43 protein-coding genes are annotated in these 52,063 nt (G+C 51.6%); 11 read left to right on the top strand and 32 right to left on the bottom strand.

Features of this window, described 5'->3' with window-relative positions; translation table 11 throughout:
* The 13 genes from GEI7105_RS32370 to atpD all read right to left on the bottom strand — a co-directional run.
* A partial coding sequence (locus GEI7105_RS32370) for an IS701 family transposase (protein WP_035494008.1) occupies positions 1–763 on the bottom strand: 763 nt, incomplete at its 3' end.
* 60 nt (positions 764–823) lie between these two features.
* Positions 824–1,057, bottom strand: coding sequence for a transposase (locus GEI7105_RS41305; RefSeq protein WP_445958325.1), 234 nt, complete (start codon positions 1,055–1,057; stop codon positions 824–826).
* Positions 1,039–1,833: an RNA-guided endonuclease InsQ/TnpB family protein gene (locus GEI7105_RS32365; protein WP_445958324.1), complete on the bottom strand. Its 795-nt coding sequence runs from the start codon at positions 1,831–1,833 to the stop codon at positions 1,039–1,041. Before GEI7105_RS32365 ends, GEI7105_RS41305 begins: the two co-directional genes overlap by 19 nt.
* Positions 1,834–2,054: 221 nt before the next feature.
* Entirely contained in the window at positions 2,055–4,634 is a 2,580-nt protein-coding gene (locus GEI7105_RS0124680; RefSeq protein ID WP_017663074.1) for a CHAT domain-containing protein, read from the bottom strand.
* Between the two features lie 159 nt (positions 4,635–4,793).
* Positions 4,794–7,367, bottom strand: coding sequence for a two-partner secretion domain-containing protein (locus tag GEI7105_RS0124675; protein ID WP_017663073.1), 2,574 nt, complete (start codon positions 7,365–7,367; stop codon positions 4,794–4,796).
* Between the two features lie 104 nt (positions 7,368–7,471).
* Positions 7,472–9,907, bottom strand: a complete 2,436-nt coding sequence (locus GEI7105_RS32360; protein WP_017663072.1) for a two-partner secretion domain-containing protein — start codon at positions 9,905–9,907, stop codon at positions 7,472–7,474.
* A 209-nt stretch (positions 9,908–10,116) separates the two neighbouring features.
* The gene (locus tag GEI7105_RS0124665) at positions 10,117–10,554 is read right to left on the bottom strand and encodes a hypothetical protein (protein WP_144054036.1); all 438 of its coding nucleotides are present in this window, start codon (positions 10,552–10,554) and stop codon (positions 10,117–10,119) included.
* Between the two features lie 742 nt (positions 10,555–11,296).
* The gene (locus tag GEI7105_RS0124660; RefSeq protein WP_017663070.1) at positions 11,297–11,563 is read right to left on the bottom strand and encodes a hypothetical protein; all 267 of its coding nucleotides are present in this window, start codon (positions 11,561–11,563) and stop codon (positions 11,297–11,299) included.
* Positions 11,564–11,873: 310 nt separating this feature from the next.
* Positions 11,874–12,875, bottom strand: a complete 1,002-nt coding sequence (pheS, locus tag GEI7105_RS0124655) for a phenylalanine--tRNA ligase subunit alpha (protein ID WP_017663069.1) — start codon at positions 12,873–12,875, stop codon at positions 11,874–11,876.
* 60 nt (positions 12,876–12,935) lie between these two features.
* Entirely contained in the window at positions 12,936–13,775 is an 840-nt protein-coding gene (locus GEI7105_RS0124650; RefSeq protein WP_017663068.1) for a pentapeptide repeat-containing protein, read from the bottom strand.
* A gap of 90 nt (positions 13,776–13,865) precedes the next feature.
* On the bottom strand, positions 13,866–14,810 hold the full coding sequence (locus GEI7105_RS32355) for an ion channel (RefSeq protein ID WP_017663067.1): 945 nt from the start codon (positions 14,808–14,810) through the stop codon (positions 13,866–13,868).
* A 182-nt stretch (positions 14,811–14,992) separates the two neighbouring features.
* Positions 14,993–15,400: an ATP synthase F1 subunit epsilon gene (gene atpC, locus GEI7105_RS0124640; protein WP_026097940.1), complete on the bottom strand. Its 408-nt coding sequence runs from the start codon at positions 15,398–15,400 to the stop codon at positions 14,993–14,995.
* A gap of 122 nt (positions 15,401–15,522) precedes the next feature.
* Positions 15,523–16,980, bottom strand: coding sequence for a F0F1 ATP synthase subunit beta (gene atpD, locus GEI7105_RS0124635; protein WP_017663065.1), 1,458 nt, complete (start codon positions 16,978–16,980; stop codon positions 15,523–15,525).
* Between the two features lie 175 nt (positions 16,981–17,155).
* Between atpD and GEI7105_RS0124630 the strand changes: the two genes are divergently transcribed.
* From GEI7105_RS0124630 to GEI7105_RS0124620, 3 genes are read left to right on the top strand one after another with little or no spacing between them, the layout of a single operon-like run.
* Positions 17,156–17,719 carry an ureidoglycolate lyase gene (locus tag GEI7105_RS0124630; RefSeq protein WP_342662862.1) on the top strand — a complete coding sequence of 188 codons (564 nt, stop codon included), beginning with the start codon at positions 17,156–17,158 and terminating at the stop codon, positions 17,717–17,719.
* A complete protein-coding gene (locus GEI7105_RS0124625; RefSeq protein WP_017663063.1) occupies positions 17,716–17,904 on the top strand; it encodes a DUF4089 domain-containing protein in 189 nt (62 codons plus the stop codon). The genes GEI7105_RS0124630 and GEI7105_RS0124625 overlap by 4 nt, the downstream gene beginning before the upstream one ends.
* Positions 17,901–19,313 (top strand): AtzE family amidohydrolase, encoded by a 1,413-nt coding sequence (locus GEI7105_RS0124620; protein WP_017663062.1) that lies wholly within the window; start codon positions 17,901–17,903, stop codon positions 19,311–19,313. The genes GEI7105_RS0124625 and GEI7105_RS0124620 overlap by 4 nt, the downstream gene beginning before the upstream one ends.
* On the opposite strand, the gene GEI7105_RS0124615 is transcribed toward GEI7105_RS0124620, so the two are convergent.
* The 14 genes from GEI7105_RS0124615 to GEI7105_RS0124540 form a co-directional block, all read right to left on the bottom strand.
* Complete coding sequence (locus GEI7105_RS0124615) at positions 19,217–19,999, bottom strand: hypothetical protein (RefSeq protein WP_017663061.1); 783 nt, start codon at positions 19,997–19,999, stop codon at positions 19,217–19,219. The two genes, GEI7105_RS0124620 and GEI7105_RS0124615, sit on opposite strands and share 97 nt — an antisense overlap.
* A gap of 237 nt (positions 20,000–20,236) precedes the next feature.
* On the bottom strand, positions 20,237–21,031 hold the full coding sequence (locus tag GEI7105_RS0124610) for a hypothetical protein (protein WP_026097938.1): 795 nt from the start codon (positions 21,029–21,031) through the stop codon (positions 20,237–20,239).
* A 1,157-nt stretch (positions 21,032–22,188) separates the two neighbouring features.
* Positions 22,189–23,214 carry a vWA domain-containing protein gene (locus GEI7105_RS33930; RefSeq protein WP_017663058.1) on the bottom strand — a complete coding sequence of 342 codons (1,026 nt, stop codon included), beginning with the start codon at positions 23,212–23,214 and terminating at the stop codon, positions 22,189–22,191.
* Positions 23,215–23,361: 147 nt separating this feature from the next.
* Positions 23,362–24,228, bottom strand: coding sequence for a choice-of-anchor K domain-containing protein (locus GEI7105_RS32345; RefSeq protein WP_017663057.1), 867 nt, complete (start codon positions 24,226–24,228; stop codon positions 23,362–23,364).
* Between the two features lie 168 nt (positions 24,229–24,396).
* Positions 24,397–25,263 carry a choice-of-anchor K domain-containing protein gene (locus GEI7105_RS0124590; protein WP_017663056.1) on the bottom strand — a complete coding sequence of 289 codons (867 nt, stop codon included), beginning with the start codon at positions 25,261–25,263 and terminating at the stop codon, positions 24,397–24,399.
* A 49-nt stretch (positions 25,264–25,312) separates the two neighbouring features.
* Positions 25,313–26,950, bottom strand: a complete 1,638-nt coding sequence (locus GEI7105_RS0124585; protein WP_017663055.1) for a S8 family peptidase — start codon at positions 26,948–26,950, stop codon at positions 25,313–25,315.
* A 12-nt stretch (positions 26,951–26,962) separates the two neighbouring features.
* On the bottom strand, positions 26,963–27,217 hold the full coding sequence (locus tag GEI7105_RS0124580) for a hypothetical protein (protein WP_017663054.1): 255 nt from the start codon (positions 27,215–27,217) through the stop codon (positions 26,963–26,965).
* Between the two features lie 62 nt (positions 27,218–27,279).
* On the bottom strand, positions 27,280–29,721 hold the full coding sequence (locus GEI7105_RS0124575) for a LamG domain-containing protein (RefSeq protein WP_017663053.1): 2,442 nt from the start codon (positions 29,719–29,721) through the stop codon (positions 27,280–27,282).
* Positions 29,722–30,252: 531 nt separating this feature from the next.
* Positions 30,253–30,687 carry an AidA/PixA family protein gene (locus GEI7105_RS0124570; RefSeq protein WP_144054035.1) on the bottom strand — a complete coding sequence of 145 codons (435 nt, stop codon included), beginning with the start codon at positions 30,685–30,687 and terminating at the stop codon, positions 30,253–30,255.
* A 1,448-nt stretch (positions 30,688–32,135) separates the two neighbouring features.
* Positions 32,136–33,173, bottom strand: a complete 1,038-nt coding sequence (locus GEI7105_RS0124560) for an NADP(H)-dependent aldo-keto reductase (RefSeq protein WP_017663050.1) — start codon at positions 33,171–33,173, stop codon at positions 32,136–32,138.
* 117 nt (positions 33,174–33,290) lie between these two features.
* Positions 33,291–34,115 (bottom strand): 5'/3'-nucleotidase SurE, encoded by an 825-nt coding sequence (gene surE, locus GEI7105_RS0124555; protein ID WP_017663049.1) that lies wholly within the window; start codon positions 34,113–34,115, stop codon positions 33,291–33,293.
* 50 nt (positions 34,116–34,165) lie between these two features.
* Positions 34,166–35,305 (bottom strand): DNA-processing protein DprA, encoded by a 1,140-nt coding sequence (gene dprA / locus GEI7105_RS0124550; protein WP_017663048.1) that lies wholly within the window; start codon positions 35,303–35,305, stop codon positions 34,166–34,168.
* Positions 35,306–35,318: 13 nt separating this feature from the next.
* On the bottom strand, positions 35,319–35,984 hold the full coding sequence (locus GEI7105_RS0124545) for a DUF2301 domain-containing membrane protein (RefSeq protein WP_017663047.1): 666 nt from the start codon (positions 35,982–35,984) through the stop codon (positions 35,319–35,321).
* Between the two features lie 96 nt (positions 35,985–36,080).
* A complete protein-coding gene (locus GEI7105_RS0124540) occupies positions 36,081–36,770 on the bottom strand; it encodes a TrmH family RNA methyltransferase (protein WP_017663046.1) in 690 nt (229 codons plus the stop codon).
* Between the two features lie 717 nt (positions 36,771–37,487).
* Here GEI7105_RS0124540 and GEI7105_RS0124535 point away from each other — a divergent pair.
* Entirely contained in the window at positions 37,488–38,042 is a 555-nt protein-coding gene (locus GEI7105_RS0124535) for a Uma2 family endonuclease (RefSeq protein WP_017663045.1), read from the top strand.
* Between the two features lie 283 nt (positions 38,043–38,325).
* Here the strand turns inward: GEI7105_RS0124535 and gloA are convergent, their stop codons facing one another.
* Together gloA and GEI7105_RS38810 are read right to left on the bottom strand one after the other, a co-directional pair.
* Positions 38,326–38,757: a lactoylglutathione lyase gene (gene gloA, locus GEI7105_RS0124530; RefSeq protein WP_026097937.1), complete on the bottom strand. Its 432-nt coding sequence runs from the start codon at positions 38,755–38,757 to the stop codon at positions 38,326–38,328.
* A gap of 73 nt (positions 38,758–38,830) precedes the next feature.
* A complete protein-coding gene (locus GEI7105_RS38810; RefSeq protein ID WP_158413262.1) occupies positions 38,831–39,532 on the bottom strand; it encodes a pentapeptide repeat-containing protein in 702 nt (233 codons plus the stop codon).
* Between the two features lie 131 nt (positions 39,533–39,663).
* On the opposite strand from GEI7105_RS38810, the gene GEI7105_RS0124520 reads away from it, so the two are divergent.
* Positions 39,664–40,092 carry a hypothetical protein gene (locus tag GEI7105_RS0124520; RefSeq protein ID WP_017663042.1) on the top strand — a complete coding sequence of 143 codons (429 nt, stop codon included), beginning with the start codon at positions 39,664–39,666 and terminating at the stop codon, positions 40,090–40,092.
* 43 nt (positions 40,093–40,135) lie between these two features.
* Here the strand turns inward: GEI7105_RS0124520 and GEI7105_RS0124515 are convergent, their stop codons facing one another.
* Both GEI7105_RS0124515 and GEI7105_RS0124510 read right to left on the bottom strand, forming a co-directional pair.
* Complete coding sequence (locus GEI7105_RS0124515; RefSeq protein WP_017663041.1) at positions 40,136–41,857, bottom strand: hypothetical protein; 1,722 nt, start codon at positions 41,855–41,857, stop codon at positions 40,136–40,138.
* Positions 41,858–41,975: 118 nt separating this feature from the next.
* Entirely contained in the window at positions 41,976–42,278 is a 303-nt protein-coding gene (locus GEI7105_RS0124510; RefSeq protein ID WP_017663040.1) for a DUF3493 domain-containing protein, read from the bottom strand.
* 213 nt (positions 42,279–42,491) lie between these two features.
* Here GEI7105_RS0124510 and GEI7105_RS0124505 point away from each other — a divergent pair, with 213 nt between their 5' ends.
* The 3 genes from GEI7105_RS0124505 (at position 42,492) to GEI7105_RS0124495 (ending at position 47,481) form a co-directional block, all read left to right on the top strand.
* A complete protein-coding gene (locus GEI7105_RS0124505; protein WP_017663039.1) occupies positions 42,492–43,763 on the top strand; it encodes an RNA-guided endonuclease InsQ/TnpB family protein in 1,272 nt (423 codons plus the stop codon).
* A gap of 130 nt (positions 43,764–43,893) precedes the next feature.
* Positions 43,894–45,729: a biosynthetic-type acetolactate synthase large subunit gene (ilvB, locus tag GEI7105_RS0124500; protein WP_026097936.1), complete on the top strand. Its 1,836-nt coding sequence runs from the start codon at positions 43,894–43,896 to the stop codon at positions 45,727–45,729.
* 159 nt (positions 45,730–45,888) lie between these two features.
* Positions 45,889–47,481 (top strand): tetratricopeptide repeat protein, encoded by a 1,593-nt coding sequence (locus tag GEI7105_RS0124495; protein WP_017663037.1) that lies wholly within the window; start codon positions 45,889–45,891, stop codon positions 47,479–47,481.
* A gap of 65 nt (positions 47,482–47,546) precedes the next feature.
* Here GEI7105_RS0124495 and GEI7105_RS0124490 read toward each other — a convergent pair whose 3' ends face one another.
* Entirely contained in the window at positions 47,547–48,419 is an 873-nt protein-coding gene (locus GEI7105_RS0124490; RefSeq protein WP_017663036.1) for a hypothetical protein, read from the bottom strand.
* A 717-nt stretch (positions 48,420–49,136) separates the two neighbouring features.
* On the opposite strand from GEI7105_RS0124490, the gene GEI7105_RS0124485 reads away from it, so the two are divergent.
* The 3 genes from GEI7105_RS0124485 to GEI7105_RS0124475 all read left to right on the top strand — a co-directional run bounded on the left by GEI7105_RS0124485 (position 49,137) and on the right by GEI7105_RS0124475 (position 51,992).
* Positions 49,137–49,493, top strand: coding sequence for an NAD(P)H-quinone oxidoreductase subunit M (locus tag GEI7105_RS0124485; RefSeq protein ID WP_017663035.1), 357 nt, complete (start codon positions 49,137–49,139; stop codon positions 49,491–49,493).
* Between the two features lie 442 nt (positions 49,494–49,935).
* The gene (locus tag GEI7105_RS0124480) at positions 49,936–51,330 is read left to right on the top strand and encodes a DUF2157 domain-containing protein (RefSeq protein ID WP_017663034.1); all 1,395 of its coding nucleotides are present in this window, start codon (positions 49,936–49,938) and stop codon (positions 51,328–51,330) included.
* The gene (locus tag GEI7105_RS0124475; protein WP_017663033.1) at positions 51,327–51,992 is read left to right on the top strand and encodes a GDYXXLXY domain-containing protein; all 666 of its coding nucleotides are present in this window, start codon (positions 51,327–51,329) and stop codon (positions 51,990–51,992) included. The genes GEI7105_RS0124480 and GEI7105_RS0124475 overlap by 4 nt, the downstream gene beginning before the upstream one ends.
* The last annotated feature ends 71 nt before the right edge of the window (positions 51,993–52,063 follow it).

Genomic DNA, 52,063 nt, shown 5'->3' with positions numbered 1-52,063 from the left:
GAACTGACGTAAAGTCCTCTTCTGGTAAGCTTTTGGCATATTCATCAAGGCGAATCTTTTGCCAATTTTCTCCCGATTGATTCAGCCAGATTTTCCGATTTTTGGCGACGGCTCCTAGATACTTCAGTCGGCGAGATTCGAGTCCCTTTAAAAAATTTGTGTTGTTACCATAGCCGGCATCCATGAGGACGATTCCCGGTCGATACCCTCTCTTTAAACTCCGGTCAATTAATTCTAAGGCGATTTCGGGTTTCTTTTTGAAAGAGGGATCTTTCTTGCCTGAGGGTAAGGAACTGGCTGGCTGATAGATTTCTACATCCAGAGGCAAATTTTTTTTGCCATCATAGAGATGGGTCGTTACCGCCACGATTCCGTTGTCGAGCTTGCCGATTTCTCCGATGTACTGTCTTCCCACACCTGCGGTGAAGTTGCCGCTTTTTCGATGTCCTGTATCATCGAGCAGCAAGGCAAATCCCCGACCCACTCGGGTTTGATGGCAGGAGTCCACCACCTTTAAACGACGTTCGTTAATACGCTTCTCCTCCCAAGGGGATTCCGTTATAAAATGATGTAAGCGGTTGTAAACCACTCCCACCGAGTCGTTTGCCATCTGAGTTATGTTTTTTCGCTGGCTTTCCCCGAGTAATCCTCCCAAATAGTGTCTAAACCCCTTTTTTTGTGCTTGGGTTTTGAAGTCGGGGTCGAAACGCTTGCACCACTTCTCAAAGCAGGGTGGCATAGCGGCTGGGGTGGTCTCTCTCATGGGGACACTCTCCACCTTAAATCCTTGTCAGTCAAGGGTTTTGCTTTTATTTTACCTTTTTTACCGTTTAAGTCCCGCTAGAGTGTGTTTGCCCAGCATTCCCTTAGCCATGATGCGGAAGTCGAGATCTTCGACAAAAATCATCCCTGCACCATCACAGAGGTGATGAGCCAGCTTGAAATGCCAGTCTTTTCGCGTATCGGCAATCCGTTGATGGACTCTGGCAATCTTCTTCTGGAGTTTCAGCCAGTTAGCTGACCCCTTCTGCTTTTTCTTCAATCGGCGTTGCAGCAACTCGCGCGTTCCCTAGCGCCGTGCGACGGCGCGGGGTCGCTCGTCGATTTCAGCTTGCGGTGCAGATTGTTGAAGAAGCGAGGTCGCTTGACCTGTTCCCCATCAGACGTTGAAAGAAAGTACTCCAGTCCAACGTCAATCCCTACCGGATGTCCGTGAGGGGCTACAGCAGGAAGATCGACGTCAGCCTGAAGGCTCAGCACGACAAAGTACCCGGATGCCTTGCGAACAATTCGAGCTTGCTTAACCTGGAATAAATCAGGAATTTTCCGCGACCACCGAACCCGAACCCATCCCAACTGAGGCAACTTAATCCCTTTGTCAGACACACAGTTTTTGAGTCCTCGACTCCGCTCGGACTCAACGCTGAGCGGAGTCGAAGCGTTGAGCATCTGGGGGAAGACAAAGCTTCGCATCCGGTTGGTTTTTTTGAATCGTGGAAGACCCGAACGCTTTAACCGCCACGACTCCCAGGAGGCTTCCAGTTTTCGGATGACTTGTTGAAGAACCTGAGCGTTGACAGTCTTCAATCGGGGGTATTCAGCTTTGGCCGCAGTTAGGGACTTGCACTGCCGCGCATAGCTGGGAAATAGTGCATCCGCTGGCCAGATGTATTCCTGCACGATGGAACACGCATTCACGGGCGACTTTCGGGAATTTAGCCAATCCTTACGTTCCCGCAGGGCAAAATTCCAGACATTGCGGCACACATCCAAAATGTGTTCGATGTCTGAAACCTGCTCCGCAGTTGGCTCTAGCTTGAATTCCCACGTCATGTTTAGCATGAAATTATTATAGCCTATGAAATAAATATTTGTTTCCTAGGCTTAAGCGAACTACTCCCTCCCGTCGCTTCACCACCCCCCAAGCCCTCGGCTATGGGCGGAGCACTGCGACGGATCTTGGTAGTACCGATCGTCGATCGCAACGTTGTTTCTACACCATTTCGATACTCGGGGATGGCTCGGAATCCTCGGTGACGCCACCCCATTTCTCACTACAACCAGTTCCCCACTAACACGAAGGGCGACCAAAACGCCGGATGGTTGTAATCGTCACTTTGCAACAAGTTGAGTTGCGCTCGACGTAGGGCTTCAGCTTTAGACAGGTTGGGGGTGCGGCTGAGTTGTCGGTAAAACTCCACCATCAACATCGATGTGGGTCGATCCTGTACCGACCATAATGTCGCAATAGTACTGCGAGCGCCCGATTTCAAAGCCACGCCAGCCAGTCCCAAGGTCGCGCGATCGTCACCGGCCGCACTTTGACACGCGCTCAGAACGAGCAGGTCGAGGGGTTTGAGATTGCGACGAGAGAGGCTCGCTTGCAAGACCGTATCTAAATCTTTGACGTTAATTCGACCGTCCCAGGTGAGCAGAAAGGTATCTTCGGCGTTAGAACTAAACTGGCCGTGGGTGGCGAGATGGACGATATCGAAATCGTTTTTCTGAATTTCTCGAACGAGCGCTTCCCGAGTAAATCCTTCGTTTAACAGCACGAAAGAAGACGTTTCGTCAGAAATGAGTTTCACCTCTGTTTCCACTTCGGGAATGGCGGGAAAGCCCTGACGCGATACACTCAATCCTCCCGTGATGACATTGAGTTCCTCGGTTTGCGATCGCGTCTCGAGTAACTGCAAACTTTGTGTGAGGGCAACGTTGTATTTTTCAATGAGGTACTGTTGTCCGTCGTACAAGCCGGACATCGGAACGTTTCGCAGCATCCCGTCGAGGACGAACACGAGGGTTGTCGTATCGCTGCGTTGCAACGCAGCTTCAGCCGGACGGATCGCCCAATCGTAAATCTGTTCGGAGTATTGTAGGCGGTATTCGTTCCCATAAGCGGGGTTGAGCGATTGCAGTAAGAGGTCGAGTTGGCGCTCGAGTTCGGCTTGGGCAACAAAACTTTGGTAAAGCTGTAACGGTTCGCCTGGAATCGAAAGAACGATCCCGAGTCGATCGGGTAACATCACGGTGTAGAGAACGGCAGCGCGATCGTCGATCTCCTCGATATCGACCGGTTTCGCATCCAAACAGGCTTCTTGGAAAAAGTTATCTAACTCAGCCAGTTGCAAAGCTTCCAAGGTTTCCCGCGCTTCCCTCAGCAGGAGTTGTTGTCGATCGCCTGCCGCACGATCGGCTTCGACGATCAGGAGTTGGACGAACTCTCGATATACGGGTTCGACGCTCTCGCGATAGGAAAATTGAACGTCCGGGTCGATGGCGACGAGGTCTTTTCGCAAGTCTTGCAATACGTCGATGGTGTTCCGATAAACGGCGATCGCTTCTGATGCTTGGTTTTGATTGACGAGAACGCGGGCGAGTTGCCATTCCCATCGCGCGACGAGATCGAAGCTATCGATGCTTTGAGCCAGGGTCAGCGCTCGTTCGGTGAGTTGTTGCGCGTCGTCCCATCGGTTTTGACTTTCGTAGAGCGCACCGAGTTGTCCGAGTCCGTAAGATTGGGCGCGAGCGTCGTCGAGATCTCGGGCTTGTTCGACGGCTTGCGAGAGTAAGTCGGCGACTTCGCGGAGGTTAACTTGGGGGTCGATGGCGTGAAGTTTCTGTAGGCTGTGAGCGAAGTTGACGCGAGCGTAAATTGAGGAACGATTCGCCGATACGCCGTCGATCTCCTCGCGAAGTGCGGGTAACAAAGCTAATGCTTCTCGGGGGCGATCGCCTTCGACGAGGAGGCTGAATTGGTTGAGTAAAGCTTCGAGACGAAGTTTGCCTTGACTGGCGTTGGCGACTTGTTGGTACGCCGACAGAGCAAAAGCAACATCACCGGACATACGGGCGGTGTTTCCGAGAGCAAACTGGGTGGCGAGGATTTCGTTCGTCGCGCCGATCGATCGCGCCGCCGCAAGACTGGCCTCGAGTGCGGCTTGGGAGCGATCGAGGTTGCCGATCGCTTGTAGCGTCACGCCCAGGTTTCGCAACGTCTCCGCTTTCAAAGCCGAATCGGGCAGCTCGATAACTCGAGCGGCGAGCTCTTCGAGTAGCTCGTGCGCTCGTCGATACTGCCCCATGTTTTCCAGGGCTTGAGCTTGGTTGAGTCGGCTACCGAGTTGTCCGAATTCGTTTTCGGCGCGTTCGTAGGCCGCTTCAGCATCTTGCCAAGCGGCGAGGGCTTCGGTAGCTCGGCCGCGATCGAGCAGCAAGCGTCCTTGGGTGTTGAAGGCCATGCCTATCACGCGGGAGACTTCTTGAGTTTGCGGCGAAATCTCGTCGAGAACGTTTAAGCTCAGCGCGATCGCATCTCGGGCGTCGTCCCAGCGGCCCAAATCTTGGTAAGCCAGGGAGAGATAGACAGAACTCAGGGCGTATTGTAGGCGATCGCCGCGATCGCGATAGGTTTCGACGGCCGTTTCCCAAAGTTCGGCCGCACGGGCGAACTCTCCGGCTTCGTAAGCCTGACGACCGCGATCGAGTAGATTTTCAGCTTGTCCTTGCTGCTCGATTTCAATAGACGTTGGGGCGTTGGGGGATGCAGCGAGGCGAGCTACGCCCGGAACGCCCGCTGTGACAAAGAAAAGGCTTGTCAGCCCCAAAATTAAATAAAAACGTAAGCTTTTCATTGTTGACATTGCCTGGAAAAGTCGTGAACTCAAAACCTTAACGAGAGAGCGCCAGCACCCTTAACAGCCCCCTTAACAGCATTTTAGACTTGCTTGAGAGCTTCACTTAAGGAAACAATACCCTCAGTAGCCTATCCATTCGTCGATCGAGCGTGTTTTTTATCGTTCTGACAGACATTCCAAAGGAAGAAAAGGGACATTTCGAGACTGATGACTGACCAATTCAACGTTTCCGTTGGCATCAACTCGCCATCCGTTGGCTTCCACTAACTCGAAATGGGTATCGTCTGGAGAGGCTTCCCCTTGCAATTTCTCTGCTTCCGAGCGGTCAGTTTCGCCATTTCCATCGACCTCGGATAAGTTCTCTCCTTCTAAATTGGAAAAATCGCGCAGATCGACCCACACCGTTTGACCCCGCAGGAAATCGTCAACGGGATCGGGGGGAAGTCCGCCATTTCCCACAACGACGAAAGAGTTTTCGCGGGCGACCCCACAGGCAGAAACAATTTGCGTCGTCGGATCGATGGGATCTTCGCTTAACGAAACCAACGCCGAACTGGTATCGATCTCCGGTTCCGTAACGGCCACGATACCGTCTACCCCCAGTTGAGAGCTGGCGGTGATGTTGCTATCGGGAGAGACAAACAGACCTTGGGTTGAAATTTCGATATTGCCGCCCTGACCTTCAAAAGCGTTGGCCGTAATGCTGCTGTTTTCCAGAAGGGTTAGGGTTCGGGTATCGAGGCTGATGTTGCCCCCGTTCCCCATTCCCCCAGCTTCAGCGGAGATCGTCCCACCTTGGCGCAAGATCGCGGCATCTGCCACATTGAGAATGACATTACCGCCTTCTCCTGAAGCGGTCGAGGCTGTGACTTCGCCATCGCTGACGAGAATCGAGTTGGCATTGACTTGTAACGTACCGCCATCTCCTCGTGGACCTTCATTGAACACAGCCACTCGTCCTCCATCTAGCACTCGCAGCACGGGAGAGTTGATGGTAACGCTACCCGCATCGCCCAGCGGCCTAGATGGGAGGCCTAACAGAAGCGCCCCCGAGTTAATATCGCTCGGGGCACGCTCGCTTGCCCCTGTAACAGTCACGGATTCGGAAGCATTGATAATCAAGCTTCCTGCATTTCCTCGTTGCAACGTTCCTGTGGAGATGGTCGCTCCTCCATCTTGCAGTGTCAACCGCGTCGTATTGACTGTTACTCGGCCACCTTTTCCGTCATTAGTCGTTACAGAAAAAATCCCCGTAAACAGAAACGGAGCACCTATGATTTCCACCGACTCGCTGGCATTGATGGTCAGATCGCCCGTCGAGCCTGTTAATACCTCGGCGGGGGCAGAAGAATTGCCCCCCCCAGGGGAGCCACTGTTTGACGATCGCAAATCGCCACCATTGCGGATAACCAACCGTTGGGTTGTCAAATCGATATTTCCGGCCCGTCCCAAACCCGCTGTATTCACATCAATGCCCGAACGCACAAACCCAAAATCGCCGTCGATGACCACTGAGTCAGTCGCATTGACGCGCACATCGCCGCCCCGTCCCTCTCCCAATGTGGTCGTTTTAATGCGCCCACCATCGGTCAATTCTAACTGACGAGCGGAAATCTCAATATCCGCACCTCGACCGTCCCCAGTCACGGTGGTTTGCAACCCCGATGACTGGCGGGGAGCGGGAGCACCACCGGGAGCACCACCGGGAGCACCACCGGGAGCACCACCGGGAGCACCACCGGAAGCGCCGTTGAGAATCAGACGGTCACTGAGGTTAACGGCGAGCGTACCATCGGGTTGCGAGCCCGAATGCTGCATCTGCAATATCGAGCCGTCGCGGATTTCCATCGTGCGACCGCGCACCTGGATGGCACTCGTCCCCGCACCGTCGGTACTCGCTAAGGCTTGGTTTAACAGTTGGATATCCCCAAAGCTCGATGCGTCGCTGTAGTCTAGGCTCCAGCCAGATGGGGTCGCATTGAGGCCGACACGGCCGGTTTCCACAGCCCCCAACTCGATGCGTCCGTCGGGGGCGTTAACTACACCGCCATCGAGGGTTAAGTTCCCCCCGACCAGAGCCAGAGTGCGATCGGGGTTGACTTGCAGGGCTTTAGGATATTCCAAAACTGGCGGCATAAACGGCGCGGTTGATTCAAGAGTGTAACCGTTCCCGCGAACCCGAACGTCTCCCCCTTGTCCGTTGAATTGCAAGCCGAGGGGAACGTTCACGCTGAGCAACGGTTGTGCTTCGGGAGATGTCGCACTGAATTCGAGGCCGTTTTCAAAAACGATGCTGTTGGCGGTGCTGCTGAAAAAGGAGCCACCCACGTCTAAGCGTGCGTTCGGCCCGAACACAATGCCGTTGGGATTGATTAAGAACAGGTTCGCCGTGCCGTTGGCTCTCAGTAACCCGTCGATGTTGGAAATATTACCCCCTGTGACGCGGGTGAGGATGTTTTCAATGTTCGTGGCGTTGTTGAAAAACGCTTCGCTTCCCGTCGGGACGGAAAAGTCTTGAAACGAGTGAAAGAGATTGCTTCCGGCCTCCGTTCCCCCGTCGAGGGTGAAGGTATTACCTTCGTTTGAAACCTGGGACGGGTTGGGAAGCGTACCGTCGGGAACGATTTGCCCGACAGCAGGAGTGACATTTAGTAATGTGAGAATTGCAGAAATGCTCAAGATTTCTGACAATTTTCGATCGAACAGTCGATCTCCAGCGAATACATTCATTTGAGTTCCCTCGTTGTCGGGCGTGCGATCGCATGACTCTTTCTTGTATAACTTAAAAAATTAATTTTTGGTTTCTACATAGTTTCAAACCTCGATTGATTTTTTTAACGTTCGGACAGACATTCTAAAGGCATAAAAGAGGCATTTCGAGACTGACTGCTCACCAATTCGGCGTTTCCGTTCCCGTCGATCTTCCAGCCGTTCGCTTCTACCAGATCGGAATCGAGAACCTCTGTCGGGGTATCCTCTCGAGTTCGCTCGTCCACCTCAGACAGTCGTGTGATTTCAGAGCGATCGGGCCAATCGACCCACACGGCCTGATTTTGCAACGGCTCGAGCGGATTGGGGGGGAGTCCACCGTTTCCCGTGACAACAAAAGAGTTTTCACGAGCTGCCGAACACGCCGAAACGATTTGCGTCGTCGGGTCGATGGGAGCGCTACTTAACTGAACCAACGCCGAACTGGTATCGATTTCCGGTTGAGTAACAGCCACGATACCGTCAACGCCGAGTTGAGAACTGGCAGTGATGCGGCTATCGGAAGAGGCAAACAGACCTCGGGTGGCAATTTCAATATTGCCCCCACTGCCTTCAAAGGCATTGGCATTAATACGGCTTCCTTCGAGTAGGGCAATGGTATCGGCAGAGATCGCCAAGTTGCCACCGTTGCCACTTCCCCCCGCTTCAGCACTGATTTCGCTGCCGTGGCGCAGTTGCAACGAATCGTTGACGCGGAGCGAAATATCTCCCCCTTCCCCCGATCGCGTCGAAGCCGTAATTCCTCCGCCTTCATCGAGGAAAACGGCCTCTGCATTCACCAGGAGACTCCCGGCGCGTCCGAGGCCTTCGTTGCGAGCGGTCACTTCTCCCCCATTGAAGACGTTTAACTGGGGCGTATTAATCTCCAAGTTTCCTGAAGAACCGGTGGGGAACTCGGGAAGTCCGAAAAATTGTCGCCCAGCTTCATCTTCCTGCCTGGCAATGGCTTCGATTCGACTGGGAATTATCCCCTCAGAACCAAACGTGCTTCCGCTCACTTCCACAAATTCGGTGGCGTTGATGATGACTCGGCCGCTATCACCATCACCGAGGGTTGAGGTAGTAATACTTCCTCCATCTCCCACTATTGCCCTCGAGGTATTAATCGTTAAATTCCCCGTCGGTCCCGAACTCAGCGAAACCGAACCCACCTGGCTCTGTCTGAACGTTCTGGGTTCGACTCCGGCTACCTCGATGGTTTCCGTGACATTGACAAGAACGTCACCCGCCGCACTCGAACTCACAGTCGTAGTCCCTAGGCGTGCCCCACCGCGAAGGATGATATTCCGTGCTGAAATTGTAACATTGCCGTTTGAACCCGTCGATAGGTTCCTGATGACAATCGTACTGGTCAAGGCAGGGTTAGCGAGGGCAAAACCATCTAATTCGACGAGTCCAGATGCTCGAACATTGATATTGCCCGTGTTGGCCAGTCCTGGGGAGGATCTGTTGAGAATTTGCGCGCCGTCACGAAGGACTAACTCTCCGGTGGCAATGTTGATATCACCAGTATCCCCCACCCCCAAGGTCCGTTGCCGAATGCCACTGACGACGCGCCCGTCGGGAGTCGCTCCCGTTAACGCCAGCAACTCTTCCGCCTGCACTCGCATTGCGCCGAAGCTTTGCGTGCCTGAATTTTCCAGAATGGCGTTCGACCCGTTGTCTAGCGTAATTTGCCGGCCGACAAATTGCATCGAACCCACACCGCTTCCGCTGACATCGACTGCCGATTGCCCGACGAGGTTAACGTCTCCAAAATCCGATACCCCTTCGTAGTTTAAATTCCACGAATGGCTGTCGGGAAGAGTTTCCAAACGAACCAACCCTTCGCCAACACCTCCCAATTCAATGCGTCCGCCTGCACTCGTCAGCGCCGCACCGTCTAAAAGAACGTTGCCGCCCACGAACGCCAGAGTCTGGCCGGGGTTGACTTGCAGAACGTTCGGATATTCAAGAACCGGTTCAGCCCTCGGACTGGAGAGTTGAAAACTGTAACCGTTACCGCGAAACCGAACGTCTCCCCCTTGCCCGTTAAATTGTAAACCCATGGGGACGCTTACGGTAAGCAAAGGCTGTGTTTCGGGAGAGGTGGCGCTAAATTCTAAGCCGTTTTCAAAAACGATGCTGTTGGCGGTGCTGCTGAAAAAGGAGCCACCCACGTCTAAGCGTGCGTTCGGCCCGAACACAATGCCGTTGGGATTGATTAAGAACAGGTTCGCCGTGCCGTTGGCTCTCAGTAACCCGTCGATGTTGGAAATATTACCCCCTGTGACGCGGGTGAGGATGTTTTCAATGTTCGTGGCGTTGTTGAAAAACGCTTCGCTTCCCGTCGGGACGGAAAAGTCTTGAAACGAGTGAAAGAGATTGCTTCCGGCCTCCGTTCCCCCGTCGAGGGTGAAGGTATTACCTTCGTTTGAAACCTGGGACGGGTTGGGAAGCGTACCGTCGGGAACGATTTGCCCGACAGCAGGAGTGACATTTAGAGTGACATTCAGTAACATTAGAAGTGAATAATTTCTTAATGTCACGGATAAATCACAATCGAACGATCGAGCGAATAATCGCTTGTAAATTGAAGGCAGCATTGGATTTCTATCGATCCTCCGAAAACTGACAAGCAGATCGATCTTTCCTAAATAGCTTGAAAAACAACAACTTGAGTCTTGTTGTTATGTAGTCCTTCGTATTTTAACCGCGATCTTCTTCAGTGTCATTGCTGTGCAGCACAGCTAGGTGACAAGTACGGCTGAACGCGAGGCTGGTTGCCGACCAGTTCGATATTACCGTTGGCGTCGATGCGCCATCCCTCTGCTTCTATGAGTTCGGGAAGTTCGTTAGAATCCTCGCTGTTTTGTGGGCGATCGCGTGGCGGCGTCGGAGTTCCAAAAACAGAAGGATATTGAAACGCTTCTGGAGACAAGCGATCGAGTGGAGACGATATTTCGGGTTCTGAGATAAGATTTTCAGTTAAGGGTGTTTCGTGTTGTGGTTCCGAACAACGATCGATCGATAAGATGCCGTCGAGACGAATTTGTCCGAAGGCAGGTCGAACGTTTAGTACGACAAAGCAAAGCAGGCTAATCCCATAAACCGAGTAGGACGCATACGGGCTTTGCTGTTTTGGATGTTTTTTGGTCGCGATCGTCATTTGTTCTAAACCTCCAAATAATACTTTTCGAGCGTAAATTTCAAACAACTATCTTACAAAATGAATAACTTTATAATTTATTTTAGGCATAAAAAATAATCAAAGTAGTATTCCAATTGAAAGCCAAAATGTAATTTTGTTCAGATGCAGGCTATAGTTCTCGACTTAGCTGCGGTTGAGTTAAGCGAAGCTGAAATTTAACTGACTCCAGACTCATGTTTTTACAAAGGTGAGATGCACTTGCTTTTCCAGCAAGCCCTAAATATTAATCAATCTACAACGATACTAACGCATCAATATATGACATGAGAATTCGTAAAATTTCAGAAGTCAACTTCAGTAAATTTTAGAGGGTAATTCTCGGGGGTTTTACGGACACACCACACCTTACTACTGGGTCGTGTTCCGTAGTATTCCCGAACTTTTGTGTTCGCAGGGGTGCATCTCAAAAATGTAAATTCATCGGACACAATAGAATAGATGGGTCTTCCGGGCTTGTAATGACAAATGTAGCTTGAACTACAAAAGATCGAGATTCGATCGCTCGAACCCCGATTATCACCTTATTGAGAAAGAGAGAATCACCGTATATCCAGAAGATCCGATAGATCGGTTGATTCTCATAAAGCTTGATATATTTTTATAAATTGTATTGAGAAGCGATCGCCGACCCATCGATAAATCGACTCACGTATATACTGGGTTCGAGAGTCAGCGATGCGAGATCGGGGGGAGTGCCTTTTCAGCTTAAACGGCAAGTTTTGGAAACGCGATCGCCATAGGGAACGACACCGTGATAAACCGTCGCTGATGGGGAAGACTGGCCGGTGTGGAGGTGCAACCAACCGCGACGGATGGCGTAAAACAAGCGAGACGCAACGACCCGATCTTCAGTACTCGAAATCTTTTTGAGGGCGTCGTTCAACTCGTCTAGACCGATCGAGCCGGTGTTCCAGGCTGCGATAAAGACATCGTACGGGGTAGATGTGTCGAAAGAGATGGCAGGCATGAGGGGTTGACGCTCGCATGAAACGATTGTGTAATCTGTCTCTAACCTAACGGTCGAGCGAGCGACCGACAACGGCAAATCTACAGCCGTATTTTTACGGAAAATCTGGCGATCGAGATAAAAAAACGCGATCGCTACCGTATTTTAAGAGCGATCGCGCTGTATTAGCCTCAATTTTTCCCAAAAACAACCGTCTTTGTACGGAATTCTCAGGCGAAAATCTTCACAATTGGCTCGAATTTTTTGGGCGGTCTTTGACAGAGCGTTACCCCCACCGTCCCGACAATCTGGTCGGCGAAGGTAGCTGTAGTTAAAACTGTCGTAAAAAGCGCAGATCGCTCCCATAGAGGCGACGAATATCGTCCATTTGGTGCAATACCATCGCGAATCGCTCCACGCCGAGACCGGCCGCAAATCCCGTATACACCTCGGGATCGTACCCCACCGCCTTCAACACGTTGGGATCGACGGTTCCGCAGCCGAGAACCTCCAACCAGCTCCCCTTCCACTTCACATCTACTTCCGCACTAGGTTCGGTGAACGGAAAATAACTCGGACGGAAGCGAATTTCCACATCGCCGAAAATTTGGCGAACGAACTCCCGCACCGTTCCCTTCAAATCCGTAAACGTAATCCCCTTATCGATCGCCAGCAGTTCGATTTGATGGAACACCGCCGAGTGAGTCGAATCCACTGTATCGCGGCGGTAGACCCGTCCGGGGGCGACAACGCGCATCGGCGGTTCGTGCTGTTCCATATAGCGAATTTGCACCGACGACGTATGAGTACGTAACAAGCGATCGCCCGGAAGATAGAACGTATCCTGCATATCTCGCGCCGGGTGATCGGCGGGGGTGTTGAGCGCCTCGAAGTTGTAATAATCCGTTTCGATTTCCGGTCCCGTGGCGACGGTATAGCCCAACCCAACAAAAATATCGAGGATGCGATCGATCGTGCTGTTGAGAGGATGGCGGCGACCCTGGGGACGCACCACACCTGGCATCGTCACGTCGAGGGTTTCAGCCTCCAACTGCGCTCGAATTGCAGCCGCTTGCAGATCGTCGCGTTTCGTTTCCAACGCTGTTTGCAGCGCAGTCTTGACCTCGTTAGCCAGCTTACCGATTCGCGGGCGATCGCTGGCGTCGAGCTTACCCATCCCGCCGAGAATTTTCGAGAGTTGCCCTTTCTTCCCGAGATAGCCCACCCGAAAACTCTCGAGAGCCTCGAGACTGTCCGCCGCCGCAATTTCTGCCGTGGCTTGTTGCTGAAGTTCGCTCAGTTGCGTTTCCAAATCCGTCGAAGTTACCGTCATGTCTCCCTTGTCTTCCTTGTCTCCTTGTCTCCTCGGCTCTCCCCCTCTCCCTCTTCCCGGCTAATTATGCCGCGTTCCGTCGGGAACGATCGCCCCGTGCAAATTGGCCGCTGTCAGATGAGCGCCCCACAAATCTGCCCCGGTCAAATTGGCGTAACTCAAATCTGCCCCAGTCAAATCAGCCATTTTTAGATCGGCTTGAGTGAGATCGACACCGCTCAAATTCGCACCGAACAGATTCGCTCCATCTAGTTTAGTCCCTTTCAAAGACGCTCCACTGAGATCGGCTTCACTTAACGAGGCTTGACTCAAAATCGAAGAATTCAAATTAGCCTTACGCAAGTTTGCCTCGTTGAGCGAGACTTCGGGCAAATTCGTATAACTGAGGTTCGCCCCCTCAAAACAAGCGCGAACCAACTCCACCCCTTGCCAGCTCGCGCCCCGCAAATCCGCATCGCGCAAATCCGCATCGTGAAGTTTGACGCCATCGAGTTTCGCCTGACGTAAATTGGCTTTTCGTAAGATCGTCTCGCACAAATCCGCGTTTTCCAAATTCGTTTCTCGCAAATCCGCCTCGAACAAATCCGCTCCGGTCAGGATGGCGTTGCGACAATCGACGCGGTACAAATCCACGTAGCGCATTTCTACCCCGGTCAAATCCGCGCCGTACAAAGACGCTCCCACCAGAGACGCCCCGTTCATGTTGACGTTGGCCAGATCGGCACGAGTCAAATCTGCCCCGCGCAAGTCCGCATCAGTTAGCGATGCCCCAGACAGGATCGCGTCCTTGAGACAGATTTGATACAGGTCAGCTCGACTCAAACGAATGCGTCGGATATCGACACCACTAAAATCTCGTTCGCCTGCGGCGTAGCGATGTATCAGTTCGGCCGCGTCCATATAATCTCGATCGTATTTACCTTGAGCAAATTTATCTTACAGGGTAACGGGTAGTCGGAGATGCTTCTGTTTTTGGCTCTCGAGACAGCCTTACCGATTTTCAACCGTCAGTTCACTATCGATCGCCATCGGTTCGACCGCGTGAAAATGGTCGTAATCGACATAGCGATCGCCGTTAGGCAAAATCGAAATAATATCGACGAAACGGGCATTCCAGCGCAAATCGTCGGCAGTGTAGAACTTACTGGCGTGAATGGTTTGGGAGAGAGTTTCGTCTAATCCGGTCATCATCACGACAACTTGCGTGTCGAGTTCGGCTAAAAACGACGGCGACTTACCAAACAGCGGACTCGATTCGTCGATCGGGTGCATCAGCGTCATCGACAACGAGAAAAAGGGCGTTTCCGATCGCACCAAATTCAAATCGTGTAACCGCCGCATAGCGTGGCCTTCCTCTGTCGTTTCCGGAAGCAACACGCTGACGCGAAACTGAGATTCGACGATAAAATTCCCCCGTCGGTTAGCCGCGCGAAACATCAGCGTCGGAATTCCCCGATAGGGACAGACGACCGCCACTTGACTGAACAGCACGCGCGCGCTCGGTAGCGTAAAGCGGGCGAACATCAACCCCGTCGCCATCGCCACGCCCAACAATCCCACCAACACCTCGATCGCCACCAGTAAATGAGTCACGAGACTTTGCGGGTACATTGCCCCGTAGCCGATGGTGGCCATCGTCTGCACGCTGAAGAAAAAGGCATCGGAAAACGACCCCGGTTCGGCGTTGGCGATACCGTTGCCGTCCAAGAGGACGTAAGCCGTAGCAAACAGCAGGTTGACCACCAGATAGGTGGCAGCCACCAGTCCTAAAAAGCCCCACCACGACAAACTCAACAGCCAGTGATACAAATCGCTCCAATCGAAGCCGGGAATTCCCGTTTCGATGAGGCGGTATTTTCCAATCCGACTGACGAGAATACGGGTTTTTCGAGGGCGCGGCCGTTGGCGTTTCGGTTTGCGAAAAAGCGTCTTCATGAGGTAGGTTCGAGAGTTGCGATCGATCGGTTTGTTCCACTCTTCTCAAGTTCTACCGCGTTTTCAAGATCGCGACAGAATCCCGAGAGGCCCTTGCGACCTCAACTCAAAAAGGGGAGGTTTCGACACTCCCCTTTTTTGGCGATCGCCGTGCGATCGCGAATTGCTCGATCGCACAGTGCTTAAACCGTGCCACCTGCGGCTTGCAACAACGCCCGAGCGCGTTTTAGGGCTTGTTTGGCTTGAATTTGTTCGACGCGAGCCGCCGAGACCGACGCTTCAACGCGTTGGAGGGCTTTATCGTAGTTTTCCTGAGCCGTTTGGCGATCGATACTGTCGCCCCGTTCGGCACCGTTGACGAGGATCGTGACCAAATCGCTTTCGACTTCAGCGAATCCACCCATCAGCGCGATCGGCACCCACTCTTTACCGGGGCGCACGCGCATCACGCCCGTATCGAGGGCGCTCAACAACGGAGCGTGACCGCTGAGAATACCGAGCTGTCCGGTCGTACTCGGTAAAATCACTTCTTCGGCTTCCGCATCCCAAACCGTTTTATCCGGTGCGATAACGCGAACTTGTAAAGTCATAAATTTATGTTCGGCAATTTTTTTGGCGTGGTAAATCGTTAACCGTGACAAAGCAGTCGCTTTCGACCTCAACCCCTCTTCCGTTAAGTGGAAGAGGAGCGAGGAGAAGCCATCCGCGCAACCTACTGCGCTTCTGCTTTGAGTTTGTCAGCTTTGGCTTTCGCTTGGCTGATATCGCCGACCAGGTAGAACGCTTGTTCGGGCAGGTCGTCGAGTTCGCCGTTGAGAATCATTTGGAAGCCTTTGATGGTGTCTTCGAGCTTCACGTACTGACCCGGCGATCCCGTGAACACTTCCGCCACGAAGAACGGCTGAGACAGGAAACGCTCGATCTTACGAGCGCGAGCCACCGTCAAACGGTCGTCTTCAGACAGTTCGTCGAGACCCAAAATGGCGATGATGTCTTGCAGTTCTTTGTACCGTTGCAGCGTTGCTTGAACGGCGCGAGCGGTGCCGTAGTGTTCGTCGCCGACGATTTCCGGTTGCAGCATCGTCGAGGTGGAGTTGAGGGGATCGACCGCCGGGTAAATCCCTTTGGACGCCAGCGCACGAGACAACACGGTGGTCGCGTCTAAGTGAGCGAAGGTCGTGGCCGGAGCGGGGTCGGTCAAGTCGTCCGCCGGGACGTAAACTGCTTGAATCGAGGTAATCGATCCTTCAGTGGTGGAGGTAATGCGCTCTTGCAGTTCGCCCATTTCCGTCCCCAGGGTGGGCTGGTATCCCACCGCAGAAGGCATCCGACCCAGCAGTGCCGACACCTCGGAACCGGCTTGTACGAAGCGGAAGATGTTATCGATAAACAGCAACACGTCCTGTTTGGACACGTCGCGGAAGTATTCAGCCATCGTCAGAGCCGACAGACCGACACGCATCCGCGCACCGGGGGGTTCGTTCATCTGACCGTAGACGAGGGCGACTTTGGAGTTTTCTAGGTTTTCTTCGTCGATAACCCCAGACTCCATCATTTCGTTATAAAGGTCGTTTCCTTCACGGGTGCGTTCGCCCACACCGCCGAACACGGACACGCCACCGTGAGCTTTGGCGATGTTGTTGATCAGTTCCATGATGATGACGGTTTTACCCACGCCAGCACCGCCGAACAGACCCACTTTTCCGCCGCGACGGTAGGGAGCCAGCAGGTCGACCACTTTAATCCCCGTTTCTTGAATGGAGGGTTTGGTCTCCAGTTCGGTGAGTTTGGGGGCTTCGCGGTGGATGGGAGAGGTTTCTTGGGTGGGAACGTCACCTTTTCGGTCGACGGGTTCGCCGAGGACGTTGAAGATGCGGCCCAAGGTGGCTTTCCCGACGGGAACGCTAATGGCAGCTCCGGTATCGACGACTTCCATGCCGCGCACTAAGCCGTCCGTGGAACTCATCGCAACGGCGCGAACTTGGTGGTCGCCCAGAAGTTGCTGAACTTCGCAGGTCAAAGAAATCTCTTTACCTGCTTCGTTGGTACCTTCGATTTTCAGGGCGTTGTAAATCTCCGGCAATTGACCGCTCGGGAACTTGGCGTCCACAACGGGGCCGATGATTTGAGTAATGTAGCCAGTATTGGTTTTTTCTGCCGTGGTGACCATGCTTGTATATGTGATTCGTCTGTCAAGAAGGGGGTGGCAGTATTACAGACTGTTAAAATATGCCATCTTAAAGACTACCACCTTTAATGCGACCAGTCGTCCGTTATCCGTTACCAGGGGGAAGTTTATCAGACTCTGGGAACGCTCGGGAGAAGTCTTTTCGGGAGACTCGGTCGTGTTAAGGTCGAAATTCGATCGCAGCGATCGCAATGGTTCGGGAGCTAGATGTAAGATGAGTCAGACGACGACACTGCAACCGTTAACGGCTCAGCCGCTGACGCCGGAAAATTTTCGTCCCTACGGTCAGGCAATTTTTGCTAGTGAGGACGGGAAGCCGTTCGACGAGACGGACGCTCGACTGGATCTGGCTCGGGGAACGCCTCGGTTTTATATTATGCGGTTGCGCGATCGCGGGCTTCGCTTCGATCGCATTACCCGCCACGTTCGCTGTACGCAATGTTTGGGGTCGTTGGGGGGCAAATCCTGGGCGATCGCGGTGGCACCGCCGAGTGCGGACGATCGCCCCGATCGCGATCGCTTGGCGGCGTTTCTCGTACCGGGAAACTGTTTTATTAAACTCGAGGCGGGAACTTGGCACGCCGGTCCCTATTTCGAGGCCGAGGCGATGGAATTTTATAACCTGGAACTGAGCGATACGAACGTCACCGACCACTTTACCTACAATTTCCGCGATCGCGATGGGTTGGAATTCGAGATCGTGATGGATGCGTCAGAATGAATCAAACACCGACAGACTCCAAAGCGGTTGTCGAAATTACGGCGAAACTCCTCGATTTATCGATTTCAGAGGAACAGATGCCCGGTGTCGTTGAAAATTTCGAGACGTTGCAACAGGTGGCGCAAGCGGTGATGGCGTTTCCCCTGCCTGAAGACATTGAAATATCGCCTAAATTCGAGCCATGAGTTTCGATCTCGATACCGCCGACGCGATCGCCACCGCCGAAGCGGTAAAACAGGGAACGGTATCGGCGACAGAGGCGGTTCGCGCCGCCCTCGATCGCATCGATCGCGCCGATTCGTCACTGAATTGTTTTACGACGGTGTTGGGCGATCGCGCTTTGCAGCAAGCGAACGAGATCGATCGCCAACGGGCAAACGGCGAACGTCTCGGCTCTCTGACGGGGGTTCCCTTCGCCGTCAAAAACCTCTTCGATGTCGAAGGTCTCACCACCCTGGCCGGGTCGAAACTGTACGCCAGCCGTCCCCCTGCCTCTGTTAACGCCACCGCCATTACGCGCCTACAACGAGCCGGGGCGATCTTGCTGGGAACCCTCAACATGGACGAGTTTGCCTACGGCTTCGTCACGGAAAACCACCACTACGGAGCGACGCGCAATCCCCACGACTTAACGCGCATCGCGGGGGGATCGTCTGGCGGTTCGGCGGCGGCGGTGGCTGGGGGGTTGGTTCCTCTGACTCTCGGCTCGGATACGAACGGTTCGATTCGCGTTCCGGCGGCCTTGTGTGGCGCGTTCGGCTTGAAACCGACTTACGGGCGACTGTCGCGGGCGGGAACGGTTCTGTTTTCGGGAAGCTTGGACTGTATCGGTCCGTTTGGGCGATCGACGCGAGATCTGGCGGCGGCCTTCGATGTTCTGCAAGGTGCCGATCCGCGCGATGCCCTGTGTACGACACGGGCGATCGCTCCCGTCTCGCCGCTTCTCCAGCCCGAAATCGACGGTATTCGCATCGCCGTTTTGGGGGACTATTTTTCTAAAAATGCGAAAACAGAGGCGTTAGACGCCGTCTTAGCTATCGCTAACGCCCTAAACGCGACTGAGGTGGTATCGATTCCCGAAGCAGCTCGCGCGAGGGCAGCAGCCTATCTCATCACCGCCAGCGAAGGCAGCAACCTCCATTTAGACGACTTGCGATCGCAGGCCGACGAGTTCGATCCCGCAACGCGCGATCGCTTCCTGGCTGGAGCGTTAATCCCCGCGAACTGGTATCTGCAAGCGCAACGGTTCCGAACCTGGTATCGCGATCGCCTGCGCGAGCTGTTCCAACACGTCGATGTTCTCCTAGCACCTTCGACGCCTTGCGTTGCGCCGCATTTGGGACAGAAAACGATGGTTCTCGACGGTCGAGACATCCTCGTGCGCCCTCATCTGGGACTGTTTACCCAGCCGATTTCATTCGCCGGACTGCCCGTCCTCAACGTTCCCGTCCGCCGTCCGACGGGTTTACCCCTCGGCGTGCAGCTTATCGCCGCACCTTACAACGAAATTTTTCTTTTTCGCGTCGCCGCCTTTCTCGAAGGACGCAAATCGATCGCGGCGGTTGCCCCTTCCGGTAACGACGGCGCAGCTTGAGCGTTCACCGCACTGAGGGTTTCCAAGGCTGCCTCTCGAACCACCGGCTCGAGTTGTCGCGACAGCAACACCCGGCAACACTCCCCAATCGTCCGACGTTCGCCTACATCGACCGTTCCCCCTGTCACCCAGCGTTCGAGTTGTCGCAACGCCACCAGTTGTTTGAGGGGGTCGTTTTCACTGAGGCGATCGAGGGTTGCGTTGACGTTGACCCCTTCGCGTCCTAACACGCGACTGAGGGTTTGCCAGGTTAACAGCAGTAAAATACCCAGCGTCGCCAATCCTTGCAAAATCGAACCGCCAGCCATCCAGCGATTTTCCGCCGTTGCCCAAATTTCAGCGGCCATGTAGGTGGAAACCGTGGACAGTCCCCCACCGACAACCGCCACCGTGATGGGACGGTTTAAGTCGGACAGCCAACGGCGCACGTCGGCCCAGCGCACTGTCCAAGAAGACTGAGACAGCAGATAAGCCCCCACTGTCACGGACATTCCGATTCCCGTGGCCAGGAAAAGTTTCCAATTCCATACCAGCATCGTCGCGGCGAGAACGGCAGCCAACACCCAACCTCCCCATTCTCGTAAGTGGTTTGGGGATTTTCGACGAGACGCGCGGCGCGGCGGTGGCGGTTGCACGAACGCTCGCACGCTGTCTAGAAGTTGTCGTGAATAGGACGCTCGGGCCACGGGACTTGGGTTTGAAGAATTTCCGATAGAGTATAGAGCTTCTAATTTATCACCTTTTGCGGGTTTGAGGACTGTACCCTAGATTTGACACTCTCCAGCTATCGCGGCATGGAGATTCTTTGGTCTAAGGGGATCCTACGCTTAACCCCTCATCCCCCCAACCTCCCTTAGCAAGGGGGGCTACGGGGGGATGCCTGACGGCTGCAAGTCCACGTTGCCTTACTACCTGGGCGGCGGCTACATCTCTACCTGTGTTTCCTTGACACACAATTTTCCGTAGGTTGTTACCTGTCCATCCCTGTTAGCAAAATATGCAAAAATCCGGCAATAGATACCTTCTTCTCGAAATTGCCAATCGTACATCACCGTTTCTCCTAGCCATGTCGGTTCTCCTAATTCCCGTGTAATGTATTGTAAAGCCGCTTGAGCGTTCATTCCTACTTCTAAGCGTTCTTGTAGTTTCTTAAACTCAGCCGGAGCAGCTATAATGGCGTCACACTCGCCATTTTCTCTACAGTCTATGGATTCGCCAATGGTCAAATCCTCCAACTCGTTATTTGAAAATGTGGCGCTTAACGTAGAAGTATTCTCAGCTATCCAAGTGTAGGAAGAAGATAGATAATCTAGTTTTCCCGGACGACCGATGAGGGTAGCAATGTCATCGTATCTCATACCGGATTTGAGTTGTTGGTAATACTCTGAAACACGAGCGCTGAGAGGAGTTTCTTCATCAGCAGTGAGAAGCGGGAAATCTGATGGGTCTGGGTTTAAAGAACAGTATTGGGCTTTTTGTTCTTCACTCAATCCTGTAGTAGAGAGTTGTTGGAGGCGATCGCGATATTCTCCCAGTGTATTCTGACTGTTAGGATAATCTGAGATGACATTATCGAGAATCGCGATCGCACCGTCCCAATCCTCAATACAAATAGCCTGATTTAATTGTGCCGTGGTATCTTGGGCTTGACTGGGTAATCCGATGCAACTGAGTAGTCCCCCCATTAAAACTGCCCCACAGTATCGTTTTGGATTCACAACTATTCCTCAAAAATCGACGACTTTGCTATCTACAATCTGAGCTTTATCAATTCCACTTTATTGCCTTGTCGTCGTCAGGATCAGTATTTTTTCGACATTCTGCTCCTGCACGAATTGACAAATATTCTAACTGGTTATCAGAAAACTGAGCATACAAGCTCACTCGATCGTTCCAAGTGTAGGAAGATTGACATCCTCACCGCCCTGGAAGGACTGCGATCGCCCAAACCGTTCGGCTGACGCTCACGGCGAAGCCCTGCTGAAGGGGGACAGCAGAGACTTCTGTGAGAAACTGCGAGAAACTGCAACGCCTCTTCTTGTGCGTCAGCATCTTCGAGGTTTCGCGATACCCTAGGGTCAGCGCATCTTAACAAAGGTTGACAAGCCGCCTATATCATGAGTTGCTTGCCTAGCAAAGAATTGACCTATTTTTAGGTTCCCATGAGAGCCTAAATTGTTAAGATGAGCAGCTCTTTGTCTTTACAAAAATCCATGTATTTTGGGTAAAAGTGAAGGCAGCGATCGCACTGGAAAGCAAGTTTTACGCCCGATCGGGAGTCAATACACATCTATAGCAGTCCCAAATGAGTCGTCAAAAATTAAAACACCCAAAAAAATCTGATTCCCCGTTTCCGATTCCCTTTTTGTCTCAATTTTGTTACACAACTGATTTAGGGTTGCGATATGACTAAAAATCTGTAAATTTTAATACATATTTATATGAACTTACCCTGGATTTTTACCTCGAGAAACGCTAAGTAAAAAATCGCACCCTGAGTTCGTGTGGTATTCGATCGAAACAGGGTGCATCTCAATGGATGTAAAAACACGAAGCTTAGGGTAGGTTGAACTTCGGCAACGCTGCCGTCCATGGGTGGAACGGAGTGGAACCCAACAGCCGCTCGGAAAGCGTCGATCGGTGCGTAGCACTATCGAGTACGAAAGCTCGTATCCGATAAACTTACATTTTTGAGATGCACTCTCGAAATACGATTAATTCTCGCTTTTGTAAATTGACCACCCAATACTCGGAAATTCCTGCCGATCCGTCAATTCGAGTTTTACTTTCGAGGTCTTTTCTCAGACTCGATTCGGCGTATTCTAACGACCCAGAAAATGTTTTCGGAATAGGGATGATGCTCTCGATAAGAGACTTACATTGAGTAGGGGGACGATGGATATCCCGGCGGCATTGGATGACCTCCCATCATCCCCGGATGCGGCATCGGATGACCTCCCATCATCCCCGGATGTGGTATTGGATGACCTCCCATCATCCCCGGGTGCGGCATTGGATGACCTCCCATCATCCCCGGGTGCGGCATCGGATGACCTCCCATCATCCCCGGTTGCGGCATCGGATGACCTCCCATCATCCCCGGTTGCGGATATCCCAGCGGCATCGGGTAGCCTCCTGGTACACAGGGGTAGGGATATCCCGGCGGCATCGGATAGCCCCACGGTGCGGGTATGCATGGCATGGGAGTCGGATAGACATAGACGGGAACGCAACAAGGACAAGTAGTGTGCTTTGTTTCCTCCGTTCCATTCTCCTTTCCTTTTGCTTTAGTCGCACAAACAACATCAGCTAAAATATCCGCAAAGCCGCCGATCGCATTCTTAGAAGTAAACGGCTTACCTCCAGTTTCATTGGCAACACGAGCATATTCCTTCTCCATCTCTGGAGTTCCACCAGTTCCGAGATAGGTAAAGACCGTCACATTTTTTTTCTTGGCTGTGGCAATAGCGCTAGTGGCAGCCTTTTTGTCCTCTTCGTCAACGCTACCTCCACCTGTTTTTAGGGCATCATCGCTCAGGTAAAGAATCGTTCGCAATGCATCAGTCCGCCAATCAAAGAAATTACAGATATCTTCAATAGAAGGAGCACCATCCTCTTGAGGAAGTCCCTTCTTGATTGGATCTCCCTGTTTGGCAGCTTTAAGGCTTGATTCAGGAACTCCAACCTCCCGGGTCAGATAATCCCGGAGACTCATATCAAATTTGGTACCTGGCCAGGTACCTTCAACTCCGAGTTGCTTCACTCTAAGATCGTTGGGACACTTGGCAGCAACTCGATCGGCGGCAGTTTGGGTTGCCTTATCTAGAGCCTGTGCTTCATCGCTCATTGACCCGCTAGTGTCAATGAGAACCACTAGATCGACTTTCACTTTATCAGCCATAATTCAAGACCTCTTGTTAGCAGACCTCCCCAGATCGCGAGATGAAGCCAAGCTCTTGCCAGAACTTCATCTCATTATTCAGGAGCGGTCTAGTGACTTTTTCTTCGCTATAAATGAACCCAATTGGATCGGGGCAACTCATCCGAATCAACAACAAGAACGCGGATAAGCAGGCGGACAGGGGTAAGCCGGGGGATACGAGTAGCAAGAAGGCGGATACTGCTTAGCAGGCGGTGGACACGAGCAGTAATGAGGAGGTGGATACTGCTGAGCTGGGGGATAGGGGGAGTAAGCCGGGGGATAGCAAGGCGTCGGGGGATAGGGGTAAGCCGGGGGATACGGCTGAACCGGCGGATAGGGGTAAGCTGGCGGACAGACTGGCACCAGGTAGTAGCATACCTTGTTTTCCGGTTTGGGTTTTTTGGTCTTTGGCGGAGGTACAGGAACCTCCACTAACTTCGCGATGATGATGGCTTCATTATCCTCTCCTTCCTTGGTGGTAAACTTGGTTTGTCGGGCTTTGGTAGCTGTGTTAAGGAACCCTTGAATAACAACCTTATATTCTTTGTCATCAATTTTTAAGGTACCCACAACATCTATCTTAGGGATAGCCACGAGATCGGGTCCTATATTTGTGTCCGGATCGTTGGGTGTTTCGTCGTGTTCAAATTGGAGATTGAACTGCCCTTTAATGGGATTCTTTGCAATTGTCACCTCCACATGTAAGGTGGCCTTAGCCAGGTTATTATCTCCGGTAATGGTGTAATTGAGATGGTGAAACGTTCCTAGTTCAAAGTCTGTACCGTCTAGAGGAATATTCGTAGATTTGCTTCCTTCAAAAACATACGAACTTTGCTTCAAATCTGGATTGAAGTCTTTAGTTGGGTTGTTTCCTTTAGAGGGTTTCCCCCAACTGATTTGATTGGTATTGAGTCCTGTTAGATCGGTAACATCTGGAGTTCCCTTGACGCCAATAGCGCCGATCCAAGTACCAGAAGTCGTTGCAGTTGCCATATTCTTCCTCCTTTATATCTACAGAATCAAGATTGCCAATCTGCCAAACCCAAAAGCCTGAATTCAAGCAAGGGATGGGAGATGTTCAGAGTTTAATTTCGATCGCAAATATCGATCGAACAGTGCTATTAGACCTAACTACGGTTTAGCCAGTTAAGGCCACATGAATCATGAGCTACCTTTCGGTTTCTCCGTTTCAGGCGGACAGGGGCCTGGCATCAAGACATAGGAATAAGGCATCGAATACGAATAAGCGGGTGGACAGGGATAACCCCCTGCATAGGGATAACCCCCTGCATAGGGATAACCCGGAGAGCAGGGATAGCCCCCTGCATAGGGATAACCCCCTGCATAGGGATAACCCGGAGAACAGGGATAGCCCCCTGTGTAGGGATAAGCGGGCGGACAGACTAGCACGGTATAGCCTCCTGGCTGCGGTTGTATGGGTTTTTCGGGGTCAGGTTTGCCGGGGTCGGGTTTGCCGGGATCGGGTTTTTCAGGTGTCATAATTTTTAATTTCCCCATTAATGTAGCGACATTATCCTTTTCTTCAGCGGTGACAAACTTTTGGCGTTGGGTGTTGCCATCTTTGTCGAAAAAGCCTTCAAAAGAAAGTTCGTATTTTTTGCCATTAATTTCTACAGCCTCGATAACTTCTAGGTTGGAAATAGAAACAACATCGGGTTCTCCTATAGATTTTTCTGGATCTGGTGTTTCGTCATGTTCAAACTTGAGATTAAACGCTCCTTTGACAGTTCCTTGAAATTCGATTTTTAGCGTAGCAGCAGCCAAAGAATTGCCATCAATTATTTTGTAATTGAGATGTTTGAATTCTCCTAGTTCAAAGGGGGAATCCGTAGGAATTTCTACAGAGCTTTTTCCTTCAAAAACATAGGAACTTGGCTTATCACCCTTGATAAAGGGTTTTCCCCAGCTAATTTGCTTCGTCTTAAGACCTATCAGCTCAGTAATAGGTTTAGACGAATCGCTACCCGTCGCCGCGTCCCAAGTTCCAACAATACTTGCAGATACCATGCCTTTTGTCCTTTACCAATGCGAGGTTTTATGTGATTGCAAAAAGAGGCTAGAGAACCCCTGCCTGGAGGGTAAACTCTCCCGCTCCACGGTAAGAATCAACGAGGATCAAATATTCTCCAGGGTCTACCGCAGTCAGGTGAACCTCTTCATCCGCAGAGCTGGTATAGCCCCGGTAGTCAAATTCCCTGGGGGTGGGTTTTGCTTCCCGCCGCAGGTACACATCAAAATCTACCCCTGACGGCCCGTCCAACTTCAGGATGATGGGTTTGTCCACACTGATACGAAACAGGGTAGAGTCGTTGGTCTTATTCAAGCGACCTGAGAGCTTTCCTCCGATTGGGAGTTCCTGAATATCCAGCCGATCCAACGCCCCCAAGATAGAAGCCACATCGATCGCACCGTAGCCGTGGTTGTAGTCGAATCCAGTTGCCCCTAAATCTTCAGTAGTTCGGCGCAACAACTCCCGCAATTGAGTCGGAGGGAGATCTGTGGGAGACTTGAAGCTCCGAATTGCGGCAACGACCCCAGCGGCAACTGGACAGGCGGCCGAAGTTCCCGAATCGGGACTTCCCGCCCCGAAGGCTTCCGAACCTGAAAAGTGGGTATAGGCACAAAGGTCGGGTTTCTTGGAATCAAGACGCCCAGGTCCTTGAGAGGAATAACCCACTCGGGATTTGTTAATATCAATTCCAGCGATGCAAAGGACACTGGGATGAGAATTAGCTCCATATATGGGTCTGTTCGTGACTCCTTTACATCGCGGATCGGGACAGTCTGCACCACAATTACCGGCAGCAAAGAGAATGTCAGCACCAGCATCCTCCAAACTTTCCACGGTAATGTTGAAAGGATGGTGAGGATTGTCGCTGTAATTCCCCGGATGTCCCACCGGAAAATCCCAGGATGGATGATACATCCCCCAACTGTTATTAACGACCAGAGCCGGTTTGGGTTCTGGGGCAGCTGAAAGCAAATCGCGCAGTTGGCTGAATGCCCTGATTGCATCACTCAGGAAACCGTCCATTTTTGACCCTCCCGATCGCGTCGATTGCAGGAGAGCATAATCGAGGAGGGTGCAATTTGGAGCGGCAATGCACACATCAAAGGCACACATCGTTCCATGACCGACTCGGGCATTTCCTGGGGGAACGCTTGGATTTGGAGTCCAACTCTTGCTGGCATCTAATTTCGGCGTTTTTCCCTTGCTTTTCAGGTGGGCCAGATTGATGCCGGTATCGACGATCGCCACCATAACGTTAGAACCATCCATGCCTTTAGCGTGGAGTTGCAGCACTTTGAGTAAGTTTTCAACAGTCTGGTCGTTGCCAACCGGAGGACCGCCGCAAACAATAATCGGTTCGATTTGCGGATCTGCAAACACTCCCACCCCGTCGTCATCCCGTTCGACAGCATCCATTAACCGAGCCAGGGCGTCTTCGCTTTCCACTTCTCCCCGAACCAGGTAGGTCGAAACTTCCGGTTGGGTATCAAATCTGTACAACCGTCCTACCTCCATTGCTCCAACAGCCTCCCGAGGCTGCTTGTCAGGTAATTGAACGGGCATATAGTTAGCGTCAAACGAGAACCCTTCAGAAGATATAGGCAAGTAATAGGGAACCATATTCATGCCCATGCTAGCTTCAGCAATTTCAGGGTTATGACGCATCTGGATTAATACACGCATTTTCTTCTCTCCTTATTCAATAGATTCATCGATCGCTTCTATTTTGGGATCTCCATAGACTCCCTTGACGGCTGGCTGAATCGACATTAGCTGCTCTACATCCATATCTCCCGATACACGTATAACGTAGAGCTGTCGCTTGGGACTGATGAGAACTAAACCATATTCTTCATCGATTTCTAACTCATTAATCCCCGGAAGCTGTTTGACATATTCTAATGAGTTGTTCTTGGCTTGAAGTTCGAGTGTAATCAATAAATTTTGCATGAGTATTGAATTTTTTGAATCTCTGAACTTGGAGTAATTCTAGAGGATAATTGGCTTAAAATTTACTTTGAAATTCTATGATTTGTCAGGTAGAGCAAACTAAAAGCAGAATCTACAGATCGTTCTGGATTATCTAAACAGCTTAGGTATAAGTCGGTATAGTTACCCCACCATCTAATAACGCACTCTTTGCTACTTTCTCCAATGGGAGTTACCAGAGCTTGAGTGGTTTGGGTAGGAGGCAAATTGGGTAATCTAGCGATATAATTTCCGGCTGAACTGCGTTGAACACTGTTCGCAACTCCCTGAGTATTGAGTTGATGGACCTGGGAGGGGGTATAGGTAATGAATCCTCCATGATGTTGCTCGTCAGACTCCGATTGTCCCAGTTGCACATCAGACATATAGCTAAACGTGAACTGACTGTCAGCTAACTGGCCGTTGGGGTGAAAACAGTTAACTTCAATAACAAGATTGCTGCCGTCATGTGTCCAGCCTTTCACTTTTGCTAAGCGTTTTGCAGAAATGGGGCTGCAAGCAGTTGCTAAAACTACTCCATTAAATTGCGACAGACCGGGTAGTTCGATTTGGTAGACCCCAGTGTCTAAGCGGCATACTTTGTTTAAGAATCCTTTGGAATTCCATTGGCGTTCTTTGTTGGGAGTATAGTAGTCGTCTGTTGGTCGATCCGCCCATAAATAAGCACCTTCTCTTTGAGATTTTTGACGAGATTCTTTATAAAAAAGTAAAGTAAATAGACCATCGGTTAAGAAACCATTTTTAAAGCAATAGACTTGAATTCTTTGGGTCGTTCCAGCCGGACCCCAAAAGTTCACTTGACAAGAATGGTTGCTGTTGCCATAGGGCGAAACGTGAACGATTCCCCGACTTGTTGCCAAGCCAGGTAGATCGACAAGGTACTGTCCTGTTCCTTGACAGAAAATTCTGTTGCAATCGTTGCGGTTGTAATAAGAGTTGTATTGAGCGAACGGGTGAGGTACGTAGGAGGGAACTCTGACTTGATTAGCCCATACCCATGCTTTTGCAGATTTTACAAGTTCGCCAGTGTCATCATCATCGTTATACTCAAATTCGCTTTCGATTGGAATGTCGCTGTCGGACATATAAGTAAACGTGAACTGACTATCGGCTAGGTTTTCGTGGGCATCAAAACAATTGATGTCAACAATGAGATTGTTACCGTCGTATTTCCAATTTTTCACTTTTGCCGTGCGTTGGGACTCAGGAGAATCACAGGCAGTTGCTAAAAATACTCCGCTAGATTGTGACATTTCAGGTATTTCAATTTGATAAACTCCCGTTTTTAAGTGACGCACTGTATTGGATACTCCTTTAGAGTTCCATTGACATTTTTTGTTAGGTATATATTCGTCATCTGTCGGTCGATCTGCCCATAGATAAGCGCCATCCCTTTCTGTTTTTTTACGAGACTCTTTATAAAAAAGCAATGTAAATCGACCATCGAACGGATGACCGTCTTTAAAACAACAGACTTTAATCTTTTTGGTCGTTCCAGATGTTTCCCAAGAGGCGAGCTGACAGGAATGATTGGTATTGCCATAGGGAGCAACATGGATAATTCCATTTTTTTTCCCTAACCCAGGAAGTTCTACTGTGTATTGTCCTGTTCCTTGATGAGTGATGGTGTTGGCATCGTTTCTGTTGCGATAAGAGTTATATTGATAGCAACTAGAAGGTTTATAAGAAGCAATGGTGGGCTGGTGAGCCCACACCCATGCTTTTGCATATTTCACCAGCTTGTCAACTGATTCAGCTGTCCACGGACGTAAGTTAATTCCCTCATTAATTATGCTAGTTAGAGGTACTTCAGATTGCTCCCAAGTTGCGCCGTTGATAGTGCCATTATTTCCGTTTGCAGTTTTGTCTTGGGCGATATTACTAGAACCTTCATTTAAGGGCCAATAGCCAACCAGTCCAGGTTCATCTCCCCTAAGTCGGTAGTTCATGGATTGTTCGATCTCGTCTTGGGAACGAATTCGATCCCACAGACGCACTTCAGCGATTTTACCCTTGAAAGTATAGGTTTCATTATTATCTTTGTACATCCCGATCGATAAGTCATTTTCGGGATTATAATTAATGCTGGAACTAGAAATACTTTTGTTCGCTTTGGCTACTCCATCAACATATACTGTCATCTGTTGACCATCGTAAGTTCCAGCAATATGATGCCACTCATTTAGCTTCAATGTATCGACGCCACTACTCAAATACTGAATTCCTTGGGAGGGAATTGTTAAGCCAAAATAGACACCACTCTTACCGTCGAGAAGAATACCATAGCCACTTTCAGTATAACCCGAGTCATAAACGTTAGAGATAATGCCAGTCCATTCTTGATTAGCTATTGCATAAATCCAAGCTTCTAATGTAATATTTTTTTTGATTTTAAATCGATCTTTTTTATCCAAATTTACAAAATTATTTCCGTCAAAGGTAAGAACTGTTTGTGATTTAACCATTGTTTAAATAAACTCCTACATAAAAGAGGACATCAATCTTGAATCACTGACCCATAAGGGCATTTCGACAAATTGATTCTGGTTCAAACTCCAATAGCTGAAACCCTTGATTTTTTTTAGACAGTGAAGCTGCCCAAGATAGCTAAAACTCGTCTGCTGTGGTGTGTTCTCCAAAATTTAGGAGTTACGCACTTCAAGAAATGGAATATAGAGCGTAGGTGGATAGTGGTACAGCACAAGCACTTATCTACTCTTAAAAAGCGTGGCTCTACCGCAGGGCAGACATATCTAAGTTTGGCTTGAAAGGAATCGCCTTGATGTGAATTGCCTGCCAATCCAGATTGTCTCGCTCAACTCGAGCGTCAACAATCCTCTCGGATTTCAATCTCTTATTAATAAGCAGTTGTTCATGAAACTAATGAGAGGCTTGCTGAGAATCGAAACAAGATGTGTTTGCCCTGCACCTGAATTTCAATTGCTTATCAATAAGCGATAAACAGGTAGCGACTGTTCGAGCGACCGATCGAATGGTTAGACCACTGTAATATACGGATCCCAATTAAATTGATAGCGTTTTCCGTTCGGATCTTTGACGCTAAAACTGACCCAATAGGCGTCTTTCCCACTCCCAGGGAGCTGGGTAATCATGGTTTGCCAGGTATCGGTATTGCCTAACTCAAACGGGGGAAACCCAGTATCAACGCTAGAAAAGCCATCGATATCCACTTGATATTCTCGATCGTCGGTAAGACTTACGGCTCGCCACTTGACGGTATCACCTTGCTTAACTTTGATGGATAAATCGTCGCTGGCTTGACTAGCAAGAACGTCATCTTGCTTTGCAATCATGCGCGCATACGGATGTAGTTGTGTATGGTTAAGAGTTTGACGACTCTTTGCGGCGGCTGGATATTTTTTAACGAGTGATTCCGCGTCAATGACACAGAGGATGTTTATTGTGCTCATTTTGTAAGATACTCCTTTCAAGGATGTCTCTGTCAGCAAAATATTCAGAATGAGTGGATTGTTGAAAGATTTTGGAGTTAGACCGACTCAATCATCAGGATTTTTTCGTCTACGATCGCTCTAGACTTGTTTAAATCTTTTCAGCGATCGCCATCATCACGTCCACCAAGACGCATCGGGATCGAGATGATGTGGACACCCCAAAAAATTGATTCTGGCTTAAACCCCAATGGCTGAAACCTTTGAAGTCTCGTTCGCTATTCTCGATAGCAGAGCTTGTTTCTCAACGCTGAGCGAAGTCGAAGCGTTGAGTCCGAGCGGAGTCTAGGACTCAATAAGCTTGAATGAATCGAGATGCCCATATGCAAGACTGTACTATCTGGGTCGTGCGGGCATTAAGACTACTTAAGTGAAATTGCGGATACTTCCCTGAAGCTTGTTGAAAAATCCGTAATATTACTGAGATAACGCCAAAGTATTGGGAAAACGACAGAAACACTTAGATCTGTATGCCACTTACATAAGTGTCACATACAAGCTTGACTTAAGACAATTAAGTGTTAAACATCATAAATATCGCTGCCGATCGGGACGTTTCCATCGAGACTGAAGGCGATCGCCGCAATATGACTGGCCGTTTCCGTATGGGTAGAGTCATGCATAGTTAGGGCTGGCTGTATAAAACTGAAATGTAGGGCTGGTAAAGGTTTTGAGGATTTTTTCGAGGGGATAGTGCAAGGTTTCCCGATCGAGATGCTCGACGTTTCGACTTCGCTCAGCGGCTCGACTGAACGTTCGGCGATCGCCGATTTCATGAAGAAACGAGAGTTTAAAACGATCGTTGGGCAAGCCCTACGGTATCAGGATTCGCTCTATTCGTCTTTTTCTACAAGTTTCAGTTATCGAAAATTTTGGGTTTGAAACCCCGCCCTTCTAGGGCGGCTTTACAGTACAATGGACGTGAATGGTTAAACTGGCTAACGAAACCCAAGTTAGTAAGTTTGCCTAAAACTCCAATTGAATTGGAATTTTGGCGGTGGGACACACCGTTACAGCCTGTGAAGCGAGTGTAAGACTTGAAGGATCTCGATCCGGAGAGCAACTGCGAAAAACTCGAGAGAGAAGGAAGCAGGAACCCAAATCGCGAGGTTTGGGAATCACCGTCCTTCCAGGGCGGTGAGGATGTCAAGATGACGATCGCGAATTGAAGCCCGATCGCGATGGACGAAATTCCAAATTGCTCCTACGTAATTTGTGGGCTTTTTAGAAAAAGATAAAGTGGGTCTCTTGGACTTATAGTGAAAACCGGGGAAATTACGATCGCCACTTGACAGAAATTGACAGAAATTGAGTGGTATCCCTTATATCACGAGGGTTCTGCCATCGGTAACCCAAGCCTATCACTGCAACACCAAGAGACCCATTGCGATCGAGTTGCGATCGCTCCATTACGGTGCGGGATTGGGATATTTTAAATGTACTGCATCGATTTCAGCTAACATTTCCGGCGTAAATTCAACGTTGACACTATCGAGGTTTTCCTGCAACTGTTCGAGACTTGTCGCCCCAATAATCGTACTGGCGACGAAACTGCGAGAACGCACAAAGGCTAACGCCAGTTGCGTCGGCGACAGTCCGAATTTCTTCGCTAACGCCACGTACTCCCGAGTCGCAGGTTCGACGTTAGGTTTGCTGTAGCGGTTGCCAAACCCTGAAAACAAGGCGACACGAGAGTTTTCTTTGGGGCCTTCGAGGTGTTTTCCGGTGAGGAAGCCGAAGGCGAGGGGACTGTACGCCAGGAGGGGAACGTTTTCCCGATAACTGGTTTCGGCGAGGGTGGTTTCAAATTCCCGGTTGAGGAGGCTATAGGCGTTTTGGATGGAGACGACACGGGGAAGTCCCAGGCTGTCGGCGAGGTGGCAAAACTGACAGACGCCCCAGGGGGTTTCGTTACTTAAGCCTAAATAGCGGATTTTGCCCGCGTCTATCAGGTCTTTAAAAACTTGTAATTGCTCGAGGATGGAAACGGTTTCGCGATCGCTTTTCGGGTCGAAGGACGGTGCGCCAAAGAGGGGAACGTAGCGATCGGGCCAGTGAATTTGATAGAGATCGACGTAATCGGTTTGGAGGCGTTTGAGGCTGTCGTCGATCGCTTTTTCGAGGTTGGGGCGATCGAGTTTTCGGTCTTTCCCCCGAATCCAGGGAATTCGCGAGGTCGGCCCGGCAACTTTTGTCGCAACAATGAGTTTGTTTCGCTGTTGTTTGACTAACCAAGCCCCGATATATTCGCTAGTTCTGCCCTGGGTTTCTGCACGACTGGGAACGGGGTACATTTCGGCGGTATCGATAAAGTTGACGCCGCGATCGATCGCCATATCGAGTTGTTGGTGGGCGTCTTCGATGGTGTTTTGCTGCCCGTAGGTCATGGTTCCCAGGCAGATTTCGGAGACTTGGAGGTCGCTGTTTCCGAGAGGGTTTAATTGCATGAATTTTGGGGGAGAGTCACCACAGAGACACAGAGGACACAGAGGGTTTCAAACAACTTCAATTCCGTACTTGTAAAGGGTTTAAAAAAACACAAAAACTACTTTCTGAATTATTTTTTAATCGAAAAGTGATTTTTGAGATCGAGAAAAAGATAGTTTTTCTAGCCATTGCCACTGTTCTATCTGCGATAAGGTGTCTCGACAAATGAGTTTGGCTTGTAGGGGCGTGATGGTGATGTAGTTGTCGGCGATGGCAGCCATGTCGATGGGAAGTGTATTTTCCCCTTTTTCGTCGTCGATTTCTTCTAGGACTTCTCCGGCTAACCAATAGTAGGTTTTTCCTCGAGGGTCGATGCGTTTTTGAAAAACATCGGTATAGCGACGAACCCCTTGTCTGGCGAGGGTGACGCCTGCGATGCGATCGCTCGGAACCGCCGGAACGTTCACGTTCAACAACATCGGCACTTGGGGAGGGCGATCGCTCAACTGCGCCATAAACGATCGCGCGAACTCCACCGCCGAACCGAATTCCTGAGATGTAAAACTGGTGAGACTGAACGCGATGCTGGGAATCCCTTCGATATAGCCTTCCATCGCCGCCGAAACCGTCCCCGAATACAGAATATCCGTTCCGGTATTCGCACCGTGGTTGATTCCCGCTAACACGAAATCGGGGAAACTGTCTAACAACGCCCCCAACGCGAGTTTAATGCAGTCCGACGGCGTCCCCGAACAAGACCACGCCTTAACCGCCGGGTGAAACATGGCTTGCACGGGTTCGGCGCGAATCGGTTGGTGCATCGTGAGGCTGTGACCCGTTGCCGATCGTTCGCGATCGGGACAAACTACAGTGACGTCGTGTCCGTCTTCGGCCAGAGCGTTGGCCAAACTCCGCACGCCTTTCGCAAAAATGCCGTCGTCGTTACCGATGAGGAGTTTCATACAAATGGGAAAGTGAACGAGAAGCAAATAAGAATCGAATCAGAAGCCCATCAAAGCCGTTGGTATCGCATCCCCGGTAGGTTCGACACCAAGTCCAACAATTCTAGCTGAGCTAAGGAACTCAAGACGATGCCGGCCTCGAGTCCAGACTGTTCGACGATAACATCGAGGGCGGTGGGTTCGCCGGAAATCGCCGCAAACACGCGATCGAGATTCGGCGGTAACTTGGGTTTGGGTTTGGCTGGGGGAACCGTGGCGGGAACGGATTCGGAAACCGTCGGCGTCGCTGGCGTGACATCCACCTGGGGCATTTCTCCCAACATTTCTAGTAAGTGTCCCTCGTCGAGAACCAAGTTCGCCCCCCGCGAGAGCAACCCCAGACATCCCCGCGAGTTGGCGTTGTCCAGGGAACCGGGAACGGCGTAAACGTCGCGGCAGAAGTCGTTGGCGACGTAGGCGGTGATTAACGCCCCGGACTTTTGCGGGGCTTCGGTGACGAGGATCGCGCGACTCAATCCGGCGATGATGCGGTTGCGTTGCGGAAAATGTTTGCGATCGGGTTGGGTTCCGGCGGGATATTCGCTGACGGCTAACCCCGATTGCAAAACTCGTTGGTAGAGCGATCGATTTGCGTGGGGATAGACGACATCGACTCCCGTTCCGAATACGGCGATCGTGCGTCCGCCAGCCTCGAGACAGGCTTTGTGGGCTTCGGCGTCGATTCCAGCGGCGAGTCCCGACACGATGGTAAATCCTCGCTGGCTGAGGACGCGACTGAAGCGGCGCGTCCAGCGTTTGCCGTATTCGGTGGGGTGACGGGTTCCCACGATCGCCACAGTCGGGGTGACGCCTCGATTTTCGTCAGCGTCGGGAACGCCGCGATAGTACAGAATCGGCGGTGGGTTGGGGATTTCTTTGAGTAAGTGAGGGTAGTCGCGATCGCGCAGCGTCCAAAATTGCGGGTTTCGTTCGAGGTGTGTCTCGAACAGCGAGGCGGGATCGAGTTGCGATCGCCCTTCGACGATATCGGCGACTTTTCGCGTTCCCAAACCTTCGACGGTTTGAAGTTCCTCGGGTGAGGCGTGCCAAGCGGCCTCGAGGGAACCGAAGCGATCGTCGAGGCGGCGCAGTAAAATCGAACCGACCCCTCGCACTTGCACCCAAGCCACCCAGTAAGCGCGTTCGTCCATTCACTTTCAGAGGTTAGGTTTCCGACGCCGGATTTTTACGGATTTGGCGTAAATGCTCGAATACGCTTTTATCGCCGATGTCTGAGGGGATGGATTGGGGAATTTTGCGGGCGGCGAAAATAAAAAACAATACTGCCCAAGTTCCGAGTAAAACAGGTTTGGCGTCTTCCGGAAGCCATCCAGTCAGATGTCCCAGCAGCAAAATGGGAATCAGCGGCGTGAGGAATTTCGTCTCGAAGCGATCGAAACAAAAGGCTTCTTTAAAGAAAATGCCCGTTAAGGCGGCGAAGGTAAATCCGATTCCCCAGAGGCTGTTGGGGTAGTCGTACACGGCGAGGGCGAAAGGCTGTTCGCTTTGCAAAATCAGATCGATCGCCGAGGCGAACCCCACCAACCAAAACGCCTGCAACAGACGATGTAATGCCGCCATGTAGATGTGAATCGTCAGCAGGCTGACGCCGAGTGCCAGACAAAACACGATATATAGCGGCGTCACGGCTTCGATCGCACCGGGAATTTTATCTTGCCAGAAGACGATCCCCGTTCCGACGGCGAAACAGAGGGCGGCGACGAGCAATCCGGTACGATAAATGCGGACTTCCCAGCGATCGCGATCGGTGATTTGGTAGGTTCCAAACTGTCCGAAATAGACTTTGGGTTCTAAGTTGGCGTCGTTCATGGTGAGGTTAAGAACGTTTCGGGCGTACAGTCTCGGCTTTATAGAGATTTTAGGTCAACTGAGAAAAGTTCACCAAATTCCGGGGTTTGCCCCGATTCAACAGTTTGCCCGTGCAGTCAAAAATTCTTCTTCGAGTTGGGAACTCGCCCGAATCGACTGACGCAGCCACGCCAGTTGTAAATCTACGCGTTCGCGATCGCCCAGTTGCCAGTTATCGGTTTCGCCGCGCAGTCGCTTTGTCAGTTCGTATAAAGACAGGGCTGCACTGACGGAAATATTGAAACTTTCGCTAAATCCGTACATGGGGATTTTCGCTCGAATGTCGGCGTGGCGGCAAGCGTAGTCTGACAAGCCGCGCAGTTCCGAACCGAACAAAATGGCTGTTTTTTCAGTGACGGGAACGCGATCGATCGTCGTGTCGGGATCGTGCGGCGTCGTGGCGACGAGGGTATAGCCGTTGTCTTTGAGGCGATCGAGACAGGCGGCGGTATTGTTCGTCCGAACGTCGTCGTAGCGATGCAGCGTCAACCAGCGATCGGCCCCCATACTCACTTGGCGATTGGGATCGAATTCGGTGTCTCGTTCGACAATATGCACGTCTTGAATGCCAAAGCCGTCGCAACTGCGTAAGACAGCACTGGCGTTATGGGGTTTGTGAATTCCCTCGAGAACCACGGTCAGCCGTCGCGTGCGCTGGTTTAATACCTCTTGCATTTTTTGCCAGCGAGCGTCGGTGACGAACTGGCTGAGATAGGAAACGAGATCTTTTTTGATGAAAAACTCCATTCAAATATCAAATTGATGTACGTTTTTATTATACTCTAAATGTTAGATTGAAGATATATTATTTGAATTTTTTTTATATTTTTGGATTAACAATAATAAGTAAGAAAATAATTTCGATCGATCTTAAAAAAATCGCAATTACTATTTTGACTAACTTTTTTGTTAATTTCGTAACTGCTTTCGATTCCTTAGATTGCTATCGCGATCGCCAATTAAGTGAAGAGAGTTAGCTCTGGCTGTGTATGACTTCCAGACTTAAAAATATCCTAGCTGCTCTGTCGATCGGAGACAAGCTTGAGTCTTCGATTTAGCTGCTTTTAGGTTTCGCGATCGCTCGAGCCAACCCGTGCATCTCAAAAATCTAAATTTATCAGATCGGAGTCTCTGCACTGAATCGATCTGCTGTTGGGTTTCGCGATCGCTCCATCTATGGGCGGCAGCGTTGCCGAAGTCCAACTTACCTCAAACTCATATTTTTACATACATTGAGATGCACCTAAATTCAACCTACTCCAAACTCATATAGCAGTTCCAAATGAGTCGTCAAAAATTAAAACACCAGAAAAAATATGATTCCCTGTTCCCGATTCCCTGTTCCCGATTCCCTTTTTATCCCAATTTTGTTACACAACTAATTTAGGGTTGCTATAGTTTTACCTAAAGTGAGATGCTCCCTCTATAATGAAATTAGCTGCACTTTAGATAAGAGAAAAATATATGATTGCCGTTCCTCATTACATCGACCCAAAAGAATATCTTGAAATTGAGCGCCAGAGCCAGATTCGACATGAATATCGGCGTGGCTTAGTTTACGCGATGGCTGGCGGTACTGATAATCACGATCGCATCACGTTCAACTTCCTGAAGTTCATTGACGATCGCTTCAGCGATCCCACCAATAGCCGATTTTATTCGGGTAACGTCAAAGTGAATTACCAGGACGAGTTTTACTATTATCCCGATGCTTTCGTAACCTGCGACCTACGGGATCGGAGCGATCGCTACATCAAACGCTACCCCAAACTCATTGCTGAAATCCTTTCACCCAGCACGCAAGCCTTCGATCTCGGTGAAAAATTTAACGATTATCGAAAGCTCGACTCCTTAGAAGAATATGTATTAATTTCCCAGGAGAGCCAGTGCGTCGAATGTCGCCGTCGCACCTCTGAAAATACTTGGGAAACGGTCGTCTATAAAGCAGGCGATCGCGTCTTCCTTAAGAGCCTTGACTTAGAATTTGCGATCGCCGATCTATATCGAGGTCTGGATTAAGTGAAAATCCCCGTAAGTGCGTTTCACAAAACACACCTACGGGGAAAGGGAGAAATTTGAGAATAGTAGAAAAGAGAGAGAAACATTAGGGTGCATCTCACTTTTGCAAAAACATCAGTTTGGGGTGGCAAAATTCCCGATTAGCACTTCCGGTATAAGATCCCCGGCATCTCCAAGATGCCGGGGATCTGGAAATTGAGTGCGCCCAATTCGATGAATCTACATTTTTGAGATGCACCCAAACATTATCTGTTCTCCCCCTCTCCCTTGCTCCCCTCCAAAATCAAGCCGTAGCCGCTTGCTTCTCAGACTCTGGCTTCGCCGAACCTTGCGTTCCCAGTTGAATGAGTTCGATTTTATAACCCGTGGGATCTTCAACAAACGCGATGACTGTCGAACCGTGTTTCATCGGCCCCGGTTCCCGTACGACTTTCCCGCCTCGGTCTTTAATTGCGTCGCAAGTCTTATAAATATCGTCTACGCCGAGGGCGATGTGACCGTAACCGTCGCCGATGTCGTAGCTGTCAACCCCCCAGTTATAGGTCAGTTCGATAACCGAATGGTCGGATTCGTCCCCGTAACCGACGAACGCCAACGTAAACTCACCGCCGGGATAGTCTTTCTGACGCAGGAGTTTCATTCCCAATACGTCGCCGTAAAACTTAAGAGACTCTTCGAGGTTGCCGACTCGGAGCATCGTGTGTAATAGTCGCATGGGTTTTCAATTTCGTCAGATTGCGTTTTTTTTAGAGTAGCGCGATCGCATGGCGATCGGTTCGCAACAACAGTTAACGACGGCGACCTCGATCGCGAGCTTCATCGCTGTCGGCGAGATCCTGACGAACGCGATCGAGACTCCAACCGTCGATGAGCCGTTCGCGGTAGTGACGCAACCCGTCGCGATCGGCGTCTCGCCCTAAAATTTCCCGATACATTTGACGGATGCGATCGCGAGCTTCCTCACTGCGGGCTAAATCTTCCCGAATTTCGCTCAAGGCCATTCCGCGTTCTAATTCCCTAGCGTACTCGCGCAACCCTCTCGAATCTGCGTCGCGTCCCAACACCTCTTGATAGAGTCGGTTCACCGCAGCCCGAGCGCGACTCGACGTATAATCGTCGTCGTCGTCGTCATCGATATACCGTCCCAAACCTCGAGCATCGCGAGTTCGCGCCCCGTCGAGGCGAATTCCCCGTAACTCGGCGTTGCGAAAATCCGCCCCGCGCACGTCTGCATCCCGTAGGTTCGCATCCCGTAGGTTCGCACCCCGTAGGTTGGCGTCTTCCAAGTTTGCGCCTCGTAAATCGGCCTCTCGCAAATCGGCGTTGCGTAAATCGGCCTCTTCCAAATTCGCCCGGCGCAAGTCGCAGCGGACGCAATTTCCCGTTCGGTAGAGGCGATCGAGGTCGTCATAATCGACGGCTCGAGCGGGAAGTTCCCAGAAAAACACCGTCATCAGAGCGGCGATCGCGCCATATTTCTGTATTCTCATAGCGATCGATTCCTCACGTCCTTTACTACTTAGCTTAATCTTTTAGACGTTTTCGGGACGCAGGAGTTTCGCCCGAGTCAGGAGAGACGAGCTTGGGCGATCGCGCCATCGAACGGCATAATGCTAAAGCTATGACCCGACCGTCTCGATCGCAACCCAAGAAATCGCGCCGACGCGACAAATTTAAAGCCCGTTACACTGGAAAATGGCAAACGATCGCCCGCCAAACCCGAGAACTCGCCCGCGATCGTTGCGTTCTCAATCCCTTTCACAAAGCCGAAGCCGTCCACCATCTCCGCTATCGCGACTTCCGAGGTAAAATCGCCGGACGGGAAATTCCCGGTTGGGATGTGGTTCCCCTGTGTCGCCGCTGTCACGGCTCGGTTCACCGAAAACAACAGTGGTACAGCGACAAACGTAACCCTGCTTCCCACAACCGCCAACGCTGGCGATTTCTCTGGGATTTGCGCTTTCGGTTTTGGTTGTGGGTAGTCGTCTCCCGCATCTGGTGGATGGTTGGTTTAGCGGTTGCAGTGGCGCTGTGGTGGATATTGTTTTGATTGTCTCCCGACACTTCTCCAGTCGCAATTTATCGTAAATTTCTCAGAATTCTCCGTGTCCTCTGTGTCTCTGTGGTGAATTACCTACAATACAATTGCCCTCCAACACCACGAATCGATTCGACTCAAACACCGAGCAGCGATCGAGCTGCGATTGTAACGCTACCATTTGCCCCGCTTTCACCGATTCAAACACGTCTGCGACTGCTCGAACTAGCGGATCGTCCTTCATTTTCGACTCTTCAATTTTTTCGAGCCAATAATTTTGTTCTAAATACGCTTCCGAAAAATCGTTTTTGGCAACTACCCAATAATCGATATCGTACGATTTTACGATTTTTTGAATAAAATCTAAATTTGAACTATAATGAGCGCGAATGAGGTCGATCGCTCGTTTATTGATAGTTTCATAATAGCCGAGATGATAGGGAATTGCATATTCCATTCCCACCAAAATCGAACGTTGAGAAAACGTTGGAATATTATTAACTTCTCCATCAATTCCTGCCACGACACTATCTTTCGGCGTCGTCTTAAAAAAATCGTACAGTTCCACTTCAGGCGCTTCGTGATAGGCGGTTCGGAAGGAATCTGACAGCCAGAGCGGAGAGGCGAGAACTGAAAAAAGCAAAGCGACGGAGATCGTTTGCCCCAAAATTCGATAAACTTCCTTAAATTGAAGCGATCGCCGCCAAATTTCTCGGACTAAAATAACGATGGTAATTCCCGAGGCGATAGCGAACAAAACACGAAAACTATGGTGAGTATATCGACTAGGAAGATGCAGTTTAAATAAAAATAAATGTGCTAATAAAAACCACGACAATGCAGAAACAAGCAATTGCAGAAATACTTGAGATTGGCGCAGTTTTCTAACATCAAAAAATTGTTTTTTGAATTTCAAAAATACAGGAAATAACGCTCCAATCCACAACACTAACGGCGTTCGTCCCGGCAACAAACCACTGCGATCACCACTCAACCAAAAATAGAAACTATCCGAATAAAAAAACGCACTGCGCCCCTTCGGATAAAAATCCGCCGACTGCTGCGCCTGTTGCAACGTAACGACCGGGCCGAACTCGTTCGTCGCGAACACGAACGGTAACAGAACCAAAACCGCCGCCATACAGCCGACGAGGGCTAGGGCGATCGCAGACCGACGAAGGCGAAACCGAGGAAACTCGACGCCGTACAACGCCAAAACTCCCGCTTCCACGAGGACGTATTGCGGGTAAAACAACCCAGTGGCGACAACAGAAAGCGCGACGCTCCAAGTTTTTCGCCGCAGCAGAAAATATAAAAATGCCGTCAACAACGGATAAACAAACGCTCTCGGCGTTCCCGACACCAAATCGTCCTTCATCCACAGACTGAGGTTGAAAATTATAGCCGTACAGAATCCCGCCCAAGGTACGGGAAACAACTGTACCGTCGCGCCGAACGCAAACACCGTAGCGACGACCGCTAAAATCGGCGGTAAGAGTTTGTTGAAACTGAACGGATCGAGTCCCAACATCGACGCGGCACGGTACAATGCCGTATATCCAGCCGGGGCGACCGATTGAAAATAATCAGCGATGAGATCGTTGGGGAACAAGTCGCGATCGCTAAATCGCTGCATCCAAAAAACGTGCTGTCGCGCGTCGTCTTGAACCACATAAGCCCCGATCCCTTCGCGCACGACGACCGACGCCATCGCCAGGGATGCCACCACGCTCAAACTCAACCACAGCAACCTTTTTCGACGCAACCCTGACCACATAGGCGATCGTTTTTCCAACCCAAGAAACTGATAAACGTATCAATTTGAGGAACTGGCGAGGAACCCCTCACCAAATCGAGGGTTCGAGTTTTACCCTTCTCCCCCTCTCCCTTGCTCCTTACTCTCCCCCTCTCGTCCGCGATCGCGTTTCGAGGCGAACCAACCACACCATCAAGGCAATCACCCCTAACTGTAGAGCGAAATTGGGCAAATCCGAACTCAGGTCGCGCCCCGTCAGCGAACGCGCCAAGAATACCACCGCCCCGATAACTCCCGACGCAGCGAAGGCGAAGTACACGAACAGGCGCAAACCCCGATAGGGGGCTTTAGCCTCGGCAACCAAACGCTGATATTTTTCTTCACTGAGGTTGCGAGCGGCACGAGGGCGCTTTCCCGTCGGTTCGGACGTTCGATCGCTCATTATTTAAATTCTTCAACTCAAAAAAGACATTCGTTGTTATTTTATCGAGATTCCCGATAAACTTGAATTTATCTTAAATGTCCGTCGAACGTCGAACTTGACGTTAGCTCCCTCGGCGGGAAGACCCGCGCTGTATGCAAAGCATCAGCGGCGGCCGGGATAGCCGAGTCCTCGGTTTCGGGTAAAATAAACAGTAATAGCTAAACCGTCTAAATGACACTTCAAGCGTTTCGATACCGCTTTTATCCCACTCCTGAGCAAGAGTCCCTCTTGCGGCGGACGGTAGGGTGCGTGCGGCTCGTCTACAACAAAGCGTTGGCAGCGAGATCGCAGGCGTGGAAAGAGCGACAGGAGAAAGTGGGATATCGCGAAACCTCGAAGATGTTGACGAAATGGAAAAAAGAAGAGGAGTTGCAGTTTCTTGGGGAAGTCTCGGCTGTCCCGCTTCAAGAAGGATTGCGCCATCTCGATAAGGGATATGCCAACTTTTTCGCCGGACGCACTCAGTATCCCCGTTTCAAGAAGAAACGGAATGGGGGGAGTGCTTCTTTCACTAGATCGGCGTTTCGTTGGCGAGACGGTTCTCTGTATTTGGCAAAATGTCAAGTTCCGCTCGACATCCGATGGAGTCGTCAACTCCCTAAAGGAGCAGAACCCTCTACCGTCACGGTACGACTCTCTCCCTCGGGACGTTGGCACATCTCTATCTTGGTAGATGACAATACCATCAAACCGCTTCCCCAGTCCGAGAAAAGCATCGGTGTCGATTTGGGTATCACTCATCTTGCCATCACTTCCGACGGTGAAAAAGTGGAGAATCCCCGCCATTTGACGAAGCACTACAGACGCTTGAGACGCGCCCAGAAAGCCTTGTCTCGCAAGATGAAGGGTTCTCGAAATCGAGAGAAAGCGCGTTGTAAGGTTGCCAAAATTCACGAACAAATTAAAGATTCTCGGAGCGACTACCTGCACAAACTGACAACCCGCTTGGTGCGCGAAAACCAAACCATCGTGGTGGAAGACTTGTCGGTTAAAGGGATGGTGAGAAATCCCAAACTTTCCAAACACATCTGTGATTGTGCGTGGGGAGAGTTTGTTAACCAACTGGACTATAAATGCCAGTGGTACGGACGAACTCTCGTCAAGGTAGATAAATGGTTTCCGAGTAGTAAGTTGTGTTCGAGTTGTGGACACAAAGCTGATTCGATGCCGTTGAGTGTCAGAGAGTGGACTTGTCCGAAATGTAGGACGGTTCACGATAGGGACATCAACGCCGCAAAGAATCTCTTGGCGGTGGGACACACCGTTACAGCACGGACATCTCACGGTGGCGAACCGAGTTCGCCACCCGTGTCCTCCTGTGGAGCGAGTGTAAGACTTGAAAGACATCGTTCTGGAGAGCAACTGCGAAAAACCCCTGAGCGCACCGCCCTGAGCTTGTCGAAGGGTAGTCGAAGGGGAAAGAAGCAGGAACCTAAATCGTGAGGCTTCGCCGTGAGCGTCAGCCGAACGGTTTAGGAATCCCGCGCTATACGTGAAGCGTTAGCGCCGGGAGGATGTCAATAAACTGTTATTGTATTCATCCGTTTTTCGAGTATTTCGAGAGGTTCCTGTCGTGCAATTGCAAAGAGTGGCTGTCAAGCGCGTCACGGGCGCGTATGCCTTAATTGATAGTTTAAAGCGCCACGGCGTTCGACATATTTTCGGTTATCCCGGTGGTGCGATCCTTCCCATCTACGACGAACTCTACCGCTTTGAAGCGGCAGGAGACATACAGCATATCCTGGTGCGCCACGAACAAGGCGCTGCCCACGCCGCCGACGGTTACGCCCGCGCCACGGGTCAAGTGGGGGTCTGCTTCGGAACCTCGGGGCCGGGTGCGACCAACCTGGTGACGGGGATTGCTACCGCCCACATGGACTCGATTCCAATGGTGGTCGTCACCGGACAAGTGCCGCGCAACGCCATCGGCACCGATGCCTTCCAAGAAACTGATATTTTTGGCATTACGCTGCCCGTCGTCAAACATTCTTACGTGGTGCGCGATCCGGCTGATATGGCGCGGATCGTGGCCGAAGCCTTCCACATCGCCAGTACGGGTCGCCCCGGGCCGGTGTTGATCGACGTGCCGAAAGACGTGGGACTGGCCGAGTGCGATTACGTTCCCATCGAACCCGGTTCGTTGAAGCTGCCGGGATATCGCCCCACCGTCAAGGGCAACCCCCGTCAGATCGAACAGGCGATCGCCCTGATTCGCAATGCCGAACGCCCCTTGATGTACGTTGGCGGTGGCGCGATCGCAGCCGGGGCCCACGCCGAACTGTTGGAACTGGCCGAATATTTCCAAATTCCCGTCACCACGACGTTAATGGGGAAAGGAGCCTTTGACGAACAGCACCCCTTGTCTGTGGGAATGTTGGGAATGCACGGCACGGCTTACGCGAACTTTGCCGTGAGCGAGTGCGACTTGTTGCTGGCCATCGGCGCTCGCTTCGACGATCGCGTCACCGGAAAACTCGACGAGTTCGCCTCTCGCGCCAAAGTCGTTCACATCGACATCGACCCGGCCGAAGTGGGTAAAAACCGCGCCCCCAACGTGCCGATCGTCGGAGACGTGCGCCAAGTGCTGCTGGATGTGTTGCGCCGCCTCAAAGAGTTGGGCGTGGCCAGCGATCCCAGTCAAACTCAAGCCTGGCGCGATCGCATCGACCGATGGCGCTCCGATTATCCCCTGACCGTGCCTCGTTACGACGACATTCTCGCCCCGCAAGAGGTTATCGTCGAACTCGCCCGTCAAGCATCGGATGCCTACTACACGACTGACGTGGGACAACATCAAATGTGGGCGGCGCAGTTCCTGAAAAACGGTCCCCGTCAGTGGATTTCCAGCGCGGGGTTGGGGACGATGGGATACGGCGTTCCGGCTGCGATGGGCGCGAAGGTGGCCTTACCCGATCGTGAAGTCATTTGCATTAGCGGTGACGGCAGCTTCCAAATGAACTTGCAAGAACTCGGTACCATCGCTCAATACGGTATTAACGTGAAGACCGTAATTATCAACAACGGTTGGCAGGGCATGGTGCGTCAGTGGCAGCAAACTTTCTATGAAGAGCGCTATTCGTCTTCTAATTTGGAAGTGGGAATGCCCGATATCGAGTTGCTGTGCCGTGCCTACGGTCTCAAGGGCATCGCGATCGAGCATCGCGACGAACTCGAAGGCGCGATCGCGGAAATGCTGGCTCACGACGGCCCGGTGGTTCTCGACGTTCGCGTTCACAAAACGGAAAACTGCTATCCGATGGTGGCACCGGGTAAGAGCAACTCGCAAATGTTGGGATTGCCCGAACGAACATTTCTCGATCGAGCGGTCGAGTTGATGTACTGCCCCCACTGCGGCGCGAAAAACGCTTCGACTAACCACTTCTGTCCTGAATGCGGTACGAAGTTGTGATGGGGAGATGAGAGGTGATGGGGAGATGAGGTGATGAGGTGTATCTTCCTTGTCTCCCTTGTCTCCCTCCCATTCTCTAAGGGTGCGTCCACAACAGAGAGCGGAAGACGTACAATCGAAAACGTCGAATTTGTCGAATTATAAGGATAGGGACGGCGAATGCTTAGGCGGATCGTACAGGCGATAGCGAACTTTTTTCGGCGGCTGTTCGGGGGAAGCGCTCCCCAACAGGCAGACCGCGACGCCCTCGGTCAAACGCCTTTGAGCGATGCGGAATGCGAGTTTTATTTCTTGCAGCTTCTCGACGGTGTCAGTCAAGGATGGGATCGGGTGAAGATCGATCGCTTCTTTGACGCGCTGGCCGATCGCGCGTCGGAAGATCGCTGGATGGCGTGGTTGCGCCAGTTCGGAAACGCTCGGACTCAGGACGAAACGCCTCAAGTGGAGTTGGGGCGTCGGATGGTGCAGTTGAGCGATCGCAGTTCTCGACCCGTCGCGTTGTTGGCGGGAAACATCGGACACCAGTTGCTCGCTCGTTCCAGCGAACCCGAACGGTCTCGTCCCGCCGAACCCGAACGCTCCGATCGCTCGGAGGAGGTTTCCCCAGACCCTCGAGTGACGACGCCTTCCCCTACACCCGCCACGCGGGGAGAATCTCCGGACGAGGAAGCTCGCCGCTGGATCTCTCGTGGAAAAGAGCAGTTAAAAGGCGATCGCTTCGATGCTGCTTTGCTGGCCTTCGATCGCGCGTTGGCGTTAGATAACAACCTGATTCGCGCCTGGATCGGTCGCGGCGACGCTCTGGCCGAACTCAAACGCTCGTCCGAAGCCCTGGCCGCCTACGAAAAGGCAGCGGCGCTCGATCCGGAAAATGCCGATGTTTGGGGACATTTGGGAGATCTGCAACAGGAGCTAAAACAGCTCGAAGCCGCCCTCGCCAGTTGGGATAAAGCTTTAGAACTCAATCCGAAAGATATTCAAACGTGGATTAACAAAGGTGTGGCGTTGGGATTGGATTTAGGACGTTGGGAGGAGGCGCTGGCCGTCTGGGATAAGGCGCTCGATCTCGATCGCAACGACGCTCAAATTTGGTTCCGTCGCGGCGTGGCCTTCGGGGCGATGGAACGATGGGACGAAGCGGTTGAAAGTTGGGACAAAGCCCTCGAACTCGATCCCTATTTCCGCGATGCGTGGATTAATAAGGGAGTCGCCCTGCAAAAGTTAGGCCGTTACGAAGAGGCGATCGAAGCCAACAATCGCGCCCTCGGGTTGGATGCGGCCGCAACCGACGCCCCTCCAGCCGAACCGACGAAGGCGAAGGAATCGGAAACCCCAGCGGCGGCCGACGATCCCGAGCGAGTCGATACGTTATATCGCCAAGCCCTCCAGCAGTACGATGGGGGAAACCTTCACGCCGCGTTGAAATTCCTCGATCGCGCCCTCGACGCCGACGCCGATCGCCTCAAGGTTTGGCAGCAACGCAGCCGTATTTTACGGGAGTTGGGGCAGTTCGACGAGACCGTGACCAGTTGCGATCGCGGCTTGGAAAAATATCCGAACGATTTGCTGCTGCTGTGGACGCGCACCTTAGCGCTGCAACAACTGCAACGGTGGGAAGATGCCAACGCCGGTTGGGATAAAGTGTTGGAACTGCAACCGTCGGCGAAAGATGCCTGGATTCATAAAGGCATCGCCTTGGAGAAACTCGGTCGCTACAGCGAGGCGATCGAAGCGAACAAACGGGCGATGTAGCGCTCTTTTACCACAGAACGACAAAAAAGTCAATAGTATTTTCCCGTAAAATCTCGATCGCGAGCTTACTGGGGGGTTTGCTCGGCCTGTTGTTGAGCCACGCGACTGTTTTGGCGGTACACTTCAACGCGATCGGCCGCCGTCGTATAGCGAGGGTCGTCTGAGGGAACCTGCGCCATCAAATCCGCCGCTCGTTGCCATTTCGCCGCCAAATCGAGCCATTCAGCCCGAGTCGCCGCCGTTTGACCGTCGATCGAAGCTTGCTCGGCCAGACGAACCGCTTGCGTAAACGGATCGGGCGGTGCGGGAACTGTTGGCGATGGTGTAGGCGTTGGGGAAGTCGTTTCGGGAGGATCTGAGGCGGTCGATCGCGTCCGCTGGTACAGCCAGTTCAACCCGAACACGAGGAGCAAGCTCACCACGAAGCCAAAAATCAAGCCTTGTTGCAGGCGATCGCGCGGTCGCGTCGGCATCGAAACGGGAAGCTTTTTCGGAAGCGCTACTTTTCGGCGTCCTCGAGTCGATTTCAGACTGTCAACAAGCTGTGCGATCGGATTCGGTCGGCGTAACACGAGCTGTTGCGACCACAATAGCTGTTTTTCCGGGTCGCGTTCGATCTCCTCGAGCCAGAGCAGTTGTTCTTCCCGCGCGATGCGACAATTGAGGTTGACTCGGCGAATGTTGCGCGGTGAAATTTCTTCGAGGAGAGTGCGAACTTGTTCGACGACCTCCTCTGGTTCGATGCGATCGGCGTTCGGAGATTCGCATAAGAGCTGTAGCCATCCATCCGCAAACACCGCCCGCGTTCGCAGGCCAGACTCCGTCAGGTTGTCGTTGAGAACCTGTACGATCGCTGCAATACTACCTTGGCGGGCTTGTTGGACGATGTTATCGGCCGGGTCGACTCGATGAGACTGCCGAACGAACGGATCTTTCACACCGACTTCCTCAGTACTCTAGCTCAGTGACTCACTTCAGTTACAAGGTTGACATCCTCTCCCAGCAACCCTATCGGGTATGCAGGGAGATTCCCTGGTTCACACCAAGGATTTCCTGCTTCTCAACCTCTTGACTAGACTTGAACTCAGATAACTTCAAGTCCCCGCCAGAACGATTCCACAGGCTTTTTGTTTTACGTCCACTTGGTGCCCCCAAGCCGGACGGATCTGATTTTTGGTTTTGGGCTTTATGCTCTATACAGGAGGACACGGGTGGCGAACCGAGTTCGCCACCGTGAGATGTCCGTGTTGCCAGTGTCTTAACCGTTACTTCTGGGCTGCCTACTGGATGAGCTATCCGTATGTTTTCAGCGTGTTACCACCTTATCAATTATATTTGATTGCTCGTTTCGGCGCTATCCCCTTCTCTCGCTATCGCATTGTTCAGGGGACGCACCTCAACTCACCGCCGCTTCACCACCCCCTAACCGCTTCGCGGTATAGGCGGAGTACTGCGACGGATCTTGATAGACGCTTTGGGGCGCGATCGCATGAAGTTAGGGTCGGCGACAGCGAACCCGACAGCGGTTGAGCCAATATGTAACGCAGCTTTACAATAATGATGAAGTTGAGAGTGCCGTTTGCCCGAACCCTCTGTTCTCGCACCGGCCCGATCGATCGCCTATCTGTTTGTTTCGGAGACTTAAATTTTTAGCTATGTTTCTCAAATCGACAACACGCCACATTCGTATTTTCACCGCCGAAGTTGAAGAAAAAGACTTGGTTACGAACAATAACGTTTTAACCCTCGATGTCGATCCTGATAACGAACTGGTCTGGAACGACGAGGCGTTAAACGCCGTTTACAAGAAGTTTGAGGAACTCGTGGCGTCCTACGACGGCGAAGAGTTAACTGAATACAACCTCCGACGCATCGGCTCGGATTTAGAGCATTTCGTGCGATCGATGCTCTTTAAGGGTCAAGTCAGCTACAACCTCAACAACCGCGTTAACAACTACAGTTACGGTTTGCCCCGCGTGGACGAAAACGAAAACAAACTCTTGGGAGCTTAAGAGTTCCTGTGGGGGCGGTGCGCCTCTTTCAGGGAAGAGTTAAGAGTGTAGAGTAAAAGCGGTGCGTGACGCGGTGATATCCCATTAACCGGATTTCGGCCACCTTTTGGCGCCCGCGTCACAGTTGACTGTAAAAGCGGTGCGTGACGCGGTGATATCCCATTAACCGGATTTCGGCCACCTTTTGGCGCCCGCGTCACAGCACCCTACGATAACTGCTCGCTGTTGACTGTAAAAGCGGTGCGTGACGCGGTGATATCCCATTAACCGGATTTCGGCCACCTTTTGGCGCCCGCGTCACAGCACCCTACGATTTCTCATCTCATCATCTTCTCATCACCCCATCTGAGAACCAGCGGACGAAATGTCTACTCTCTTCTGACGCACTGACGATCGCGCCGCTATGGTAAAAACAAATCGTAGATGGGGGAGTTAGCATCCCGTGACTTCGGAAAAATTTCGCCGCCAACTGCGCCAAGAAGCCGAGCAGTGGTGGAAAGACGGGACGATCGACGCCGAACTATACGGTAAGCTGTCCGATCGCTATCGGTTTTCAGAACTCGAATCAGAAGCTCGCAGTCGCTTCACGACGATCCTCATCGGTTTGGGTGGCATCCTCCTGGGTTTGGGGGTTATCAGCTTCGTCGCCGCCAACTGGATGGTATGGTCGCGCGAGGTCAAGCTGACACTCTTATTAACGCTGTTCGTCGTCATCAACGCCGTGGGGTTTTACCTGTGGCGATCGCGCGATCGCGGTGGAACCCACAAACTCGGTGCGGCCTTGCTGCTCTTCGGGGGATTGGTTCTGGGGGCAAACTTAGCCTTAGTGTCCCAAATGTTCCACCAAAGCGGGCCGCTGTACCAACTCTTCTTTGCTTGGAGCTTCGGGGTGTGGCTGATGGCGGCCAGTTTGTCCTTGCCCGCTTTAGCGATTCTCTCCTCCTTACTACTCAGTATTGCTTACGTTCCCGGTATCTTCGACGCGGCAGAGGCCAGAGACTTTAACCTGTGGCATTTCGCCGCTCTCCATACTCCCACCCTCGCGCTCCTGTTGTGGGTTCCCCTCGCCTGTCGCTGTCGTTCCAACATTGCTTTCGGACTGACGGGCGTGTTAGTGTCCGGTGCGGTCTTCAGCAACATTGCGTTTTTAGGCGGTTGGGGTATCGAAGCGGCGATCGTTCTGCCACCAGCGTTGTTGTGGGCTTACAGCGTGCGTCCCCCGCGTCGGTTGCAGAGTCCCGCCTTCGATGCGATCGCCCGTAGCCTCGCCGTTATCGCGACAGCCAGCGCCTTCTACGTTCTGTCGTTCAACACCTGGATCTATTTCGAACTCGCCGATGTTGGCTTTCGACCGGAGTTGGGACGTCACGTCGCCATCGACAGTTTAATCGTCGCAGCCGTGACGCTGTGGTTGTGGGTGAGACTGTTCGATCGCCCCGCTCGTTTTCAGCCGTTCCAAGCGCGATCGCTCAACACGGGAATCGTCGCCTTAATGCTCCTCGCCAGCGGCGTAACGACGTACGTTCATTTACACCTGAAACCGCTGCCCGTTCTCGCTCCATTAATCTTCAACGTTTTACTGTTTTTCCTCGCCATCAGTGCCGTTCGCGACGGGTTGGGCTTTGCTAGTCGCCGCACCTTTTGGGGCGGGATGGTGCTGCTCGTCGTGGGAATCGTCACGCGGATGTTGGAGTACGATACGGGTCTTTTGTTGAAATCCTTCGTGTTTGCGGGATGCGGACTCGGCGTCATCGCCGCCGGACTGTGGTTCGAGCGCAACGTGCAACTCGAGCGCAACGCGTCTCGTTCTGATACCTTACCGGAGAAAACCTCGTGAAACCTCAATCTTCAACTGTCGTTCCCGACACGCAATCTCAACCCTCGTCGCCGCCCAAGCCCAAGATTTCCTGGTGGCGGTTGGGGATTCCCCTAGCTCTGCAAACGCTGTTAATTCTGGTCGTTCCCGCCCGCGACGCCTATACGATGGCTTATGGGACGCGCGTGGTGCTGCAAACGGCACCGATCGATCCCTACGATGTCATGCGCGGGTATTATCAAACTCTGCGCTACGACATTTCTCAACTTGAAACCTTGAAAAGCTTGCCGGGGGGCGATCGCGTGTTCGCAGATTACCGATGGGGCGATTCTTACGATTTTTACGTGGTGTTGGAGCCTCCAGAACCGTTACCTTCACAACCGACGTCGCCATCGCCATCGCAACCGCCGCGTCCTTGGGTTCCCGTGCGCGTGAGTGAGGAACGCCCCGAAACCCTCTCTGGGGAGCAAATCGCTTTGCGGGGACAATACCGTCGCGATCGAATTACCTACGGACTCGAAACGTACTATATGCCCGAACACCGTCGCGAGGAAATCAACGCCACCATCCGACAAATCCAGCAAGAAGCTCCCGAAGCCTTCGTGGTCGAAGTTAAAATCGACGATGGCGCTCGCGCCGTTCCCGTTAGTTTGTGGATACGCGATCGCAGCTATCAGTTTTGAGACTCCATCGGTTTCCGATAAGCTGGGTTTCAAAAAATCTCATCCCCCCTAGCCCCCTATCCCCCCTTCCC

The sequence above is a fragment of the Baaleninema simplex PCC 7105 genome (assembly GCF_000332355.1).
Classification (GTDB): Bacteria; Cyanobacteriota; Cyanobacteriia; order Cyanobacteriales; family Geitlerinemataceae; genus Baaleninema; species Baaleninema simplex.
Note: the sequence above shows the minus strand (reverse complement) of the source record. Positions and strands in the feature narration are given on the sequence as shown.

Excerpts from the sequence above, each read along its gene's own strand:
- GEI7105_RS32365 (WP_445958324.1), bottom strand. The coding sequence starts at position 1,833 with ATGACGTGGGAATTCAAGCTAGAGCCAACTGCGGAGCAGGTTTCAGAC.
- GEI7105_RS0124680 (WP_017663074.1), bottom strand. The coding sequence starts at position 4,634 with ATGAAAAGCTTACGTTTTTATTTAATTTTGGGGCTGACAAGCCTTTTC.
- GEI7105_RS0124675 (WP_017663073.1), bottom strand. The coding sequence starts at position 7,367 with ATGAATGTATTCGCTGGAGATCGACTGTTCGATCGAAAATTGTCAGAA.
- GEI7105_RS32360 (WP_017663072.1), bottom strand. The coding sequence starts at position 9,907 with ATGTTACTGAATGTCACTCTAAATGTCACTCCTGCTGTCGGGCAAATC.
- GEI7105_RS0124665 (WP_144054036.1), bottom strand. The coding sequence starts at position 10,554 with ATGACGATCGCGACCAAAAAACATCCAAAACAGCAAAGCCCGTATGCG.
- GEI7105_RS0124660 (WP_017663070.1), bottom strand. The coding sequence starts at position 11,563 with ATGCCTGCCATCTCTTTCGACACATCTACCCCGTACGATGTCTTTATC.
- pheS (WP_017663069.1), bottom strand. The coding sequence starts at position 12,875 with ATGACGGTAACTTCGACGGATTTGGAAACGCAACTGAGCGAACTTCAG.
- GEI7105_RS0124650 (WP_017663068.1), bottom strand. The coding sequence starts at position 13,775 with ATGGACGCGGCCGAACTGATACATCGCTACGCCGCAGGCGAACGAGAT.
- GEI7105_RS32355 (WP_017663067.1), bottom strand. The coding sequence starts at position 14,810 with ATGAAGACGCTTTTTCGCAAACCGAAACGCCAACGGCCGCGCCCTCGA.
- atpC (WP_026097940.1), bottom strand. The coding sequence starts at position 15,400 with ATGACTTTACAAGTTCGCGTTATCGCACCGGATAAAACGGTTTGGGAT.
- atpD (WP_017663065.1), bottom strand. The coding sequence starts at position 16,980 with ATGGTCACCACGGCAGAAAAAACCAATACTGGCTACATTACTCAAATC.
- GEI7105_RS0124625 (WP_017663063.1), top strand. The coding sequence starts at position 17,716 with ATGAATCAAACACCGACAGACTCCAAAGCGGTTGTCGAAATTACGGCG.
- GEI7105_RS0124620 (WP_017663062.1), top strand. The coding sequence starts at position 17,901 with ATGAGTTTCGATCTCGATACCGCCGACGCGATCGCCACCGCCGAAGCG.
- GEI7105_RS33930 (WP_017663058.1), bottom strand. The coding sequence starts at position 23,214 with ATGGCTGATAAAGTGAAAGTCGATCTAGTGGTTCTCATTGACACTAGC.
- GEI7105_RS32345 (WP_017663057.1), bottom strand. The coding sequence starts at position 24,228 with ATGGCAACTGCAACGACTTCTGGTACTTGGATCGGCGCTATTGGCGTC.
- GEI7105_RS0124590 (WP_017663056.1), bottom strand. The coding sequence starts at position 25,263 with ATGGTATCTGCAAGTATTGTTGGAACTTGGGACGCGGCGACGGGTAGC.
- GEI7105_RS0124585 (WP_017663055.1), bottom strand. The coding sequence starts at position 26,950 with ATGCGTGTATTAATCCAGATGCGTCATAACCCTGAAATTGCTGAAGCT.
- GEI7105_RS0124580 (WP_017663054.1), bottom strand. The coding sequence starts at position 27,217 with ATGCAAAATTTATTGATTACACTCGAACTTCAAGCCAAGAACAACTCA.
- GEI7105_RS0124575 (WP_017663053.1), bottom strand. The coding sequence starts at position 29,721 with ATGGTTAAATCACAAACAGTTCTTACCTTTGACGGAAATAATTTTGTA.
- GEI7105_RS0124570 (WP_144054035.1), bottom strand. The coding sequence starts at position 30,687 with ATGAGCACAATAAACATCCTCTGTGTCATTGACGCGGAATCACTCGTT.
- GEI7105_RS0124560 (WP_017663050.1), bottom strand. The coding sequence starts at position 33,173 with ATGCAATTAAACCCTCTCGGAAACAGCGACCTCCAAGTCTCCGAAATC.
- surE (WP_017663049.1), bottom strand. The coding sequence starts at position 34,115 with ATGAAACTCCTCATCGGTAACGACGACGGCATTTTTGCGAAAGGCGTG.
- dprA (WP_017663048.1), bottom strand. The coding sequence starts at position 35,305 with ATGGACGAACGCGCTTACTGGGTGGCTTGGGTGCAAGTGCGAGGGGTC.
- GEI7105_RS0124545 (WP_017663047.1), bottom strand. The coding sequence starts at position 35,984 with ATGAACGACGCCAACTTAGAACCCAAAGTCTATTTCGGACAGTTTGGA.
- GEI7105_RS0124540 (WP_017663046.1), bottom strand. The coding sequence starts at position 36,770 with ATGGAGTTTTTCATCAAAAAAGATCTCGTTTCCTATCTCAGCCAGTTC.
- GEI7105_RS0124535 (WP_017663045.1), top strand. The coding sequence starts at position 37,488 with ATGATTGCCGTTCCTCATTACATCGACCCAAAAGAATATCTTGAAATT.
- gloA (WP_026097937.1), bottom strand. The coding sequence starts at position 38,757 with ATGCGACTATTACACACGATGCTCCGAGTCGGCAACCTCGAAGAGTCT.
- GEI7105_RS38810 (WP_158413262.1), bottom strand. The coding sequence starts at position 39,532 with ATGAGAATACAGAAATATGGCGCGATCGCCGCTCTGATGACGGTGTTT.
- GEI7105_RS0124520 (WP_017663042.1), top strand. The coding sequence starts at position 39,664 with ATGACCCGACCGTCTCGATCGCAACCCAAGAAATCGCGCCGACGCGAC.
- GEI7105_RS0124515 (WP_017663041.1), bottom strand. The coding sequence starts at position 41,857 with ATGTGGTCAGGGTTGCGTCGAAAAAGGTTGCTGTGGTTGAGTTTGAGC.
- GEI7105_RS0124510 (WP_017663040.1), bottom strand. The coding sequence starts at position 42,278 with ATGAGCGATCGAACGTCCGAACCGACGGGAAAGCGCCCTCGTGCCGCT.
- GEI7105_RS0124505 (WP_017663039.1), top strand. The coding sequence starts at position 42,492 with ATGACACTTCAAGCGTTTCGATACCGCTTTTATCCCACTCCTGAGCAA.
- GEI7105_RS0124495 (WP_017663037.1), top strand. The coding sequence starts at position 45,889 with ATGCTTAGGCGGATCGTACAGGCGATAGCGAACTTTTTTCGGCGGCTG.
- GEI7105_RS0124485 (WP_017663035.1), top strand. The coding sequence starts at position 49,137 with ATGTTTCTCAAATCGACAACACGCCACATTCGTATTTTCACCGCCGAA.